Source organism: Mycolicibacterium aubagnense (assembly GCF_010730955.1).
Lineage (GTDB): Bacteria > Actinomycetota > Actinomycetes > Mycobacteriales > Mycobacteriaceae > Mycobacterium > Mycobacterium aubagnense.
Window position 1 is genome coordinate 4,619,882 of the sequence record NZ_AP022577.1, and the last position, 55,969, is coordinate 4,675,850.

Genomic DNA, 55,969 nt, shown 5'->3' on the forward strand with positions numbered 1-55,969 from the left:
TTCGTGCCCAAGCTGCTGGGCCCACTGCTGCTCGCCGACGGCGTGCACCTGGTCAAGGGCTTCTATCGGCGGCCGCTCAAGGTGGGCGGCGCGGAACACGCCAACGGCGGTGGCCGCGTCACCGAGCTCGTGGCACGCCCGCTACTGGCTTCGCTGCGACCCGAGCTCACGTGCCTGCTGCAGCCGCTGGGCGGCGAGTACGCCGGCACCCGGGAGCTGCTGACGTCGGTCGGCTTCGCGCCGGGCTACGGCGTCGAGATCGGCCTGCTGATCGATACCTACGACAAGCTGGGTCTCGATGCCATCGCGCAGGTCAACCTCGGTGTGCGCACGCATCGCAACCGGCCGCTGACAGAGCTGGCCGCGATGAGCCGTCAGGTGATCGCCACGCTGCTGTCGCGCTGCGGCATCAGCGATTCGGGCGTCGGACTGACCCAGTTCTTCGCCGACGGTGACGACTACACGCCGCGGACGTCGACGGTGTCGCTCATCGACCGACCCGCCATGAACACCCTGCGCTGATCCCACTTGTCAGGGTGATCCGGCAGGATCGTCGGTGTGACGCTGATTCTCATCTACCTCGTGGTGCTGATCCTGGTCGCGGTGGTGCTGTTCGCCTTGGGCACCGTGCTGTTCGGCCGCAGTGAGCAACTGCCGCCACTGGCCCGGGGCACCACAGCCACCGTGCTGCCCGCCTCCGGCGTCACGGGTGCTGACGTCGACGCCGTCAAGTTCACGCAGACCCTGCGCGGTTACAAGACCAGCGAGGTCGACTGGGTGCTGGACCGGCTGGCACAGGAGCTGGACTCGCTGCGCGGCGAGTTGACGACGTTGCGGGCGCAAACCGCGGACTCCGAGCAGTGACCGCACCCGATGGCAAGATCCGGTGCGGCTGGGTCATCATCGGCGAGTCCGCCGACGCCACGCAGTACCGCGACTACCACGACACCGAATGGGGCCGCCCGCTGCGCGGCACGCAGGCGCTGTTCGAGCGCGTGTCGCTGGAGGCGTTCCAGAGCGGCCTGTCCTGGCTGACCATCCTGCGCAAACGGGAGAACTTCCGGGCCGCGTTCCATGGGTTCGACGTCGCGAAGGTGGCCGGCTTCGGCGAGAAGGACATCGACCGGCTGCTGGCCGATCCCGGTATCGTCCGCAACCGCGCCAAGATCGAGGCGACCATCGCCAACGCCCGCGTGATCGACGGCGGTCTGGACCTCGACGAGCTGCTGTGGTCGTTCGCACCCCCATCGCGGCCTCGCCCGGCCGACCTGGCACAGGTGCCGGCGACCACGCCGGAATCCGTGGCCATGGCGAAGGAGCTGAAGCGCCTGGGATTTCGGTTCGTCGGCCCGACCACGGCGTATGCGTTGATGCAGGCCACCGGGATGGTCGACGACCACGTGGAGTCGTGTTGGGTACCCCCGCACACGCGATCAGAGCCCTGACGGGCGGGTCTTTCACACCCACGGGTAGCGATAGGGAACAATAGACATAGTTCAGTTGCAGTTCAGTGCCGTGAGCCGACCCGCGCCAGTGGGTTGTTCCGGCCTTGATCCGGGACCGTGGATGCGGTCCGGGCGCGTGCGGAGGGAGCACCCGATGGCGGCGATGAAGCCCCGGACCGGCGACGGTCCACTGGAAGCAACCAAAGAGGGGCGCGGCATCGTCATGCGGGTACCGCTGGAAGGTGGCGGTCGTCTGGTGGTCGAGCTGACCCCGGATGAGGCCGCAGCGCTGGGCGACGAACTGAAGAACGTCACCAGCTAGTTCAGTCGCAGACGCTCCGATAGATGTCGAGCGTCTGCTCGGCGACCTGCATCCAGGAGAATTCCTCGATGCACCGCCGACGGCCGGCCTCCCCGAAGGTGCGGGCCTGATCGGGGTCGCGGACCAACGTGTTGACGGCGACTGCGAGCCCCGTCTCAAACCTCACCGCATCGGCGGCGTCGTAGTGCACCAGTAGTCCGGTGTTGCCGTCGTCGACCACCTCGGGAATGCCGCCGACGTCTGACGCGACCACCGCGGTCCCGCAGGCCATGGCTTCGAGGTTGACGATGCCCAGCGGTTCGTAGACCGATGGACAGACGAAAACTGTTGCCGTCGCCAGTATTTCGCGGATCTTGTCGGTCGGCAACATCTCCTGGATCCAGTGCACCCCGGCGCGCGTCGCGCTGAGCTCCTTCACCGCGGCCGCCACTTCGGCGGCGATCTCCGGGGTGTCGGGTGCGCCGGCACACAGCACCAGCTGTACGTCCGGGTCGAAGCGGTGGGCTGCCGCGATCAGATGGCTGACGCCCTTCTGCCGCGTGATCCGGCCGACGAACGCCACGATCGGCCGGTCCGGATCGATTCCGAGGTCGAGGAGAGTCTGGCCCGCCTCCACCGGATACCAGTCGTCGGTGTCGATCCCGTTGCGGACCACGTGCACTCGGGCCGGGTCCAGCTGCGGATAGGTGGCCAGGACGTCGGCCCGCATGCCCGCGCTGACCGCGATGACGGCGTCGGCCGCTTCGATCGCCGTGCGCTCGACCCACGATGAGATGCGGTAGCCGCCGCCGAGCTGCTCGGCCTTCCACGGCCGTCTCGGTTCCAGCGAGTGCGCGGTCAGCACATGCGGGATGCCGTGCAGCAGTGCGGTGAGGTGCCCGGCCATCCCCGTGTACCAGGTGTGCGAGTGCACTACGGTCGGCACGGCGGCCGGTCCGGCGAAGGCGTTGTTGACCATCGCCAGGTCCGCCGACAGCGTCGTCAGGGCCGCATTGGCCCCGGCGAGTAACGGATCGGGCTGAGCCACGAAAGCATCTCTGCGGTGCACACCCATGCAGTGGACGTCGACATCGCACAGCTTCGTCAGCTGCGCGACGAGTTCGGTCACATGCACGCCCGCGCCGCCGTAGACCTCCGGCGGATACTCCCGAGTCATCATCGCCACCCGCATGTCGATGACGTTAACGCGTGACAGCTTCGCGCGTATGTCTGGCCGCTTCGGTTGGTGCCTACTAGGTTTGGTGCCATGAGGGAACAGCCGCAGGTGCTGGGAATCGTCTTGGCCGGCGGCGAGGGCAAACGGCTGTATCCGCTGACCGCGGATCGCGCCAAGCCGGCAGTCCCGTTCGGCGGTGCCTACCGGCTCATCGACTTCGTGCTCTCCAACCTCGTCAACGCCCGTTACCTGCGGATTTGCGTTCTGACGCAATACAAGTCGCATTCCCTGGACCGGCACATCTCGCAGAACTGGCGGCTCTCGGGTCTGGCCGGTGAGTACATCACCCCGGTTCCGGCGCAGCAGCGGCTGGGACCGCGGTGGTACACCGGCTCGGCCGACGCCATCTACCAGTCGATGAACCTCATCTACGACGAGGACCCGGACTACATCGTGGTTTTCGGCGCCGACCACGTGTACCGCATGGACCCCGAGCAGATGGTGCGGTTCCACATCGAGAGCGGCGCGGGCGCGACGGTCGCAGGCATCCGGGTGCCGCGGGCGGAGGCGTCGGCATTCGGCTGCATCGACGCCGACGATTCGGGCCGCATCCGCAGTTTTGTCGAAAAGCCGTTGGATCCGCCGGGCACTCCCGACGACCCGGAGCAGACGTTCGTCTCCATGGGCAACTACGTGTTCACCACCAAGGCACTCATCGACGCCATCCGCGTGGACGCCGAGAACCACGACTCCGATCACGACATGGGCGGCGACATCATTCCGCAGATGGTTGCCGACGGGATGGCCGCCGTCTACGACTTCAATGACAACGAGGTGCCCGGGGCCACCGAACGCGACCACGGCTACTGGCGCGATGTCGGAACGCTCGACGCGTTCTACGACGCCCACATGGACCTCGTGTCGGTGCACCCGGTGTTCAACCTCTACAACCGGCGCTGGCCCATCCTCGGCGAATCGGAGCACCTGGCTCCGGCCAAGTTCGTCAACGGCGGTTCGGCGCAGGAATCGGTGGTCGGCGCGGGCAGCATCATTTCGGCTGCGTCTGTGCGTAATTCGGTGCTGTCGTCCAACGTCGTGATCGACGACGGCGCCATCGTCGAGGGCAGCGTGATCATGCCGGGCGCGCGCGTGGGTCGGGGAGCGGTGGTCCGGCACGCGATCTTGGACAAGAACGTGGTGGTCGGCCCCGGCGAGATGGTCGGTGTGGACCTGGAGAAGGACCGCGAACGCTTCTCGGTCAGCGCCGGCGGCGTGGTCGCGGTCGGTAAGGGCGTCTGGGTCTAGCCGGGCGCTTCCTCAGCAGGCGTACCGCGAAGCGGGAGCGAGCCGGGGACGCCCGAGCCACGGAGCGTCTGCCGGGCGCTTGCGAGAGGCGGCCGAACGGCGTGGCCGGTCGCGCATGTGATCTCGGCGCGACCCATGATGTCGCCGAGGGTGCGCACGTCCCGATCAGAGCTGGTGTGTTGTTTCGCCCCTGTGGGTGAACGTGTCGACGAGCGCCTGGAGTCGGTTCGAGTCGTAGCCGGTGCGGAGTCGTTCGGTGCGACCGAGCGTGACCAGTCCGTGCAATGCGGCCCAGAACACTTCGGTGAGGGTGTCGGCATCCTGTTCGCCGGTGGCCATGCCGACCGACACTCTCAGTGCGGCGAAGGCCGCTGTCAGCTGGGGCGGGGTGCTGTGGGCAGCGAACTGCAGCGTGGTCGTGCGGGTGAACATCGCGTCATAGACCGCCGGGTTGTCGCGCGCGAACTCCAGGTAGGCGAGAGCGATGCGCATCAGGGGCTCACCGGTCGCGTCGGTGCCGGAGTGGGCGGCCTGGATCGCTTCGGCGAGTTCAGTGAATCCGTCGACCGCGATGGCGTCAGCGATCTGTTCCATGCCGGCGAAGTGCTTGTACAAGACCGGCTGGCTGTACTCGATCTCGGCGGACAACCGGCGGGTCGTGACGGCGTCCCAGCCTTCGGCCTCGGCCAGTTTTCGAGCCGTCGCGACGATCAATTGTCGGCGTGCGGCGCGTTCCCGCTCGCGTCTTTCCCCGATGGACATGGCCCGAGCCTATCAAAGCTAGAAAAAATAGCAACGCTATTGACCCGAGGTCGAGTGAGGGTTAGCGTTGCTAACACCTTCCAACGAAAGGGGTTGCAACATGACTCTCGATGACATCGCCCGCGGTGCCGCGGTGATCGCGGTGCTGGGCACCGCGGTGGTCTATGGCACCGACGTGTTCTGTGCCGTGGTGCTGCGACCGGCACTGGCGTCGGTCGGTGACGATGCCCTCGTCGCGCTGACGGGGCAGGTGCACCGATACGGCGACCGGCGCATGCCGGTGCCTGGGGTGCTCGGCCTGGCATCTGTGGCGGTGAGCACTGTGCTGGCTGTGGCCGCCGCGCACCGGGCGCAGGCCGTTGCCGCGGGTATCGCGCTGGTGCTGCTTCTGATCTGGCTCGTTCTCTACGTCCGGGTGAGCGCTCCCATCAATCGTCAACTGACCGCAGCGGCCGTAGCTGGCCGGTCGCTGCCGAACGGGCGTCCGCTGCAGGCGAAGTGGGACTCCGTCATCGATATCCGTGCGCTGCTGCAGGGTGTGGCGGTAGGTGCCCTCTGTGTGGCGCTGATGCTCTGACGTGCTCCGTCCACCCCTTTGCATCAGTTGAATCCCCTTGTGAGGAAGGTGATTCCAATGTTTCAGCTCAGGATCTATACCCTGCGATCACCGCAAGCGTTGACGCAGTACGCAACGGTGCATTGGGCGCGTCACGTACCCACTTTTGCTTCTTTCGGCGTCACGACGCTCGGTGTATGGACCGAACGCGGCAGGGCGAACCGACTGGTGGCGCTGATCGGCTATCCCGCCGGCGCGGACCCGGAGCGCCTCACGCGACACATCATGGCCAGTGCGGAATTCGCCGCCGACATGGCCGGCTTCGACGTCGACGACATCATCGACGTGCAGACCACATTGCTCGACGCGACAACGTTTTCAGCCATTCGCTAACCAAAAACAAGGAGTACTCCACATGACCATGACAGCCACCATCGGCTACGTACTTGCCGGACTACTTGCCGCAGCCATCATCTTCATCGGTGGTCGCTTTCTCGTCGCCCCGCGCATCGCAGCGGCGGGCTACGGCGTACCGGTGCATTCGGAGCTATCCGTAGTGGGCGCCTACTTGAGCGTCAAAGGTGTGCGCGATATCGCCACGGGGCTCTACGTGATCATCCTGATGATCGCGGGAGCAACCCACCTGATCGGGTGGGTGATGTTGGCCGCCACCATCATTCCGATTGGCGACGCCGCCATTGTGCTGCGGCACGGCGGTGCCAAGTCGGTCGCCTGGGGCGTGCATGGCGGTACTGCTGCCGTCATGCTCGTCACGACCGCGCTTCTGCTCACGTCGGGATAGCGCCGTCGCTGAATTCGCGAGAGTGACGGCCGTCATGATCTGGCCCGGGAATCGCTTCGATGCCGGACTGGGCGCAGCCGGTGTATCTGCTTCGATATCGAAGCAGATAGCCGAGGAGGACATCATGAAGGCAGTGCGGTACCAGGAGGCCCCACGACCGGTGCCGGGCCAGGGGCAGGTGCTGGTGAACGTCGCGGCCACCTCGTGCAACCCGGTGGATGTCGGTAGCTATCGGGGCTGAATCGCGCAGTGCTGCGTGGTCACCACACGTAGGGCAGCAAGCGGTAGCGCACCTTGCGGGTGTAGTCGATGTATCCGGGCAGCTCGGTGCACAGCATCGTCTCCTCGTCGAAGATGCGGATCATGAGCGCCGGGGCACTCGCAATCACGGGCACCAGTCCCCAATAGGAGCCGAGCGCGAGCGGGGTTGCGAACATCATGATGAGCGCGCAGATGTACATGGGGTGCCGCACGATGCCGTACAGCCCGGTCGAGATCACGGGCTGTCCGGCTTCGACGGAGATGCTCGCGCCCGCGAAGTTGTTCTGGATCACCACCCACTGCGCCGCCACCAGCGATACACCCACGACGACGTCGCCCAGCACCACCACCGCCGTCGGCACACTGGACCAGCCGAACCGCCAGTCCAGGGCGCTGACCACCCCGGTCGCGATGACCGACGTCAGGACCGCCCACATGACGAGCTTCTGTACGGGTCGGGTCTCGGCCTTCGGGCCGCCGTGCATCCGCCGCGCCAGCGCCTCAGGATGCTTGGCCGCCAGGTACATGCTCGGACCCATGGTGGCGATCATGAACACCGCGATGAACACCCAGGCCTGCCAGTAGTGGATGGTGCCGGCCGGTACGCACAGCAACAGGGCGAAGAAAATGATGCCCAGGACGGCCGACGCGAGCGCCTGCATGGCGAGTTTCATGGTTTCTCCTACCGCAGATCGCGGCGCCGGAACGCCAAGGCGCCCAGGATGATCAGAGCTGTGTCCACCACCAGCAACCACGCCAGGGGAGTAGCGGTGAAGTTTCCGGTACCGACACGCGGCACCTGGCTGAACGGATCGAGGTCCAACAGCCAGTGCGGTGAATTCGCCAGAGAACCAAGCAGATACACCGCGATGAACCCGACCAGCACGCCCCACGCGGCCGGGGTGAACCGCGGCACCGCGCCGAACAACACCGTCGTCACCGCTACCAGGAGCCACACCGCGGGCAGTTGCACGGCGGCAGAGCCCAGTACCAGCGGCAGCTTGCCGCCGATGTCGCCCGCGGCGGCGCCGTAGGTGAATCCGGCCAGTAGTCCTGACGTCAGCATCGCGGCTGTTGTGCCGGCCAGTGCGATGACCAGATAGCCGGTCAGCCAACGGGTTCGGCTCACCGCCCCGGCGAGCAGCGTCTCGGCGCGCTGGCCGCTCTCCTCCTGATGCGGCCGCAGCGCCAGCGAGACCGCAAATGCGGCGGCCACCATTCCCAGCATATTGAAAGCGATCGAGATGAACGCCTGCTCCAGTGCGCCGGTGCCCCCGAGCCGGGTGATGATGTCGCGGGCCGAGCCGCTACCGCCCAGCTCGTCGCCGATACCGTGCACCACGCTGCCGACCAGCAGCCCGTACAGCCCGAGTCCGATGGTCCACACCAGTACCGAACCGCGGCAGAGGCGCCACGCCAATCCCGTTGGTCCGCTGAGCATTCCGGTGGCCCGTGGCCGGCCGCGCCGTTCGGCGAACATCCCGGCGCCGACGTCGCGAGCACCCTGGAGCTGGTACGCCAATACCGCCAGAGCGACGGTCAGCGTCAGATGCAGCGCCAGCACCCCGAACCGGTCTCCGGCGTACGGGCGCACCAACAGTGACCAGCCCAACGGCGATGCCCAGGACAGCTCGCTGCCGCTGGCGTCGCCCACAGCACGGAGGGTGAATGCGGCGCCGAGTAGTCCGAAGGCGATACCGCGGGCGACTCGGGCGCTGGCGGAGAGTTGTGCGGCCACGGCGGCCACGGTGGTGAACACCAGCCCGGAAGCGGCCAGCGCGCAACTGAATGCCAGTGAACCCATAACGGGCACATCGGTTTTCAGCAAGCCGAGAAATCCGATGAACCCGGTCAGCAGTGAGGCGCCGCCGGTCAGCAGCAGCGCGGCGGTCAGGCTGGCGTTGCGGCCCACCGCCGTCGAGTCGATCAACTCGGTGCGTCCGGCCTCCTCGTCGGCGCGGGTGTGCCGGATCATCGTCAGGATGACGGCGACAGCGATCAGCACGTGGAACATGCCGGCTTTCCAGATGCCGGCGGCGCCCAGACTGTCGTTGTAGATGTTGCCGTAGATCGCGCGTTGGGCCGGGCTGGCCATGATGCTCGCGACGAAACCGGCGCGGCCCGCTGCGGTGGGGTAGACGGCCGCGATGCTGCCGATGTACACGGTCGACAGCGGCAGCGACAGCAGCAATACCCACAGCGGCAGCACGATGCGGTCGGTACGCAGGTAAAGGCGAAGCAGCCCAAGGGTTCCGGTGAACGTTGAACTGCGCGAGGCCGCCCCTTTCGGCTGCGCCGGCCGCTCCAGGACGGCGGTCATGCCCGTACCTCCTCGGGTTCGCGGCGCGCACGACCACTGTCGTAGTGCCGCAGGAACAGGTCTTCCAGGGTGGGCGGCTGGCTCACCAGTGAGCGCACGCCGGCATCACCGAGCGCCTTGATGACGGCGCCGAGGCTCTCGGATTCGACCCGGGCGGTGAGCATCCGACCGTCGAACGCGATGTCGGAAACCCCTGGCAGATGGTCGATCCGGCCCGGGTTGTTGATCATGTCGGCCTTGATCGTGGTGCTCGACAAGTGCCGCATCGATTCCAGCGTTCCGGTCTCGACGGTCCGGCCGGCACGGATGATCGTCACCCGCTGGCACAGCCGTTCGGTCTCGGCCAGGATGTGGCTCGACAGGAGGACGGTGGTCCCGCGGCGGGCGGCCTCGGCAACGCACTGCTGGAAGATGTTCTCCATCAACGGATCCAGGCCGCTGCTGGGTTCGTCGAGCAGCAGCAGGTCCGCGTTCGAGGCGAACGCGGAGACCAACGAGACCTTCTGCCGGTTGCCTTTCGAGTACGTGCGGGTCTTCTTGGTGGGGTCCAGGTCGAACCGCTCGGTGAGTTCGGTACGACGTTTCTCGTCGATGCCGCCGCGCATGCGGGCCAGTAGGTCGATGGTCTCGCCGCCGGTCAGGGTGGGCCACAGGGTGACATCGCCTGGCACGTAGGCGATTTGGCGATGCAGCGCCACGGAATCGGTCCATGGATCGCCACCGAGCAGACGGACCATGCCGGAGTCCGCGCGAACCAGCCCGAGCAAGATGCGGATGGTCGTGGACTTTCCGGCGCCGTTGGGGCCGAGAAAGCCGTGGACCTCACCCCGTTGGACTCTCAGATTCAGCCCGTCGAGCGCCCGGACCGCGCCGAAGTTCTTGGTCAGGGTGTCGATTTCGATGGCTTCTGTTGCGGCGTTCACATTCACTCCTCGGTGGTGGTGACGATGGGGTTGCCTGATTCCTGTTGGGCCAGAAACGCCTGGTACATCGTCGAATCGGACATGAGGCCTTCGGTGTACAGCTCGAGTGCGGGCAGCAGCATGTCCTGCGCGTAGTCGTGCAGCACCTTGCGGTAATCCGACGGGTTGTCGTGCAGCTGGATGTACGTCAGGAAGGCGCCGCCGCCGGTGAGCGCCAAGAATCGGGCGCGCGCCTTGGGGTCGTGACTCGGCTTGATGGTGCCTGCGCGGACACCCTCTTCCAGATAGCCTTCGGTGTTTTCGATCATGTTCTGCCACAATGACTTTGATAGCTCTCCACCACTCTGCAGGGCCTGCATCAGGTAGGCCGTCATGGGGGCGAAGGATTCGATCTCGGCGATCTGGGCGAACCACGAGCTCGGGCTGGCGTTCTGCATCGACTCGGTCTTGGCGACCCGGACCGTTTCGATGACGTAGGCGTCGCAGGCTTCGCGCAGCTTCTCCTTGGACCCGAAGTGGTGGATCACCAGTGCCGCGCTGACCCCGGCGGCCGCGGCGATGCTGCGGATGCTGGCCGAGAACCCGTGCTCGCCGAACTGTTCGATCGCGGCGTCGCGGATGCGGGCGACGGTTGTGAGGTCTTCGACTGAACGCATGTTTAATACGCTAAACATGCGTTCAGTCGGGCGTCAAGGATCTGTTGCGTCAAAGGGGCGTAAAGATTGGGCGGCACACGATGGCGTCAGATGCGCACGCCGTTGATCCTGCGGTGAGGGTCTCGGTTACTCGGGCTTTTGCGCCCTGAGTTCAGGGTCGATGCGCCTGGCCACTGATTCCCGCGGCGGGCGTACCGACCAGGGTCTAGTCGCGTACCGCGGCCAGCAGCCCGTCGCCGAGCGGCACCAGGACCGGGGTCAGTCGCTCGTCCTCGGCGATGGCGCGGGTGGCCTCGCGTACCGCGGTCACGTCGCGGTCGTTGGCGGCGGCGTCACCGGCGCGACCGCCGAGCGCCGCCCGGTGGATGACGATGACGCCACCCGGCCGAAGCAGGCGGACGCCCTCGGCGACGAATTGCGGCTGGTCGACGGGTTCGCCGTCGATGAACACCAGGTCGTACGACTCGTCGGCCAGCCGGGTCAGGACTTCCTGGGCGCGGCCCACGATCAGCCGGGTCCGCGACGGTCCGACGCCCGCCGCGATGAACGCCTGCTTGGCCAGCCGCTGGTGCTCGGGCTCGATGTCGATGGTGGTCAGCACGCCGTCGTCGCGCATGCCGGACAGCAGCCACAGCCCACTCACGCCGGCGCCGGTCCCGACCTCGACCACGGCCTTGGCCGATGCGATCTTGGCGAGCACACTCAGCAGCGCGCCGACGGCCGGAGTGATCGGATTGGCCCCGCTCTCCTCTGCCCGTTCCCGGGCCGCCGCGGTGATCGGTTCCTCGGTGATGGACCGCTCGGCGTGCTTGACGATGGCCTCGGCCGGGCTGGGCTTGGCAGCGGCCGCCGGTGCAGCGCCGGCAGGCTGGGTCGGCGCCGGAGTCGGGGCGGCCGGAGCCTGTTGGGCCGGCGCGGGCTGGCCGCTACCGGCCGAAACCGTCGGGTCATCGGTGCTGGACATGTCCGCAGCGTAACGAACAGCCAGCTGGCCGCCACTCAGCACACGCTCAACACCGGGAGCCGACTCCTGGTCGATCTGGAGGCTCCTCTGAAGGTCTACCGGGAGGCTGAGGGCCGACCCCGGGCGACGACGCGCCACGCCCGGGACGCAAGGTTAAGTTTTGGCGAACATTGATCGGGTATTCGCAGGTCATGGCCCGGGAATCCGGTTTCTCAGGAAAAGTTCAGTTTGCTCATACATCAACCTCACCAGGGTGGGGAACCGTAATCGCCATGCACGCGAGTGTGAATGATCTGCGAACCGATTCGGGCCTCCGGCAGTCGCCGGATATTCGCGGCATCGGGAATATCGGACTCCAGGTACCCGTTGCTGTCGATACGTTGTGTACCTACGACGAGGAACCCACCGAACTGGAGATTGCCACGACCGCCACTACGGCAAGTGGGCCGGCCCCCACGATGCTTGCCCCGACCCACATGTCCCACGTCCCGGCCGCCGAGGCCGAGTTGGACTGGGCGGAAGTCAGCGACGAGCTGACGGGCACCGCGGTCTTCGACGCCACCGGCGATGTGGCGACCATGCCGTCATGGGACGAGCTGGTGCGCCAGCACGCCGACCGGGTGTACCGCCTGGCCTACCGCTTGTCGGGTAACCCGCAGGACGCCGAAGACCTCACCCAGGAGACCTTCATCCGGGTGTTCCGTTCGGTGCGGAACTACCAGCCCGGCACGTTCGAAGGCTGGCTGCACCGCATCACCACCAACCTGTTCCTGGACATGGTCCGTCGCCGCACCCGTATCCGCATGGAGGCGCTGCCCGAGGACTACGACCGGGTGCCCGCCGACGATCCGAACCCCGAGCAGGTGTACCACGACTCGCGGCTCGGACCGGATCTGCAGGCTGCGCTCGATTCGCTGCCCCCGGAGTTCCGCGCCGCCGTGGTGCTGTGCGACATCGAAGGCCTGTCGTACGAGGAGATCGGCGCGACGCTCGACGTCAAGCTGGGCACCGTGCGCAGTCGGATTCACCGCGGCCGGCAGGCGCTGCGGGAGTACCTGGCCAGCCACCCCGGTGACTACTCCGAGGCGGCCGCGGCGATCTCCGCCAGGTCCGCCTGAGCGTGTGACGTATCCGTCCCAGGTTGTCGCGCTACATTCAGTAGTAACGGCAGCGCGGACGGAGGCGTGGCGCGGAGAGGAGCTCGGCAATGGTGGACCGGGGACAGTTGTTCCGGCGTGCGTTCTCCTGGCTGCCCGCCCAGTTCGCCTCCCAGAGCGACGGGCCCGTCGGCCCGCGCCGCTTCGGGTCCACGGAGCACCTGGCCATCGAGGCCATCGCCGCTTTCGTCGACGGTGAGTTGCAGATGGGAGCGCACCTGCGCGCCGCCCATCACCTGTCGCAGTGCCCGGATTGTGCCGCCGAGGTCGACGCCCAAGGGCAGGCCCGCAGCGCGTTGCGCGATTCGTGCCCGATCATCGCGCCGACTTCGTTGCTGGGCGCATTGGCGAACATTCCGCATGACACATCGGTGCAGTTCGCGGACGTTCAGGCGTCCGGAACCGAAGACCAGGAATTTGCCGACCGGCCGCCGCGGGAACGTCGTCGCCGCCGGTAGGCTTGAGTTTCAACTTTTGAGTAACCGTCACGCCCGTCCACACGGGCAGCACGGATAGAGCCAGCAGATGGGGAGTGGAACACCGGTGACCAATCAGGACATGTCCGGCGATCGCCCCCGTCTGGCACCGCGTCCGGTGACGCGCACCCCGGTGGACCCGGCGTCGCAGCGCGCGTTCGGCAGGCCCGACGGCTTCACCGGTTCGTTCCTCGCCGAGGACCAGATCCGGAACCAGGGTGAGTACACCCCGACCAATCAGGCGCCCGATCCCGTGCTCGCCGAAGCCTTCGGGCGGCCGGGTGGTGTCGCCGACTCCCTGCAGCGGCACCCGGCCGACGCCGGTGCGCTGGAGGCCGAAGGCGCGAATGACGACGACGCCGTCGCGGACCCGTGGCGGGATCCGTCGGCCGCGCCGTCGCTCGGAACTCCGGCACTGCCCCCGCCGCCGCCGGTGACGGTCGCCGCTCCCGTCCGCAAGCTCGGCGTGCGCGACGTGCTGTTCGGCCGCAGGGTCTCCATGACCGCACTTGCGGTGCTGGCCCTGCTGGCATTGGTGATCGGCCTCGTCGGTGGCGTCGTCGGCCGCAAGACCGCCGAGGTGGTGGAGGCCTTCACCACCTCCAAAGTCACCTTGAAGACCAGCGACAACGGTGACCTGCCTGCCGGCCGGTTTGCGAAAGTGGCTGCCGCCGTGGCGGATTCGGTGGTCACCATCGAAGCTATGGGGGACACCGACGGATCGCAGGGCTCCGGTGTGGTGGTCGACGGCCGCGGCTACGTCGTCACCAATAACCACGTCATCTCCGACGCGGCGAAGGACCCCGGTAAGTACCACATCTCGGTGGTGTTCAACGACGGCAAGCAGGTGCCGGCGAACCTCGTCGGTCGTGACCCCAAGACCGACCTGGCGGTGCTGAAGGTCGACAACGTCGACAACCTCACCGTCGCAAAGTTCGGTGACTCCGAGAAACTGAAGGTCGGTGACGAGGTCATCGCGGCCGGCGCCCCGCTGGGCCTGCGCAGCACCGTCACGCACGGCATCATCAGCGCGCTGCACCGTCCGGTGCCGCTGTCTGGTGAAGGTTCCGACACGGACACCGTCATCGACGGTGTGCAGACCGACGCCTCGATCAACCACGGCAACTCCGGTGGTCCGCTCATCAACATGAATTCCGAGGTCATCGGGATCAACACGGCTGGAAAGTCGTTGTCCGACAGCGCCAGTGGTCTCGGCTTCGCCATCCCGGTGAACGAGGTCAAGGCCACCGTCGAGGTGCTGATCAAGGACGGCAAGATCTTCCACCCGACGCTGGGCCTGAACGCCAAGTCGGCCAGCGACAAGGTTGCCTCGGGCGCCCAGGTCGTCAACGTCGTCGGCGGTAGTCCCGCCGACAAGGGCGGCATCCTGGAGAACGACGTCGTCGTCAAGGTCGGTAACCGCAAGGTCGCCGACGCCGACGAGTTCGTGGTCGCGGTACGGCAGTTGCAGATCGGTCAGCCGGCACCCATCGAGGTGATCCGTGACGGCCGGCACATGACGCTCACCGTCGTTCCCAACGCAGACACCCCGGCCAGCTGATGTTCGGCAACATCGGATGGGGCGAGATGCTCGTGCTGGTCATCGCGGGCCTGGTGATCCTCGGCCCGGAGCGGCTGCCCGGCGCCATCCGGTGGACGGCCGGCAGCCTCAAGCAGGTGCGCGAATACCTCAGCAACGCGACCGGCCAGCTGCGCCAGGACCTCGGGCCGGAGTTCGAGGATCTGCGTCAACCCCTCAGTGAACTGCAGAAGCTGCGCGGTATGACGCCGCGGGCGGCGCTCACCAAGCATCTGCTGGACGGCGACGATTCGTTCATCACCGGAGCTTTCGACGCTGCGACCCCGGATCAGACGAAGCCTCTGACCACGCCCGAGGTCAACGGCGTTCCGTTCACACCGGGGGCTACGGCGCCGCCGCCGCAGCCGGGGCCGACACAGTTCGATCCTGACGCGACCTGAGCGTCTAGAGATTCAGCGCCTGTAGCCGCGCCGGATCCCGGTAGCGATCGGCGTTCTCGGCGATCTCCGCAGCCGGCGGCAGGATCTCGTCCGCCGCGACGTAGATGCCACCGGCGCGCAGTGAGTCGTCGAGCATCAACCAGATCCAGCGGGTCAGGTCGGCGACCAGCGCGTCCTGGGTATCGCGCAGTGGCTGTTCGAGCCAGTGCCCGGCGGCGGTTTCGACCAGGCCGACGATGCTGTAGGACAACCGCTCGGCGTCGGCCACCACATCGAATGCCGCCACGTACAGCTTCAGGACCGTGGTGAGCAGGTTGGCGATGGTGATCTTGATGTCGGCGAAGGCGTTGAAGCCCTCATCGATCGAGCATCGCTGCAGGTAGCGGTACAGATTCGGGTGTTGGGTCAGAAAGTGGACGTGCGCGCTCACGCCTGCATTGACGATCTGCGCCATGCTGCCTTCGGGCCGCCACACCGGTGCGAGTTCGGCGGTGATCATCTGGCTGGTCCGGTGTGCGACCGCGCGTTGCAGGTCTGCGGCGTCGACGAAGTGCCGGTACAGCTTGGTGCGGCTGACGCCGACGTGCGCGGCGATCTGTTCGGTCGAGGTCTGGGGCCCGTGTTGCTCGATCACCACGAGGGCAGCGTCGATGAATTCAGCGCGCCTGCGCTCGCGTTGGCCGGCCCAGCGACCGGTGGTGGCACTCGCCATGGCTCCTTGTTTACCTCATGTACCTGGCCGGGAGTGACCTGATGCAGCCAATCGGTCGGAGTCTAGCTATCTAGTGGTACGTGACGTACCATCTAACGATCGCGCCAGAGGGTGATGCCTTCCTGTTCAAAGGGGAACGACAATGGACGCCGTATCCACATTTCGCCGCGTCGCCGGACTGCCCGTCGCTGACGCGTTGCTGACGCCCGCGGTCGACTATGGGTTCTTCGGACCCGACTCCGTCACCTGGCGGGTGTGGAGCTACCCGACGTCGCTGCTGCTGGGCTTCGCCCGCGCCGTGACCATCGAGCACCTCGACCCCTTCCTCGCGGCCGCCGTGGACGCCAGTGGCCAGGTGTACGCCCGTACCCGGCTGCGCTATGACCGCACCATGCAGTACTTCGCGCTGGTCGCCTTCGGCGATGCAGAGTCTGTGCTGGACGCCTCCGAGATCCTGGTCAAGATTCACGGCAAGGCCATCGGCACCGAGCCGATCACCGGCAAGCAGTTCGACGCGAACGACCCGTATTCGCAGCTGTGGATCCACCTGACGGCGTGGCACTCGATCCTCTACACCTACGAGATGTTCGGTCCGGGCAAGCTGACCGAGGCCGAGGAACTGCAGTACTGGGAGGAATGCGCGCGCGCCGCCGAATTCCAGACCATCAACCCGGACGACGTGCCGCGCACGCGTGAGGGCATCCAGCAGTACTTCGAGCAGTACCGGCCGCAGATGGCCGGCTCCGAGGTGGCGCAGAACATGATGAACTACCTCGTCGACCTGGGGTATCACATCCTGCCCGAGCGGGTCCCGAGTTGGATGCGGCGCGTGTTCAACTGGCCGATGCGCCGCGCCATCATCGCCACCATGCCGAAGTGGATGCGCACCCTCGGCGGTATCCCGCAGAACTACTCCGACGACGTCGTCGCCAAGCTGATCGCGCGGCCGTTCTTGCGGGTGGTCTCGAGCATCCCGCGCCTCGAGCTCGCGATCCTGGACTTCACCACCCCGCACACCACGCCGATCGTCGGTCCGACGCTGATGAAGATCCCGGCGCAGAACCCGGTCACCTACACCCCGGCCGAGGCCCGCGCGAAGTTCGGCCGGACCACGCCGTTCGAGCAGTACCAGGCGCTCGTCGCGAAGCGGGCGGTAGGGCAGGGGCCCGAGCCGTACGAGCACAACCACAGCGACGCTCTGCTCGAATTCGAAGCACACGCCGGCTGATTCCCACCCAAACCGACGTCACCACCGGGAGAATTTTCTATATGACGGACACTGCGTACGTGGCACTGGTGGACCAGGCGCTCGGCGAGCTCGCCGAAGGTGAGAAAGCCTGGGCCGCAACCCCTCTGGCGCGCCGACGGCAGATTCTCGACGACGTGCAACAGTTGGCGGTACAGTACGGCGCCGAGTGGGTGGAAGCCGCGGTCCGGATCAAGCAACTCAATCCCGAATCGCCGCTGGTCGGTGAGGAGTGGATTTCCGGCCCCTATCCGCTGGCCGCCGGGGTCGCCGCGCTGTCGGCGAGCCTGGCCAAGTTGGAGGCTGGCAAGAGCCCGCTGGACGGCGCCACCTTCGGCACCGCGGCGGGCCGCACCACAGTAAACGTGTTGCCGCTCAACATCTTCGACAGGCTGTTGCTGTCCGGGTTCAGTGCCGAGGTCTGGTTGCAGCCGGGTGTCAGCCGCGACGAGGCGCTGCGAACCGCTGGTCTGGCGCAGCGGGATCCGGGCAAGACCAACGGGATCGGCGTCGTGCTCGGCGCCGGCAACATCACGTCGATCGCCCCGTTGGACACCGTGTACGAGCTGATCGCCAACAACAGGGTGGTGGCGCTCAAGCTCAATCCGGTCACCGATCCGCTCCTGCCGGTGCTGACCAAGGTGCTGGCGCCGTTCATCGCGCTCGGCGCGGTGCGGATCCTCACCGGTGGCGCGGACGTCGGCACCTATCTGGTGCAGCACGACGCGGTGGACCATGTGCACATGACCGGCAGCGCGCTGACCCATGACGCGATCGTGTGGGGCGTCGGTGAAGAGGGTGCCAAGCGCAAGGCCGCGAACGACCCGATCCTGCACAAGGACATCACCAGCGAGCTCGGTGGGGTGTCACCGACCATCGTCGTGCCCGGCAAGTGGAGCCGCGCCGACATCGAGTTCCAGGCCAACCACATCGCGACCCAGCGGCTGCACAACAACGGCTACAACTGCGTGGCGTCGCAGGTCGTCGTGCTGTCGTCGAAATGGGCGCAGCGCGACGAGTTCGTCGCAGCCCTGACCAAGGCGATTGCCGCGGCGCCCAACCGTGCGGCCTACTACCCGGGCTCCGATTCCCGGGTGGCCAGTGCCGAGGCGACCTACCCGCAGGCCCAACGGCTCGGCGACCGCGTGCTGGTGGTGGATCCCGAAGATCGCACCGCATTGCTCAACACCGAGTACTTCTCGCCGGTGTACGGCGTCATCGACCTGGACAGCGACGGTGTCGAGTTCGTCCGCGAGGCCACTCGCCTGGCCAACGAGGACTTCGTCGGCACCCTGGGTGTCAACATCGTCGCGGCGCCCGCCACCATCAGGGCTCTCGGCAAGGCCTTCGACGCCATGATCGAGTCGCTGCACTACGGCACGGTGGCGGTGAACGCCTGGACCGGCGTCGGCTACCTCACCCCGCACGCCACCTGGGGTGCGTTCCCCGGGCACACATTGGCCGACGTGCAGAGCGGAATTGGCGTGGTGCACAACGGTTTCCTGCTCGAGAAGCCCGAGCGCACGGTGGTGCGCGGGCCGTTTCGCCCGTCGCCGCGCTCGCTGATCGGCGGCGAACTGTCCATCTCGCCGAAGCCGCCGTGGTTCGTCAACAACCGGACGGCCGCCACCACCGGCCGGCTCCTCACCGCGTTCACCGGCAAACCGAGCTGGGCCAAACTGCCGGCGATCTTCGTCTCCGCGCTGCGGGGCTGACGAGTTTCCCCGAGCGCCTTTCGGACCTCTGCACTCAGAGGCTGACGTATCGCCCGAAGAGCGCGGTGAGCTCGTCGAGAAATTCGTCGTGGTCGATGGGTGGTTGGTCGAGCACGTACCGGATGGCAAGGTGCTCGACCGCACGGACGGCGATCCACACGACCGTGTTCGGGTGTTCGGGGCGTTGGTCCCTTAGTTGCAGGTGCGCGAGCGCGAGTTCGCCGACACGTTGCTCGAAGTCGACGATCTTGTTGCCCAGGCCGAGGCGGGGCGTGTGCTCGATCATCGCGCGCAGCAGTTCGGGCTGCTCGCTCATCGCGTCGAGCAGCACGGCGAGCGTCTGGCGCATGGTGCCCAGTTCGGCGGGCTTGCCGACGTGCTCGACCAGGTGTGTGGTGACCGTGCGGGCGATCTGGTCGGTGTAGTCGTCGACGATGGCCGCGATGATGACGTCTTTGTTCGGAAAGTACTGGTAGAGCGAGCCAGGGCTGATGTCAGCCGATTTGGCGATGAGGTTGGTGGTGGTGCCGTCGTACCCGTGCTTGATGAGCACTGTGCGTCCGGCATCGAGGATGCGAGCCACCATCAAACGCGAGCGTTCTTGCCGCGGGCTGCGGCGTGGATGCGCGATCGGGCTGCTCATGAGGCACTCACAACGCGAATTGTATGCGAGTAAAAGCTCGTGTCACGCTCTGAACATGGCTTCTCCCAAGGAAAGTGCGACGACAACCCAGGTCTCGGCCGGAACTCATCCCTACGACTACTACTGGCGGCCTGGCGTGGCGCTGCGGCCCGCGCCGCCGCGCCTGCGGTTCGAACCGATGTGGACCCACACCCGCCGGCAGCTGTTCACGCCATGGATCGAATTCCATGAAGTACCGCGACCCACCGCGTGGACCGACCTGTTCGTCGACCATTTGTGGCAGGGCGATGAGCTGATGGACGCCGTTGTCGCCGGGTTCCGAGCGATGGGCATGGCCGAGGGCCGCGCCATGCTGGACCTGGCGCTCGACCACGGCATCGATTCGGTGCCGAACGCACCCGCTGAGTTGGTCGCGTTGTTCGACCAGCTGGACAACCCGCCGGTCTGGTACGACCCGCAGCTGTGGGAAGCCGGTCGGCAGTTGTGGATCGACGCGTCCCTGGCGGGCAAGGTCGGCATGTTCGCCGGTGATACTTTCGGCACCTTCGTCGGCGACGAGGTCGCCTACGCCACCGGGCAGACCGGACGTTTCGTCAGCGATTTCTACCGGCGGAACCTGGAGACCCTGGCGTGGTTCCGCAACATGACGTACCCGGGCGCGCTCGACCGGTGGGCCGAACCGTTCAAAGACACTGTGCGCGTGCGGCTGATGCATTCGCAGGTGCGTGCCGGGCTGCGCCGAACCTGGGGCGACGAGCAGTTCGCCCGCCACGGCAATCCGATCTCCAACGCCATGATGATGAACGCGGCGATCAGCTTCGGGCTGCAACCCCTGCTGATCGACCATGGGCACGGACGTACGCGCAGCCGTGCGGATCTCGATGCGGCGCTGATGTACTGGGGGTACATCGCCCATGTCTTCGGGGTCGCGGAGGAACTGATTCCCAGGGATACCGCCGAAGCTCTCGAAGCCATGGATTTCATCGTGGCGTATGCCGGTGGTCCGTCGGAGTGGACCGACACCATGGTGTCGGCGGCGATCGACGGCCAGGCCGTGGCAGGAAAAGTCAAGCGCGCCTTGGCTACTCCGGTTCTCGGGCTGCTGGCCTACTACGGCGGTGAAGATCTCGCCCACGCGATGGTGCGCGGCACGAGTTTGGCCGGGGCTGAACTCACGCCGTGGGTGGGAGTCTCGAAGGTGCTCGTCAACGTGAATGTGGGATTCCGGCGCCTACTCGACCGCGTCCCCGGGGCGACCGCACGTGCGGCAGCTCGCGAAAGCGACCTCGCGCTGTGGGGCTCGTTGTTGGCAGTCTTCCGATTTCTGGCCGCCCGCAAGGGAATTCGCGGCACCCCCTATGACCATCATGACGGGACCGTCACTGCCGGCTGCCCGGTGCCGCACCAGGCCGTCGGCTAGTGGCGGCGTTCGACGTCGTGCTGCGTCGTACGGGCCGAACGATCCGGGTGCCGTGCGATCAGTCTGTCCTGGAGGCGCTCCTCGATGCGGGGGTCCGGGTGGATTCCATGTGCCACAGCGGTTTGTGCGGGACCTGTCAGACGCGGGTGCTGTCCGGTGACGTCGACCACCGTGACAGCTTTCTCACCGACGAGGAGCGGGCTGAGAACAATTTCATGATGCTGTGCGTCTCCCGGGCGGTGAACGCCGACATCGTGCTCGATCTCTAGCTCGCAGCCAGGCGTGGGCGGGCTGACGATGTTGGCCCAGCGATCCACGCGGCGCCGTAATCGGCGCCGCGGTGGTGCGCCTTGTCGCGGAGCGCGGTTGGGCGCCGTATCAGTTTGTGGGACTGTCATTTTCGTCATCAGCGCTACCCCCTTCCTCTTCCGCTGGGTAGAGGGTGGGGTGGTGGTAGTGGTTGGTGCGGGGTTGGCCGGTGTCGAGTAGTGGTGGTGGGGTCCAGTGGGGGCGGCCGTTGTTCATGGTGGTGGTCCAGCCGCCGGTGTGGGCGGCGCGGTTGTCGCAGCCGCAGGCGAGGGCGAGGTTGGTGATGTCGGTGGGGCCACCGTCGGACCAGTCGGTGTCGACGTGGTGGGCTTGGCAGCGGGAGGCGGGGGCGGTGCAGCCCGGGCGGGTGCAGCCCCGATCACGCGCGAACAGCATGATGCGTTGCCCCGCGGAGGCGGTGCGCCGGGCCCGGCCCAAATAGAGCGGGATGTTGGTGTGCTGGTCGAAGACCGCGAGGTAGTGGTGGGCGCCGTGGCTGGCCATCCGGATCAGGTCCGGGATGGGGAGTTTGGTGCCGGTGTGGGTGAGGGCGGTCCCCGTTCCCTGTTGGAGTTCGGTCAGGGTGGTGGTGACCACGATGGTGACGGGCAGGCCGTTGTGGTCGCCGAGGTCGGTGCGGAGGGTGATGCGGCCCGTGGCGGCGAGGGCGTCGTGGTTGCGTTGTTCGGTGCTGCGGGTGTCGTTGTCGATCTGGGCTTGGCTGGGTGTGCCGGACTGGCACGGGTGGGTCGGCGGGTTGCACATGCCGGGGCGCCGAGTTTGGCGTGGACGGCTTCGAGGGTGGCGCGGGCTTGGGGGTCGAGCCAGCCGTCGACTTTGGACATGCCGTCGGGTTGCTGTTTGCCGATGCGGACGCTGCGTTTGCGGGCGCGTTCGGCGTCATCGGGTAGTGGCCCGTCTTGGTCGAGCAGGTACCGCAGCTGGTGGGCTGCGGCCCGGAGTTCTTCGGGGGTTTGGTGTCGGGCTCCGGCGGTCAGTGTCTGTTCGCACTGGGTTTGGGTGGTGAGGTCGACCCGGGTGGGCAGATTCGCGATGAAGTTGCCGATCACCGCGATGTGCTCGGTGTTGATCGCTCCGGCGGCCTGCGCGGCTGCGGCGGACTCCCATCGTGGTGGCAACGCTTCCCCGGTGAGCCCTGACCGTGGGCCCAGGTTCTCCATGTCGCGGACCCGGCGCCGGGCTTCCGTGGCGGAGATGCGCAAGCGAATCCGCAGCACGTCGGCCCAGTTTTTCGCCCCGATCTCTTTCGGGGTGGTTTGGGTGGTCAGGGCGGCGAGGATGCGGTGATCCACGGCCTCGGCGGCACACCGCAATCGTTCGCGGTGGGACTGTAATTCCAGCAGTTCCGGCACCCCGAGTTCGGTGTAATCGAGGGCAGCGACCCGGGCCACCGCGGCGTCGAGGTCGGTGTAGACCTCTTCGACGAGGTCCGGATCGGTCAATCCCATACTTCGAACATTAGTTCGAACCACCGACAAGTCGCCGTGACGAATGTGCCGCTAGTCACCTACTGTGACCAGCGCAAACAAAGTGACCAAGGTTTTTCAGAGATTGGTGGTCGAGTCTCGCAACGCCGCCGGGTGGGCCCTGGAGCGCCATGAAGGCTGTCACTATTCGGCCACTCAACGCTAACCTACGGTTCCGTAGGTTACGGTACCGTAGGTTGTGAACGTGTGACCGACCGTTGGAGGGATTGACCCATGGATACCCAGGCCGCTGTGCTGCACGAACTGGAGCCCGTCGTCGCGCAGAACCTCGACCGGCATTTGTCGATGTCGCGGGAATGGTTCCCGCACGACTACGTCCCGTGGAGTCGCGGGCGTGATTTCGCGTTCCTCGGCGGCGAGGACTGGCAGCCGGAGGACTCGCCGCTGGACCCGGTTGCGAAGACGGCTCTGACCGTCAACCTCCTGACCGAGGACAACCTGCCGTCGTATCACCGTGAGATCGCCACCCGCTTCTCGCGTGACGGCGCGTGGGGCACCTGGATCGGGCAGTGGACAGCTGAGGAGGGGCGCCACAGCATCGCGCTGCGCGACTACCTCGTCGTCACCCGCGGCGTTGATCCTGTTGCGCTGGAACGGCTCCGAATGGAGCACACCGTCGCCGGCTACGACGCGGGAGACCGCAGCGCGCTGTCGGTGCTCGCCTATGTGTCATTCCAGGAACTGGCCACCCGTGTCTCGCACCGCAACACCGGCAAGGCGTCGGGCTGCCCGCTGGCGGACCAGCTCCTGGCGCGCATCGCGGCCGACGAGAACCTGCACATGGTCTTCTACCGCAACCTGATGGCCGCGGCGCTGGACATCGCCCCGGACGACGCGATGGTCGCCATCCGTGACGAGGTCATCAACTTCGCGATGCCGGGCCAGGGCATGACCGACTTCGCGAAGAATGCGCTCACCATCGCCAAGGCCGGCATCTACGACCTGCGCATCCATCATGACGACGTGCTGGTTCCGGTGCTGCGCTTCTGGAACATCTTCGACCGCAGCGATTTCGGGCCGGTCGGTGAGCGGGCGCGCGAACAACTGATCGGGTTCCTCGGGATGCTCGACGAGCGGGCGCGGTTCTACGAGGAGAAGCGCAAGCTGGCTGACGTGGCCGGCTGAGCCGCTATCCCGGCAGCCGGATCACCTGGGCGGCGTAGGCCAGGCCCGCGCCGTAGCCCAGGAGCAGCGCCAGACTGCCGGGTTTGGCCTCGCCGGTGTCCAGCAGGGTGTACATCGCCAGCGGAATCGAGGCGGCCGACGTGTTGCCGGCATCCTGAATATCTTGGGCGACAACAGTTTCCGGCTTGAGACCCAGCCCCTTGGTGAGCAACTCGTTGATCCGGCCGTTGGCCTGATGGGGGATGAACACCTCGATGTCGTCGACCGTCAGGCCGGCGGCCGCAATGGCGCGCTTGCCGACGTCAACCATCTGGAACGCCGCCCAGCGGAAGACGGTCTGGCCTTCCATGCGTAGGAAAGGCCTTGGGCCAGAAGGGTTCTCAGTGTAGTCGATCCAGCTGAGGTCCTGCACGATGGCGCTGGACTGCTCGCCGTCGCTGCCGGCGACGCTTGGCCCGATGCCTTGCTCTTCGGTCGGCCCGACCACCACCGCGGCGGCACCGTCGGCGAAGATGAAGGCGTTGCTGCGGTCGGTCATGTCGACGGCATCGGACAGCTTCTCTGAGCCCACCACGAGGATGCGGCCCGCACTGCCTGCCCGGATCATATCGGCGGCCACGCCCAGTGAGTAGCCGAATCCGGCGCAGCCCGCGGCGATGTCGAAGGCTGGAATGCCCTGTGCGCCAATCTCTGTGGCCACCTGCGGTCCGCACGGTGGGGTGTTGCGGAAGTTGGTGCTGGTGGCGACGATGACCGTGTCGATGTCGGAGCCGGTCAGCTCCGCCGCCGCGCAGGCACGACGACCGGCCTCGCACGCCATCGTGACCGCGGACTCGTCAGGGCCGGCGAACCGGCGATTCTTGATTCCGGTCCTGGAGTAGATCCATTCGTCCGACGAATCGATGGTTTCACAGATTTCGTCGTTGGTGACGACGCGACCCGGGCGATAGGCCGCCACGCTCAGCAGGCCGACGTTCTGTGCGCCGCTACGCGTATGGATATGTGTCACTTGTTGATTCCTGTCGGACGGAGGGGGTCAGCGCCCAGCCGGGTCGAGCCCGAGCGACATGCCGGCCAGTCCGCGCTTGCGACTGGACAGTTTGTCGGCAATGCCGCGCAGCGCGGCGCCGGCGGCGGTGTCCGGACTGGACAGCACCAGGGGCACGCCGGTGTCGCCGGCGCTCACCAGCTGCGGGTCCAGCGGGACCTGGCCCAGCAGCGGAACCTCGGCACCGACTGTGCGCGTGAGGCTTTCGGCAACTTGTGCGCCACCGCCCTCGCCGAACAGCTGCATCGTGGTGCCGTCGGGCAGGGTGAGTCCGGACATGTTCTCGACCACGCCGACGATGCGCTGACGGGTCTGCACCGCAATCGCTCCGGCGCGCTCGGCGACCTCGGCGGCGGCCATCTGCGGAGTGGTGACCACGAGAATCTCGGCGCCGGGGATCAACTGCGCCACCGAGATGGCGATGTCGCCGGTGCCGGGCGGCAGGTCGAGCAGCAGCACGTCGAGGTCGCCCCAGTACACGTCGGCCAAGAACTGCTGCAACGCCCGGTGCAGCATGGGCCCGCGCCACACCACGGGGGTGTTGCCCTGGGTGAACATCGCGATGGAGATGACCTTCACATCGTGCGAAACCGGCGGCAGGATCATCGAATCCACCTGGGTGGGGCGATCCTGCACGCCCATCATCCGGGGCACCGAGTGTCCATAGATGTCGGCGTCGAGCAGGCCGACCGACAGGCCCTTGGCAGCCAGTGCGGCCGCCAGGTTTACCGTCACGCTGGACTTGCCGACGCCGCCCTTGCCGGACGCCACCGCGTACACCCGGGTCAGCGAACCCGGCTGGGCGAAGGGGATGACCGGTTCCTTGGAGTCACCGCGCAGCTGCTTGCGCAGTTCGGCGCGCTGCTCGTCGTTCATCACGTCGAGGGTGACCTTGACCGCGCCGGTGCCCGGCACGTCGGTGACGGCCGCGGTGACCCGATCGGTGATCTCGGTCTTCTTGGGGCAGGCCGACGTGGTCAGGTAGATCTCGACGTGCACGGCGCCATCGGACTCGACCGTGACATCCTTGACCATCCCGACCTCGGTGATCGGACGGCGCAATTCAGGGTCGACAACTTTGCCCAGTGCGGCACGCACGGCGGCATTCAGCTCAGCAGACATTAGCCGCGAGTCTATGCCTGCCGGTCAGCACACCGGCAGTTGGTCACTGTAGGCCCGGGAAGGCTGGTCCCGGCGGCGGTCCGGGATCCGCGGGTGCGGCGGCGGGGCCGGGTGCCGCAGGGACCGCAGCGGGTGCAACGGCGGGGCCGGGAGCCGCTCCGACCGGGCCGGCGGCCGGGGTGCCCACACCCACGGCGGTCACCGGAATGGGTCCCCCGAAGGCGGGAGCCGGGGCCGGCGCCACGGGTGCCGGCGGCGGCGCGAGGGGAGCCTGCGGCAGCAGGAACGGTGGCAGATTGAACGGGTTCGGCGGCTGCTGCGCGTCCAGCGCCGGGGCGTCCGCAGCGGGAATGGGCGCCGCGCTCGGGGCAGGTCCGCCTTGCAGGCAGAACACCGCGCAGTTCTGTTTCGGCTCCGCCGGGCCAGGCAACGGACCCATGCGTCCCATCTGCAGCGCGGGCGTCAACGCCAAGGGATCGTCGGACGGCAGTCCCATCGCGTTGATGGGCAGGCCCGGCCCGAGCCCCTCGGGGTTGTCGAGGTGCTGGTCGCCGATGGCGGGCGGCGGGCCGACGATCGGCGGCAGATCGACCGGTGCGATACCGGTGACGTAAGCCTTCGCCCAACCGAGCACGTTCTGGGCGTAGGGCATCGAGTTGTTGTAGCGCAGGATGGCGGTCAGCACCTGGGACGGATCACGCAGGTTCAGTCCGCCACTGCACAGGTAGCGCGCCGCGGCGAGGGCAGCGTCGTAGACGTTCTGGACGTCGGGCTTGCCGTCGCCGATGGCGTCCGCGGCATACCGGGCCCAGGTGCCGGGCAGGAACTGCATGGGGCCCAGTGCGCGGGCGTAGGTCACCCGTCCGGCCGCGATGGTCTGCACAATGACCTCGTTCCCGGCCAGCGTGCCGTCCAGAACAGGTCCGAGGATCGGGGTGAGCGCGGTGCCACGCGCATCCGTGGCGCCACTGTTGGCGTGTCCGGATTCGATGCGTCCGATACCGGCGAGCAGGTTCCAGCTGATGCCGCAGCCCGGGGCGTTGGTTGCCATGATCTTCTCGGCGGTGCGGTAGGCGTTGAGCACGATCGGCGGAATCCGCAGCCCGCCGGGCGCCATCACCAGCGAGGCCGGCGGCGGCGACAGGGTCGTGGTCGGGTCCATATGCAGGGCGCGCGGAACTTGATCGGACGCCACCACCGTCATACCGGCCCGGTTGCGGGGGCCGGGGGTGGTGGGTGTGACGGCCGCCAGTGGCGTGACACCCGCGGTGGCGCTGTTGTGCGCTGTTGTTTGCCGAGTCGGCGCGGAACCGCCGACGGCGAGCATCAGAACGAGCGGCGCGACGACCGCGACGCCGGCCAGTGGGCGGCGCATTGCCCGGGCGATCCGGCGGCGGCGGCCGGGGACGGCTTCGTCAGCCGGAGCAGCTTCGTGGCCGACCGCGGCGTCGTAGTCCTCGACAGGGTCGGCTACCAGCGCGGAGTCACCGAAAAGTGCGTGCGAGTCAGTGGTAGGCGCAGCGTCGTCCGCGGAATCAGCGGTGTCGCCCCCGATAAGCACTAAGCCATCCTATGGAAGTGGAATACCGGAGTGACCCCGGTGACATGTGTTGTGATCCAAGTCACCATACCTACTCTGCGGGCGGTTGGCGTAGCAATGTTTCCGCAGAATGGAAACTCTCATCGACGGCTGTGGCGGGGCCGGCCGCGGAGTCGCCGAAAGTCTCGTTTTCCTCGGCCGGCGGACGTGACTTTCCGGTCTTGCGTTTGCCGGATCCGCCCTTGCCGCCGTTCTGCTGAGCGATCAGCGTCCGCAACTCGTCGAGTTCACGGCGGAGGTAGTCACGGGTGGCCACCTCGCCGACGGCCAACCGCAACGCAGCCAGCTCGCGGGCCAGGAATTCGGTGTCGGCTTTGGTCTGCGCCGCGCGCCGGCGGTCCTCTTCGAGCGCCACCCGGTCCCGGTTTTCCTGGCGGTTCTGGGCCAGCAAAATCAGGGGCGCCGCGTATGCGGCCTGTGTCGAGAACGCCAGGTTCAGCAGGATGAACGGGTACGGGTCGAACTGCAGGCTGATGGCGATCAGGTTGAAGGCGATCCAGATGATCACGATGACCGTCTGGATGAGCAGATATTTGCCCGTGCCCAGGAATCGGGCGATCCCCTCACTGAACTGACCGACCGCCTCGACGTCCACGCGCGGGGTCAGCCGGAAGCGGGACGTGCGCGGGATGTCCAGGCGCTGTCGTGCCGAAGGCTCGCTCACCGGCCTGCTCCCGAGATGTTGTCGGTGATGGCCTGGATCGAGCCGGGCCCTGGTTCGTCGGCGCTGCGCCAGCCGGCGGGCAGCAGGTGGTCGAGCAGGTCGTCGACGGTGACGGCGCCCAGCAGATGATTCTCGTCGTCGATCACGGGCGCGGACACCAGGTTGTAGGCGGCGAAGTATCGCGTCACCTCGGCCAGCGAGCTGGTTGGGGACAGCACCGGCAGATCGGTGTCGAGGATGCCGCCGACTTGGGTGGCCGGCGGTTCGCGCAGCAGCCGCTGGGTATGCACGACGCCCAGATAGCGTCCGGTCGGCGTCGCGGTCGGCGGCCGGGCCACGAACGTCATGGACGCCAGCGCCGAGGTCAACTCGGGGTCGCGGACGCGGGCGAGCGCCTCGGCGACGGTGGTGTCTGGGGTCAGGACGACGGGCTCGGGCGTCATCAGACCACCGGCGGTGTCAGGGGAGTGCTGCAGCAGGCGGCGCACCGGCTCGGCGTCGTCGGGGTCCATCCGGTCCAGCAGCACGGCGGCGCGGGTGGCGTCGAGCTCGCCGAGCAGGTCGGCGGCGTCGTCGGGGTCCATCTCTTCCAGCACGTCCGCGGCGCGCTCGGTGCCCAGCTGGTTGAGCAGTTCGGCCTGCTCGGGTTCGGAGAGCTCCTGCAGGATGTCGGCCAGCCGCTCGTCGTCGAGAGCCCTGACCACTTCGTGACGGCGTTTGGCCGGCAGGTCGCGTAGCGCGTCGGCGACCTCCACGGGACGCTGGCCGTCGAACTGCTCCAGCAACTGGGCCACGCCCTGACCGGGCAGCGCGAGCGCCGACGGCGTCAGTCCGATGACGTTCTGCCAGTCCACCACGTGCACCGTGGTGCGCCGGCCCAGTCGGCGGTGACGCACCGCGACGCGGGTGACCAACCAGTCGCGCGACCGGGTCTGCTCGATGGCGAGGTCGACCACGACGACGTCGAGGCCGGCGAGCTGTTCGAGCTCCGGATCCTTGACGCGGACGCGAGTATCCAAGATCTGCCCGAGGACCAGAGCCTCGCCGGGGCGCTGCTCGAACCGGCGCAGCGAGATGGTCGCTCCCGTGAGGGTGATGGAGTTGTGCTCGATGGAGGTCACCCGCAGGATCGGGACGAATATTCTGCGGCGCGTGGTCAGTTCCACGACGAGGCCGAGCACCCGCGGTTGCTGGCGGACGACGCCCATGCTCACGACCACGTCGCGCACCCGGCCGACTGATTCCCCGTCGGGACCCAGCACGACCAATCCAGCGAGTCGAGCCACGTAGACCCTGTTGACCGCCACCATGCACCACAGGGTAGAGAGTGGGGTTGTGGAGAACGTGTATCGGCCCCGCCGTACCTGCCTTTCTGTTCCGGGCAGCAGCGACAAGATGATCGCCAAGGCCAAGACCTTGCCGGCCGATCAGGTGTTCCTCGACCTCGAGGACGCGGTCGCAGCCGACGCGAAGGCCGCGGCGCGCACCCGGGTGGCGCAGGCGTTGTGCGAGCCGGGGTGGGCGGGCCAGCTGCGCGGACTCCGGGTCAACGACTGGACCACCCCGTGGACGTACGCCGACGTGATCGAGGTGGTCACCGCGGTCGCGCGCGGGGGCGGCGAGCTTGATGTCATCGTGCTGCCGAAGGTCAGCGATGTCTCGCACGTGCAGGCGCTCGATCTGCTGCTGACCCAGCTCGAGCGCACGCATGGGCTGCCCGTCGGCGGCATCGGCATCGAGGCCCAGATCGAAGACGCCAAGGGGCTGACCAACGCCAACTCCATCGCCGGTGGCCCACGGGTGCAGGCGCTGATCTTCGGGCCCGGCGATCTGATGGCCAGCCTGAACATGCGCACCCTGGTCGTCGGGGAGCAGCCCGTCGGCTACGGCGTCGGCGACGCTTATCACCACGTGCTGATGACGATTCTGGTGGCGGCGCGGGCGCACGGCATCAATGCGATCGACGGCCCGTATTTCAAGGTGAAGGACACCGAGGCGTTCACCCGGGTCGCCGGGCAGACCGCGGCGCTGGGATACGACGGGAAGTGGGTGCTGCACCCCGACCAGATCGCCGCCGGAAACGAGATCTTCAGTCCGCGCCAGGCCGACTACGACCATGCCGAGCTGATCCTCGAGGCCTACGAATGGCACACCTCGCAGGCCGGTGGTGCCCGCGGTGCGGTGCTGCTCGGCGACGAGATGATCGACGAGGCCAGCCGCAAGATGGCGCTCGTGATCGCGGGCAAGGGACGTGCCGCCGGGATGACGCGCACCGGCGCGCGGTTCAGCCCGCCGGCGTGAGCGGGTCGGCTACGCGCCGAGAACCAGCACCACCAGGAACAGGTTGAGCAGGAACGCCAGGGCGCCGCACACGATGCCGCTCAGCGCCAGAGCGCGGCCTCGCGTGCCACTGCCGGGGATCCGTTCGTAGGCGACCACGCCGAGTCCCACGCCGATGAGCGCCACGGGACCCAACACCACACCGGCCAGTGCGCACACGACCGAGCCGACCGCCAGTCGATTGACCCGTGCGCCGATCACAAGTTCGGATCTTGGTGAATCGCCCAGTCGTAGAACAGCGCGAAGCCCAGCAGGCCGAGGACAATGGACACGCCACCGATGGCGATACCCGCGATGGCCATGGTGCGGCCGTTGGTGCGCTGCCGGCCCTTGCCCTGCATCACGGCCACGATGCCGAGGCCGATGCCCAGCAGCGAGATGACCGGACCGATGAAACACATGAAATAGAGCGGCAACGCGACGAGCGAACACACCAGTGATCCGATGGCCATGCCGTCGTTCGACGACGGCGGCGGGTACGACGAATACATCGGGGGCGGCAGGAAGCCGGACGGCGGCGCGAACCCCGGTGGTGGGCCGTACGGCGCGCCGGGCGGGGGACCGTAGAAGCCCGGCGGCGGGCAGGGAGGCGCGGCAAACGGGCCTGGCGGTGGCTGGGGTTGGAACTGGGGCTGGGGCGCAGGCGCGGGCGGACCCTGCTGCCAGGGCGCCGCGGTGGGCCCGGGCTCTTCGAGCGCCGGGTACTCATACACCGGGTAGTCGCTGGTCGCTTCGGCGTCGGTGCCGGACGGCGGGGCCGACGGACCGGCCGGCCGCGACGGATCCCAGGAGGGCTGCCCTGACTCCGCGCCCGGACTTGTCATGCCGACCAACCTAGCCTAAGAGATGATGGCATCGTGGTAGCAGAAATGCGTTCCGCGGCGAGTGACAGGAGACCAGGGGCATGACGAATCCGCTGCAGCCCGACCGGACCCCGGGCCCGGGCGGACAGCCCGGATTGCCGACCCCGCCAAAGGGCTGGCCCATCGGGTCGTACCCGACCTATGCGGAAGCACAGCGGGCCGTCGATTACCTGTCAGACCAAGAGTTTCCGGTCCAGCACGTGACCATCGTGGGTGTGGATCTGATGCAGGTCGAGCGGGTCACCGGGCGGCTCACCTGGCCGCGGGTGCTCGGCGGCGGCATTCTGACCGGGGCGTGGCTGGGCCTGTTCATCGGGCTGGTTCTGGGGCTTTTCGGCACCAACGCGTGGGGATCGTTGCTCACCGGCCTGATCGCAGGTGTGTTCTTCGGCTTGATCACCTCCGGCGTGCAGTACGCGATGTCGCGTGGCACAAGAGATTTCAGCTCCACGATGCAGCTGGTCGCCGGACGGTACGACGTGTTGTGCGATCCCGTGTGCGCCGAGCAGGGCCGCGACCTGCTGGGGCGTCTGTCGCTCTGAGGCCGTCGGCACCCGCCGCCTGATCCGCTCTTCACGCCGCCACTGAGGCACATGATCGGCTCCTGACGTCGTCGATATGTTGCATGGCGCACCTTCTGCGCTCTACGGTTTGCGCGCGGGAGGTTCCCGTGAGACAGGAGGCGTCCGTGGTGCGCGCGGGAAAGCTGCGGGCTGCGCTGGCAGCAGGTGCGGCGGCGTGCACGGCCGCCACCTTGGTGTCCGCCTGTGGGTCCGGTGCGGGCGGCACTGTTGTCAATGTCTACACGTCGGCCAATGAGATGGCGACGTTCTCGGCGCTCGCCAAACGGTGCACCGCCGAGATGAATGGCCGCTTCAGCATCAAGCAGATCAGCCTGCCCAAGGGCGCCGATGACCAGCGGCTGCAGCTGGCCCGTCGGCTGACCGGCAACGACAAGAGCCTCGACATCATGGGTCTGGACGTGGTGTGGACGGCCGAGTTCGCCGAGGCCGGCTGGGTTGTGCCCCTGGCCGACGACCCGGCCGGGAAAGCGGAAGCCGACGCCGCCGACGACACGTTGCCCGGACCGTTGAAGACCGCGCTGTGGAAGGGCCGGCTGTTCGCCGCGCCCATCACGACCAACACCCAGATGCTGTGGTACCGCGCCGATCTGATGCCCGAGCCGCCGGCCACCTGGGACGAGATGGTGGCGCAGGCGACCCGGCTGCATGCCGCCGGTGGACCCAGCTGGATTGCCGTACAGGCCAAGCAGTACGAGGGCCTGGTGGTGTGGTTCAACACCTTGCTGACCAGCGCCGGCGGCAGCGTGCTGTCCGACGACGGCAAGACCGTCACCTTGACCGACACCCCCGAGCATCGGGCCGCGACCGTCAGGGCGCTGCAGGTCATCAAGTCCGTGGCCACCGCGCCCGGCGCCGACCCGTCGATCACCCAGACCGACGAGGGGACAGCGCGGCTGGCGCTCGAGCAGGGTAAGGCCGCGCTCGAGGTGAACTGGCCGTTCGTGCTGCCGTCCATGCTGGAGAACGCGGTCAAGGGCGGCGTGCCGTTCCTGCCGCTGAACGAGCGCGCGGACCTCAAGAGCGCCATCAACGACGTCGGCACGTTTGCGCCCGACGACGCGCAGTTCAACACTGCCTACGACGAGAGCAAGAAGGTGTTCGGCTTCGCGGACTACCCGTCGGTGCAACCCGGGGTGCCGGCCAAGGTCACCATCGGTGGGCTGAATCTCGCTGTGGGCAAGGACAGTACGCACAAGGCGGAGGCCTTCGAAGCCATTCGGTGCATGCGCAGCGCGACCAACCAGGAGTACACCTCGGTGGAGGGTGGGCTGCCCGCGGTGCGCGCATCGCTGTACGACGAGCCCAAGTTCCAGGCCAAGTACCCGCAGTACGCGGTGATCCGTCGTCAACTCGCCGATGCCGCGGTGCGGCCCGCCACGCCGCAGTATCAGGCTGTCTCGACGCGGATTTCGGCGACGCTGGCACCGATCACCAAGATCGACCCAGAGGCCACCGCTGACAAGCTGACCTCCGAGGTGCAACAGGCGATCGACGGCAAGGGGCTGATCCCGTGAGCGAGGCTCGCCGAGCGAACAGACCGGCCCCGGGCCGCATCGACAACCCAGAGCGGCGACTCGCATACGCGTTGATCGCGCCCGCTGTGCTCGTGATGCTCGCGGTCGCCGCGTACCCCGTCGGCTACGCGGTGTGGCTGAGCCTGCACCGGGACAACCTCGCGGCGCCGGGGGAGACCCGGTTCGTGGGGCTCGACAACTACGCGACGATCCTCACCGACCATTACTGGTGGACGGCATTCGTGGTCACCCTCGGCATCACGGTGGTGTCGGTGGCCATCGAGTTCGTGCTCGGCATGGCGCTGGCGGTGGTGATGCACCGGACCATGTTCGGCAGCTCTGTGGTACGCACCGCCATCCTCATTCCTTACGGCATCGTGACCGTAGCCGCTTCTTACAGTTGGTATTACGCGTGGACGCCGGGCACCGGATATCTCGCGAACCTGCTGCCCACGGGCAGCGCTCCGCTCACCGAGCAGTTGCCGTCACTGGCCATCGTGGTGCTGGCCGAGGTGTGGAAGACGACGCCGTTCATGTCGCTGTTGCTGTTGGCCGGGCTGGTGCTGGTGCCCCAAGATCTGCTCGATGCCGCCCAGGTGGACGGCGCGGGCCGCTGGCAACGATTCGCCAAAGTGACTCTGCCGCTGATGAAACCGGCCATCCTGGTCGCCCTGCTGTTCCGCACCTTGGATGCGTTCCGCATCTTCGACAACATCTACGTGCTGACCGGCGGCACCAACAACACCGGCTCGGTGTCGATCTTGGGTTACGACAACCTGTTCAAGGCGTTCAACATCGGGCTGGGATCGGCGATCAGCGTGCTGATCTTCGCCACCGTCGCGATCATCGCGTTCATTTACATCACGATCTTCGGTGCCTCGGCGCCCGGTGCGGAAGCCGAGGTGCGGTGATGAGCGATCAGACTCGTGGCGGCCGGTTGGCCGGTTGGGGTGTGGTCAACGTCCTGGTGGTGGTCTACGCGCTGCTGCCGGTGCTGTGGATTTTCTCGCTGTCACTCAAGCCGACGTCAACGGTCAAGGACGGCAATTTGATTCCGCGTCAGGTCACGTTCGACAACTACAAGGGCATCTTCACTGGCGGCGGCTTCGGCTCGGCGCTGGTCAACTCGATCGGCATCGGGCTGATCACCACCGCCATCGCGGTGACGATCGGCGGCATGGCCGCGTATGCCGTGGCGCGCCTGGCCTTTCCGGGCAAGCGGCTGCTGGTCGGTCTGGCGTTGTTGATCTCGATGTTCCCCCAGATCTCGCTCGTGACACCGCTGTTCAACATCGAGCGCACCGTCGGGCTGTTCGACACCTGGCCGGGCCTGATCCTGCCGTACATCACCTTCGCGCTGCCGCTGGCGATCTACACGCTGTCGGCGTTCTTCCGGGAAATCCCTTGGGATCTGGAGAAGGCCGCCAAGATGGACGGCGCCACGCCGGGGCAGGCGTTCCGCAAGGTGATCGCGCCGCTGGCCGCCCCCGGCATCGTCACCGCGGCGATCCTGGTGTTCATCTTCGCCTGGAACGACCTGTTGCTCGCGTTGTCGCTGACGGCCACGCAGCGGGCCATCACGGCGCCGGTGGCGATCGCGAACTTCACGGGCAGTTCGCAATTCGAGGAGCCGACCGGATCCATCGCCGCCGGGGCGATGGTCATCACGGTGCCCATCATCATCTTTGTTCTGATCTTCCAACGACGGATCGTCGCGGGCCTGACGTCCGGTGCGGTGAAGGGGTAAGTCATGGCCGAAATCGTTTTGGACCACGTCACCAAGAGTTACACCGGTGGGGCGACGGCCGTGCAGGACCTGTCGCTGACCATCGCCGACGGTGAGTTCCTCATCCTGGTCGGGCCGTCGGGGTGCGGAAAGTCGACGACGCTCAACATGATCGCCGGGTTGGAGGACATCAGCTCCGGCGAACTGCGCATCGGTGGCGAACGGGTCAACGAGAAGGAGCCGCGGGACCGGGACATCGCCATGGTGTTCCAGTCCTACGCGCTGTACCCGCACATGACAGTGCGGCAGAACATCGCGTTCCCGCTCACCCTCGCGAAGATGCCGAAGGCCGAGATCGCGGCCAAGGTCGAGGAAACCGCGAAAATCCTTGACCTGACCCCGCTTCTGGACCGCAAGCCCGCCCAGCTGTCCGGCGGCCAGCGTCAGCGCGTGGCGATGGGCCGCGCCATCGTGCGCAGCCCCAAGGCCTTCCTGATGGACGAGCCGTTGTCCAACCTGGACGCCAAGCTGCGGGTGCAGATGCGCACAGAGATTGCCCGCCTGCAGGCCCGGCTGGGCACCACCACCGTGTACGTCACCCACGACCAGACCGAGGCGATGACGCTGGGAGACCGGGTGGTGGTGATGAGCGGCGGTGTCGCGCAACAGGTCGGCACGCCCGACGAGCTGTACAACCAGCCGGCGAACCTGTTCGTCGCGGGCTTCATCGGTTCCCCATCGATGAACTTCTTCTCGGCCAGCCGGACCGATGTCGGGATTCAGCTCCCGTTCGGCGAAGTCACCTTGAGCGACGAGGCGCGGGCGGCGCTGGACCAGCACCGGCCGTCGGCCGACCTGATCGCCGGCGTGCGCCCCGAGCAGTTCGACGATGCCTCGGTGATCGACGCCTATGCGCGCATCCAGTCACTGACCTTCGAGGTCGATGCCGAGCTGGTGGAGTCGCTCGGCGCCGACAAGTATGTGCACTTCCGGATCGAAGGTGCCGGCGTGCAGGCTGCCCAGCTGGAGCAGCTGGCGCACGACACCGCGGACGCCGGCTCGAGTGAGAACACCTATGTGGCACGGGTTTCGGCCAAGTCGTCGGCGACCGCGGGCAGCAAGGTCGAGCTCGCGCTCGACACGTCCAAACTGACTCTGTTCGACCCCGCCACGGGCCGCAACCTGTCATTACCGCAGTGACCGACGTTCTCGGAGCGGTAAAGGCCCATGTGGCGGGGTATTTCGCCGGGCGCGGCAGCACCGCCGAGCCGGTGGGCGCCAGCGTCACCTTTCTCGGTGCCGACCCCATCGAGGTGCTGCGCTTCGGCCCGACCGACGATGACGTGTATCACTATGTTTCCCAAGGGTGTTCGCGGTATCCCATGGCGGACCCGACGGACATGATGGCCGACGGGATCAGTGGTCCACGTGCGGAATCAGTGCTTTCCCTGCGTGGCCCGACGCCCCCGGGTCTGGCCCGCTCGATCGCGATACTGGCGTCCGCGCCGACCGTCGAAGGCCTGATCCTCGAGCCGGATGCCCTCATCGACCTTCAGGGACCTGTATGGCAGGGTGCGGCGTTCACCGCATTTCTGTTGGGCACCAGCGACATTGGTGAGGTTGCGCTACCCGAGCCGTACCAGCCGGTGCGGATCCTCACCGCGACGCCGATCACCGCCACCGAGGCCGCCTGGGTGCGGCTCAAGGGCGCCGACGCGATGCGCGAAGCCTGGCAGCAGGACGGCGTCGACGTCCTCGATCAACGCCGCCGCGCTGCCGAGCCGAGTTGACCGGGCTTAAGACGCGTTGTTCGGACAGGTGACATCAGCCCACACGACGTCGCCCTCGGCCGGTTCGTCCGAGGACGGGTTGTTGACCCTGACCACCGAGCAGCGCGGCAGCAGCGTCGGCTTGTTGCCGTTGAGCCAGTTGATTCTGACGATGTAGCCCTCGGCCTCGAGGTCTCTGATGACGGCGTCCGCGCCGTTGGCGTGGGCGGCCGGCGCGGCGACGCCGGCAAGCGCAGCACTCGCGAAGGCGACTGCCACCGCGAGGGACGTGGTTCCGATTTTCATCTCGAAATCATGCCTGACCTGCGTCATTCGGTGTTGCGTTTTGCGAAAGATGCCGTTCGGCTCCGCGTTGCCGTCGGTTCACGAGCTAGAGCCAATGGTTGCGCCGGAAGGTCCGGTACAACCCTGTGCACACCGTCGCCATGACCGCCAGGACTACGAAATACCCGTAATGCCAATGCAATTCGGGCATGTTTTCGAAGTTCATGCCGTAGATGCCGGCGATCATGGTCGGCACCGCGGCGATGGCTACCCACGCTGAGATCTTGCGCATATCGACGTTCTGTTCCATCCCGACTTTGCCGAGAGCGGCCTGCACCAGGGAACTGAGCAGGTCGTCGAAGCCGGTGATCCGGTCGGCGGCCTGGCTGTTGTGGTCATTGACGTCGCGGATGTAGCGCCGGACCTCTTTCGAGATCAGGTCGTTGTGATCGGACAGCAAGCGCTGTAAGGCCATGGTCAGCGGGTTCACGGAATGCCGCAACTCGACCACCTCGCGCTTGAGCAGGTAGATGCTCTCGATGTCGGTCTGGGCGTGCGACGAGAACACGCTCTGCTCGACGGTGTCGATGTCGTTTTCGACCAGCTGGGTCACATCGAGATAGCTGTCCACCACATGGTCGGCGATGGCGTGCATCACCGCGTACGGTCCGAGCCTCAGAATGCCGGGCGTCTGCTCCAACCGATGCCGCACCCCGGCCAGACCGGTGTGTTCTCCGTGCCGGACGGTGACCACGAATTCGGGGCCGACGAACACCATGATCTCACCGGTCTCGACGATCTCGCGGGCGTTGACCACCGATTCGTGTGCCACGTAGCTGACCGTCTTGAGTACCAGGAACAGGGTCTGGTCGTACCGCTCCAGCTTGGGTCGCTGATGTGCGCAGACCGCGTCCTCGACGGCCAGTTCATGCAGCTCGAAGACGTCCGCGACGGCCTGCATCTGATGGTGGTCGGGCTCGTGCAGCCCGATCCAGACGAACGCGTCTTGTCCATCGGCGCGCAGTTCCCGCACCTTGGCGACCGCGGCGCCGTGGGTGTACTTGCCCGGGAGGCGCGCCCCGTCGACGTAGACACCGCAGTCCACCATGGCGCGCGCGACCGGCACGTGGATGGAGCTGGCATCAGGGCCGGTAGCGGCCTTCTTCGGGGTGGGCCGGAAGTTCGAAGGTTGTAGTGCGCGAAACGAGGGCATGCGGCAAGACCTCCCGTGGGGCGGACTGTGTAGGCCCATACGGCCGTCGCAAATGCTACGCGTAACCCGCGGGTAGCTTTTGTGTGAAGTAGCCTAACGCGGTGTCAGAGAAGTCAGGTGCCGTGCGCACACCCCAGGTGGTCATCGATGATGCGGAGATTTTCGCCGCCCACGAAGGGGGCAAGCTCTCCGTAGCCCTCAATGAGCCGCTGGATACCCAGCGCGCGTTGTCGATCGCCTACACGCCGGGCGTCGCCCAGGTCAGCCGCGCCATCGCGGCCGATGCGACCCTGGCCAAGAAGTACACCTGGGCCAACCGCCTGGTCGCCGTCGTCAGCGATGGCAGCGCCGTCCTCGGCCTCGGCGACATCGGACCGGCGGCCTCGCTGCCGGTCATGGAGGGCAAGAGCGCCCTGTTCAAGACCTTCGGCGGCCTCGACTCCATCCCGATCGTGCTGGACACCAAGGACCCCGACGAAATCGTCGAAACCCTCATCCGGCTGCGTCCGACGTTCGGCGCCGTCAACCTGGAGGACATCTCCGCTCCGCGGTGTTTCGAGATCGAGCGCCGCGTCATCGAGGCGCTGGACTGCCCCGTAATGCACGACGATCAGCACGGCACCGCCATCGTGGTGCTCGCCGCCCTGATGGGCGCCACCAAGGTGCTCGAGCGCGACATGCACAACCTCAAGGTCGTGGTGTCCGGCGCCGGTGCGGCCGGCGTCGCGTGCACCAAGATCATGCTCGAAAGCGGTATCCGCGACATCATCGTCCTCGACAGCAAGGGCATCGTGCACTCGGGCCGCGGCGACCTCAACTCCTTCAAGGCGACGCTGGCCGAGCGCACCAACCCGCGTGGCATCACCGGCGGCGTGGCCGAGGCCCTCGACGGAGCTGACGTCTTCCTCGGGGTGTCCGCCGGTGTGGTGCCTGAAGAATCCATCGCCACCATGGCACCGGGCGGCATCGTGTTCGCGCTGTCGAACCCGGACCCGGAGATCCACCCGGACACCGCGCGCAAGTACGCGGCCGTGGTGGCCACCGGCCGCAGCGACTTCCCGAACCAGATCAACAACGTGCTGGCCTTCCCGGGTGTGTTCCGCGGGGCCCTGGACGCCGGTGCCCGCCGCATCACCGAAGCCATGAAAGTGGCTGCCGCAGAAGCCATTTTCTCCGTCGTGGGTGATGACCTGTCCGTCGATTACATCGTGCCCAGCGCGCTCGACCCGCGCGTGGGTCCGGCGGTGGCAGCCGCGGTGGCTGCCGCATCGCAAGCCTGAACATCGTGAACCGCTGGGTCGCGGCGGGCGGTGTGGCGTTGGCCGCACTGCTCACCGCGACGACGGCGGGCTGCGGCAGCGACCAACCCGCGCCGTCTGCCCCCGCACTGACGGTCGGTGCAGCGCCGACCAACGAGTCGAAGCTGCTGGCCCATCTGTACTCTGCGGCACTGGGATATTTCGGTATCCCGACCCGGGTGCACCAGGTCCCGGATCCTGTTGCGGCCCTTGATTCCGCCGATGTCACGGTGGCACCGGGTCTGACTGGTGAACTCCTCGCGAGGTTCGCCCCGCACGCCACGGCGCGGGCTGACGAGCAGGTGTACCGGTCGATGATCTCGGCGCTGCCCGAAGGTGTGGCCGCGGCCGACTACACCGCGTCAGCGCAGGACAAACCGGCCGTCGCGGTTACCGACGCGACGGCGGCGACGTGGGGTTCCCGCGACGCCGCGGTGCTGCCGAACCATTGCCGTGACGTGTCCGTCGGCGTCGTCGTGGGGGCCGCCCATCCCAAGCGGGTGGGGGACTGCGTCTTGCCGGCGGCGCGTGAATTTCCGGATATCGCAAATCTTTTCGCAGCGCTGAAGGCGGGTGCCGTGAAGCTGGCGTGGACCTCCACGGCGGCGCCGGCTGCGCCGGCAGGGGTCACGGTACTGACCGACCGGACCGCGCTGATCCGCGCCGAGAACGTGGTGCCGTTGTACCGCCGCAATGTCCTCGGCGAGCAACAGGTGTTGGCGCTCAACGGAATTGCCGGTGAACTGGACACCGCCACGCTGACCGACATGATCGGTCAGGTGGACAAGGGTGCCGACCCGGCGGCGGTGGCGGGTGCGTGGTTGGCCCAGCACCCGCTGGACCACTAGCCGAGTTTCGGCAGCACTCGTCCCGCGATGGCCGCGAACAATCCCTGGTAGGCGCCGGATCCCGTGATCCGGACGATCACGTCGACGATCTTGGCGTCCGGTCCGACCAGTACCCGGGCATGGCCCTTGCGGACCGCCTCGAGGATGATCTTGGCGGCCTGTTCCGGGGTGGTGAGGGCGCACCTGTCGAACAACTTGTTCAGGCCCGCGGAGTCGATATCGGCTGCGGCGGTGGAGTTGCGCACGATGTTGGTCTTGATGCCGCCCGGATGCACGGTGGTGACCTTGACGGGATGACCGGCCAGCTTCATCTCCTGGCGTAGGGCCTCGGTGAAGCCGCGCACCGCGAATTTGGCTGCGTTGTAAGCGGATTGGCTGGGCACCGCGAACAGGCCGAAGATGCTCGAGACGTTGACGACGTGTCCGTCGCCGGAGGCGATCAGGTGCGGCAGGAACACCTTGGTGCCGTTCACGACGCCCCAGAAGTCGACGTCCATGACCCGTTCGATGTCCTTGAACTGGCTGACCTCGACGTCGCCGGTGAAGGCGATCCCGGCGTTGTTGTAGATCTGGTTGACCTTGCCGAAGTGCTTGACCACCTCGCCGGCGTAGACCGCGAAGGCCTCACGCTCGGCGACGTTGAGGCGGTCGGCTTTCACCGGGGCGCCGATGGCCTTGACCTGCTCCTCTGTCTTGGCCAGGCCGTCGGTGTCGATGTCGCTGATCGCCAGGCTCGCGCCCGAGCGGGCCAGCTCGATGGCCAATGCCTGGCCGATACCCGATCCGGCCCCGGTGATCACACAGACCTTGCCGGCGAATCCGTCCATGAGTGCTCCTTGAGTTGTCAGCGCGAACGCGACGGCATGACGCGGGACGTGACCCGCGAGAACAGGTCCTGGTAGGCACCCGAGCCGGTGGCTCGGATGATCAGGTCCAGCAGCTTGGCGTCCGGTCCGACGAGCACGCGGGCGTGGCCCTTGCGGACCGCCTCCAGGATGATCGTGGCAGCGCGTTCAGGGGTGGTTTTGGCCAGCTTCGCGTCGAAGGCCTTGGCCAGTTCTTTCGGGTCGATGCCCTCGGCTGCCGTGGCGTTGCGGGCGATGCCGGTCTTGATGCCACCGGGGTGCACGGTGGTGACCTTGACCGGGTGGCCGGCCAGTTTCATCTCCTGGCGCAGGGCCTCGGTGAAACCGCGGACGGCGAACTTGGAGGCGTTGTAGGCGGCCTGGCCAGGGACGGCGAACAGGCCGAAGACACTGGAGACGTTGATGACGTGGCCGTCGCCGGAGGCGATCAGGTGCGGCAGGAACTCCTTGGTGCCGTTGACGACGCCCCAGAAGTTGACGTCCATGACGCGTTCGATGTCTTTGAACTGGCTGATCTCGATGTCGCCGGTGAAGGCGATGCCGGCGTTGTTGTAGATCTGGTTGACCTTGCCGAAGTGCTCGGCCACGGCGTCGGCGTACAGCGCGAAGGCTTCGCGCTCGGTGACGTTGAGGCGGTCGGTCTTGACGGGGGCGCCGATGGCCTTGATCTGGGCCTCGGTCTCGGCGAGGCCCTCGGTGTTGACGTCACTGATCGCCAGCTTGGCGCCCGAGCGGGCGAGTTCGATGGCAAGGGCTTGACCGATACCCGATCCGGCTCCGGTGACGACACAGACTTTCCCGGCGAAGCCCTCCATGAACACTCCCTTGTGTTGACGCGTCTTGACTTGGCGTCAGGCTAGCCGATACCCGCGGTTCTATCCCCGGCAGGTTTGGTTGCGCTGACCGGATAGGTGGACATGCCGGGGCCCCACCACATCCGCCAACCCAGATTGCGTCGGCGGGCGTGCTCATCGGACCGATCCTGCTGCCGGTTATGAGGCCGCGGCCCGGGCCGGTCGCCATACATCTGCCAAGACCTCCAAGGGCATGCCGAGCGCGTCGCTGAGTCCGATGACGGTGCCGAACGCGGGAGAGGGTAGGCGGCCGGTTTCGATCTTGCGCAATGTCTCGGGGGAGATGCCCGCCGAACGGGCCACGTCTTCGAGGGTGCGGGCGCCCCGCGCGGTGCGCAGCGCCGCGCCGAGCCGGCGGCCTGCCGCGACCTGCTCGGGACTCAGCGGGGTGCGGACCATGGGACCACCGTAGCGTCGGTATTCAAATACCGCTAGGCTTGCCCTGGTATTTAAATACCAATCCGGAGGGTGCTGCATGATCGAACTGAAGACCGCCGCCGAGATCGACAAGATGCGGGTCACAGGCGGCTTCGTGGCCGAAGTGCTGACCGAGCTGAGCGGTCTGGCCGCCATCGGGGTCAATCTCCTCGATCTGGAGCACCACGCGCGCGACCTGGTCAAACGCCGCGGCGCCCAGTCCTGCTACTGGGACTACGACCCGTCCTTCGGTACGGGGCCGTTCCGTAACGTCATCTGCCTGTCGGTGAATGATGCTGTGCTGCATGGTCTTCCGCACGATTACCGGCTATGTGATGGCGATGTGCTCACCATGGATTTCGCGGTATCCATCGACGGCTGGGTGGCCGATGCGGCCCGCACCGTGATCGTCGGCACGCCCACTGACGCCGACGTGCGGCTGGTTCGGGCCACCGAGGAGGCGCTGGCTGCCGGCACCACCGCGGCCCGGCCGGGTAACCGGCTCGGCGATATCTCGGCTGCCATCGGTGCCGTCGCCGCTGACCACGGCTATTCGGTGAACGCCGAGTTCGGCGGGCACGGGCTCGGCCGGACCATGCACGAGGACCCACACGTGTCGAACGTCGGCAGACCCGGCCGGGGCCTGAAGCTGCGGGCGGGGATGACGCTGGCATTGGAGCCGTGGTGGGCCGCAGGCACCAACCGCATCCGCTACGACCGCGACGGTTGGACCATCCGATCGGCTGACGGCTCTCGGACGGCCCACACCGAGGACACCGTGGCGATCACCGAAGCGGGTCCGCTGGTGCTGACGCGTTGACCTGGCGGCCCGGCCCGGGCCCGCACCCTCAGAACGGCGAAATGGTCGCTGTCATCAGATGACAGCGACCACTTCATTGCCGTTCTCGAGGACTAGGCAAAGGCCTCGTCGATGATGGCCTGCTGCTCGATGGCGTGCACCTTCGAGCTACCCGACGACGGTGCGCTCATGGCCCGGCGCGAGATGCGCTTGATGCCGGCCAGGCGGTCCGGCAGCAGTTCCGGCAGGCTCAGGCCGAACGTCGGCCAGGCACCCTGGTTCGCCGGTTCTTCCTGCACCCAGAAGTACTGCTGCACGTTCGGGTATTGCGCCAGCGTCGCCTCGAGCCGGCGCTTGGGCAGTGGGTACAGCTGCTCGATGCGGACGATCGCGATGTCCTCGCGGTTGCCCTTGGCCTTGCGGGCCACCAGGTCGTAGTACAGCTTGCCGCTGCACAGCAACACCCGGGTGACCTTCGACCGGTCGCCGATGCCGTCCTCATAGGTGGGCTCTTCGAGCACCGAGCGGAACTTGATCTCGGTGAAGTCCTTGACGTCGCTGACCGCCGCCTTGTTGCGCAGCATGGACTTCGGGGTGAAGACGATCAGCGGGCGGTGGATGCCGTCGAGGCCGTGCCTGCGCAGCAGGTGGAAGTAGTTGGCCGGGGTGGACGGCTGCGCCACGGTCATCGAGCCCTCGGCGCACACCTGCAGGAACCGCTCGATGCGGCCCGAGGTGTGGTCCGGACCCTGGCCCTCGTGACCGTGCGGCAGCAGCAGCACGACGTCGGAGAGCTGGCCCCACTTGGCCTCGCCGGAGCTGATGAACTCGTCGATGATCGACTGCGCGCCGTTGACGAAGTCACCGAACTGGGCTTCCCACAGCACCATGGCGTCGGGGTTGCCCACCGAGTAGCCGTACTCGAAACCGACGGCCGCATACTCGGACAGTGCCGAGTTGTAGACCAGCAGTTTGCCGCCGGTCGGGGTGCCGTCGGTGTTGGTCGCCAGCAGCTGCAGCGGAGTGAACTCCTCGCCGGTCTTGCGATCGATGAGGACCGCGTGCCGTTGCGTGAAGGTGCCGCGCTGGGTGTCCTGGCCGGACAGCCGGATCAGCCGGCCCTCGGCGATCATCGAGCCCAGTGCGAGCAACTCGCCGAACGCCCAGTCGATCTTGCCTTCGTAGGCCATCTCGCGGCGCTTCTCCAGCACCGGCTTGACGCGCGGGTGCACGGTGAAGCCCTCGGGTACCGCCAGGTGGGCGTCGCCGATGCGGGCCAGCAGCGACTTGTCCACCGCGGTCAGCAGCCGCTGCGGGATGGTCTGGTCGGACTCGACCGATTCGCTCGGCTCGATCTCGTGCTTCTCCAGGTCACGGACCTCGTTGAAGACGCGCTCCAGCTGACCCTGGTAGTCGCGCAGTGCGTCCTCGGCCTCTTTCATGGAGATGTCACCACGGCCGATGAGGGCTTCGGTGTAGGTCTTGCGGACGCCGCGCTTGGTGTCGATGACGTCGTACATGTACGGCTGCGTCATCGACGGGTCGTCGCCTTCGTTGTGACCGCGGCGGCGGTAGCACAGCATGTCGATGACGACGTCCTTCTTGAACGCCTCACGGAAGTCGACGGCCAGGCGGGCCACCCAGTTGCAGGCCTCGGGGTCGTCGCCGTTGACGTGGAAGATCGGGGCGCCGATCATCTTGGCCACGTCGGTGCAGTACTCGCTGGAGCGCGAATCCGTTGGGGCCGTGGTGAATCCGATCTGGTTGTTCACCACGATGTGGATGGTGCCGCCGGTGCGGTAGCCCTTCAGCAGCGCCAGGTTCAGCGTCTCGGCCACCACGCCCTGGCCGGCGAACGCGGCGTCGCCGTGCAGCATCATCGGCATGATCGAGAAGCGGCCGTGTTCGTCGCTGTCGCTGTGCTCGACCGCCAGCAGGTCCTGTTTGGCGCGGACCAGACCCTCCAGTACCGGGTCGACGGCCTCGAGGTGGCTGGGGTTGGCCACCAGCGACACGTCGATCTCGTTGTCGCCGAACATCTGCAGGTAGTGGCCGGTGGCACCGAGGTGGTACTTCACGTCGCCGGAGCCGTGCGCCAGGGACGGGTTCAGGTTGCCCTCGAACTCGCTGAAGATCTTCGCGTACGGCTTGCCGACGATGTTGGCCAGGACGTTGAGGCGGCCGCGGTGCGGCATGCCGATGACCACTTCGTCGAGTCCATGCTCGGCGGCCTGGTCGATGGCAGCGTCCATCATCGGGATGACGGTCTCCGCGCCTTCCAGTGAGAAGCGCTTCTGCCCAACGTATTTGGTGTGCAGGAAGGTTTCGAAGGCCTCGGCGGCGTTGAGCTTGGACAGGATGTACTTCTGCTCGCCGACCGTCGGCTTGTCGTGTTTGACCTCGACGCGCTCCTGCAGCCACTTCTGCTGCTCGGGTTCGAGGATGTGGGTGTACTCGACACCGACGTGGCGGCAGTAGGCATCACGGAGTACCGACAGCACGTCACGCAGCTTCATGAACTGCTTACCGGCGAAGCCGTCGACCTTGAACTCGCGGTCCAGGTCCCACAGCGTCAGGCCGTGAGTGTTGACGTCGAGGTCGGGGTGGCTGCGGAAGCGGGTCTTGTCCAGGCGCAGCGGGTCGATGTCGGCCATCAGGTGGCCGCGGTTGCGGTAGGCCGCGATCAGCTCGATGATGCGCGCGTTCTTGTGGGAGATCGAGTCCGGGTTGTCGATCCGCCAGCGCACCGGCTCGTAGGGGATGCCGAGTTCGCGGAAGATCTCGTCGAAGAAGGCGTCGTCCAGCAGCAGGTGGTGAACGGTGCGCAGGAAGTCGCCGGACTCGGCGCCCTGGATGATGCGGTGGTCATAGGTCGAGGTCAGCGTGATGAGCTTGCCGATGCCGAGATCGGCGATGCGCTCTTCGCTGGCGCCCTGGAACTCGGCCGGGTACTCCATGGCGCCCGCACCGATGATCGCGCCCTGGCCGCGCATCAGGCGCGGTACCGAGTGCACCGTGCCGATGGTGCCCGGGTTGGTGAGCGAGATGGTGACGCCGCTGAAGTCCTCGGCCGTCAGCTTGCCGTCACGCGCACGCCGGACGATGTCCTCATAGGCGGCGATGAACTGGCCGAATTGCATTGTCTCGCAACGCTTGATGGCCGCGACGACGAGCTGGCGCGAGCCGTCTTTGTTCTGCAGGTCGATGGCCAGGCCGAGGTTGGTATGAGCCGGGGTGACCGCTGTCGGCTTGCCGTCCACCTCGGCGAAGTACCGGTTCATGTTCGGGAACTGCTTGACCGCCTGGACGATCGCGTAGCCGAGCAGGTGGGTGAAGCTGATCTTGCCGCCGCGGGTGCGCTTGAGGTGGTTGTTGATGACGATGCGGTTGTCGATCATCAGCTTCGCGGGGATGGCGCGCACGCTTGTGGCGGTCGGCACATCGAGCGACGCGTTCATGTTCTTGACGACGGCGGCCGCGGCACCGCGCAGTACCTGCGTCTCGGAGTCTTCGGCGGGCGCCGTTCCCACCGCGGAGGGCTTGGCCGGCGCGGCCTTAGCGGGCGCGGCGGGGGCCGGAGCAGCAGGGGCTGCGGCGGGAGTCGGAGCGGGCGCGGCGGGGGCCGGAGCAGCAGGGGCTGCGGCGGGAGCCGGGGCCGCCACGGCGACGGAATCCGTTGTGTCCGTGCTGGATTCTGGGTTGTAGTCAACCAGGAAGTCGTGCCAGCTATGGTCCACCGAGGACGGGTCCTCACGGAATTTGCGATACATCTCTTCGACCAGCCACTCGTTCTGACCGAATGGTGAAGGTGATGTGCTCACGGCCGCTATTCGCCTCGTTTCCTTCTGCCCGACGGGCGCCGGGCCCAAGCCCGGCGTACCCGCCATGTGTTGTGTTGGCGGTCGCCCGCCCCCGTGCCGCCTAAGGCTAACCCGTCGGCCGAATCCGTGGACGGCGGAAGCCCCACCAATTGGTGCATCAATCTGCGGACAGTTTGCTAACCCCGCGCCTCGGGCAGCACATGCAGCGTCTGGCGCCACCGTGCCGGGGGCGGCCCGAAGGCCGTGCGGGCGTTCTCGATGATCTTCTTGCTCATCAACCGGTTGCCGACACCGCCGATCACCGCGCCGATGCCGACGGGCAGCAGCTTGCCGACGGCGATGGCGCCGCGCTTGAGCGTGTACTTCTTCACGAAGAACTTCAGCAGCCGCGAATTCAGTTGCGAGACAGCCGGCAACGGTACCGTCGCGGCGCCGTCGGCCAGCCACGCGCCACTGGTGCGGCCGGTGCCGAGCAGATCTCCGATGGCGTGCTTGCCCTCGTCGCCGACGAGCACCGCCAGGACCAGGGCGCGCCGACGCTCCCGCTGACCGACCGGGATGCCGTGCACCTCGGCCACCGCGAGGGCGAACACCGCGGTCGCTTCGAGGAACACCACGGTCTCGCCGGCCACCGCCGACATCGCGACGATGGTGCCGATGCCGGGGAAGGCCGCGGCCGATCCGACTGCGGCGCCGCTGGCCATGGTCGCGGCGAGGTAGTACTTCTCGAGCTTGGTGATGATCTCGGCGGGGGTGGCACCGGGGTTGTGCTCACGCAACCGGTTGACGTAGGCGGCCACCGCCGGCGCCTGCACCCGGGCACCGCCCTCGAGGATGTGCGAGAGTGCCTTGGCGGCAGCGCCAGGGTTCTCGGCGTGGGCGTCATGCTTCACGGGCAACTGCCCCTTCATGCTGGAGCGAGCACTCATCGGCCGGCCTCTCCATCTCCGTACTCTCAGGAATTCAGGCTAACGCGTGGTCAACGATCGGCGTGGCATCTAAGTGCCCACACCGGCTGAGCTGGTAATGCGGATCACTCCCGCCGAACCGTCCGGGCCAGTTGCCTGCGCCCCGTTTGCCGGGAAGAAAAAACCGGTATGCATTGCTAACCATATTCATGGCAGCATCGCCCCTTGTGGATCTGACAGCGGTAGGCGACGCCGCCGATAGCGGCGCGCCCGCCGAGGCGCCGGAGGTACCCCGGACGCTGAGCCGGACCCGAATGATCGTGGTGCTCGGACTGCTGGTCGCGCTCGGCCCGCTGACCATCGACATGTACCTTCCCGCGTTGCCCCGGATCGCTTCTGAGCTGGGGTTGTCGTCATCGGTCGCGCAGCTGACGCTGACCGGAACACTTGGCGGACTGGCCCTCGGTCAGCTGATCGTCGGCCCGCTGTCGGACGCGCTGGGCCGCCGGCGGCCCTTGATCGCGGGCATCCTGCTGCACATGGCGGCCTCGGTGCTGTGCCTGTTCGCGCCGAACATCGAAGTGCTCGGCATCGCCCGTACATTGCAGGGCGTCGGGGCTGCTGCCGCCTCGGTCGTGGCCATTGCGGTGGTGAGTGACCTGTTCGAAGAGTCCGTCGCGGCCGTCGTGATGTCCCGCTTGATCCTGGTCCTGGGCGTGGCGCCGGTGTTGGCGCCCTCGCTGGGCGCCGCGGTGTTGTTGCGCGGGTCGTGGCACTGGGTGTTCGCCGCGCTCGCGGTATTGGGTGGCGCGATCCTGGCGGTGGCAGTGCTGGCGCTGCCCGAGACCCTCGCGGTCGCAGACCGGCGTCCGCTACAACTACGGGCCATCCTGCGCACGTTCGTCGAGGTGCTCAGCGACATCCGGTTCGTGGTGCTGGTGCTCGTCGGTGCCCTCGGCATGTCCGGCCTGTTCGCGTACATCGCGGGCGCCGCCTTCGTGCTGCAGGGCCGCTATGGCCTGGATCAACAGACATTTGCCCTGGTCTTCGCGGCCGGTGCGATCGCGCTCATCGGCGCCACCCAGTTCAACGTCGTGCTGCTGCGCCGGTTCGCCCCGCAGAAGATCGCGGTCGTGGCGCTGGTCGCTGCCTCGGTGTTCGGCCTGGGGTTCGTCGCGCTGACGGCCCTGCATGTCGGCGGACTGGCGGGCTTCCTGATTCCGGTCTGGGCAATGCTCGCCGCGATGGGCCTGGTGATTCCGAACACACCCGCCGTCGCACTGGCCCGGCACCCCGATGCCGCCGGCACCGCGGCCGCCGCTCTGGGTGCCGCCCAGTTCGGGCTCGGCGCGGCGGTGGCACCACTCGTCGGCGTTCTCGGCAATGGTGAGTTGGCACTCGCGGGCGTGATGACGACGGGTGTGGTGGTCGCGCTGCTGGCGTTGGTGGCCGTCGGTGACATGGGTTCGTCGGGACACGAGCGTCACCGGGCATAGCCCCTTGGGTCACTTGGCGGCACGGCCGAGCTGGTGACTTGTTCGGATTCGCGACTGTCCGTAGCGTCGAAGCCGAGACCGGCACACCCGCCGGCCCCCAGACTTGATACCCACTGCATGCACACGTTGATTTCCGCCGGAGCCCGCCGGTGAGTACTGCGCAAGTCAGTCGACCCTGGCGCGCCCTCTGGGCCATGATGTTCGGCTTCTTCATGATCCTGGTCGACTCCACGATCGTCGCCGTCGCCAACGTCGTCATCATGCAGAAGCTCGGTACCGACTACGACGGCGTGATCTGGGTGACCAGCGCATACCTGCTGGCCTACGCGGTACCGCTGCTGGTCGCGGGCCGGCTCGGCGACCGCTTCGGCCCACGGAACCTGTACGTGGCCGGCCTTGCCGTATTCACGCTGGCATCTCTGTGGTGCGGCTTGTCCGGCAGTGTCGGGATGCTCATCGCCGCCCGCGTGGTGCAGGGCCTCGGCGCCGCACTGCTGACTCCCCAGACCTTGTCCACGATCACCCGCATCTTCCCGCCCGATCGCCGGGGCGCGGCCATGAGCGTGTGGGGTGCCACTGCGGGAGTGGCGACGCTGGTCGGTCCGCTGGCCGGCGGCGTGCTGGTGGACCACCTCGGCTGGCAGTGGATCTTCTTCGTCAACGTCCCTATCGGCATCGTCGGCCTGGCCCTGGCCTGGGTGCTGGTCCCGGAGCTGCCCACCGAACAGCATCGGTTCGACTGGCTCGGCGTGGTGCTGTCGGGCGTCGGCATGTTCGGCATCGTGTTCGGCCTGCAGGAGGGCCAGACTCACGACTGGGCGTGGTGGATCTGGCTGGTGATCCTCGCCGGAGTGGGCTTCATGGCCGCCTTCGTGTACTGGCAGTCGGTCAACCCCGATGAGCCGCTGATCCCGTTGACGGTGTTCCACGACAACGACTTCTGCCTGTCCAACGTGGCCGTGGCCACCATCGGCTTCTGTGTCACCGCAATGATCCTTCCGGTGATGTTCCACGCCCAGGCGGTTCTCGGTCTGAGTGCGACCGAGTCAGCTCTGCTCACTGCGCCGATGGCGGTGGTGTCCGGGATGCTGGCGCCGCTCGTGGGCCGGCTGATCGATCAGTACCCGCCGCAACCCATCGTCGGGTCGGGCTTCTCTGCGCTGGCGATCGGGCTGACCTGGCTGTCGTTCGGGCTGACCCCGACCACGCCGCTCTGGCAGCTGGTGCTGCCGTTCATTGTCATGGGCATCGGCATGGCGTTCATCTGGTCGCCGTTGGCGGCGACCGCCACCCGCAACCTGCCGCCGCGGCTGGCCGGCGCCGGGTCCGGCGTCTACAACGCGACGCGGCAGGTCGGTTCGGTGCTGGGCAGCGCGGGCATGGCCGCCTACATGACGTCGCGGATCAGCGCCGAGATGCCGACCGGCGGCCGGCCGCCCACCGGTGCGGACGCGTCCGTGACCCTGCCGCCGTTCCTGCGCGAGCCGTTCGCGACCGCGATGTCGCAGTCGCTGCTACTGCCGGCGTTCGTCGCGTTGTTCGGTGTCGTCGCCGCCCTGTTCCTGCGGGGCCAGGCGACGGCCGCGCCGCTGGTTCGGCCGCGCGGTTCGGTTCCGGAGTCGCCCGAGCCCAACTACTTTCCCGATGACGACGACTACGTCGAGTACACCGTCGACCGCGCCGCATTCGATGCCGTGGATGAGGCCGAGTCCGAATCCTGGGACTGGTACGACGAGCGCGACGAATCCGACGAGCCGTTCACCTCACCGATTCCGGTGCACATCGAGCCGGCGCCGCCGCAACCCGGCCGGCACTACCGGGAAGACGACGAGGCCACCGATCCGGGTGTCTACGGCCTGCGCTCGATGTGAGTCAGTAGACGCGGCTGCCCTGCGCGGACAGCACGAAACCGTGCGGCTTCCGGTCCTGGCCCCACGCTTCGCCGGGATGGGATCAGCGGAACAACACCGCCGAATTCAGGTAGCCAGTCGGGTCGAAGGCGGCCTTCACGGTGCGCATGGCGGTGATGTCGGCATCGGTGCGCGACATGGTCAGGTAGTCCCGCTTGCGGGTACCGACGCCGTGTTCGGAGCTGACGTTTCCTCCGCAGTCGGCGATCAGTGTCATCATCGCGGTGTAGAGGGCTCGTTCGGTTTCGTCAGATACGTTGCAGCGCAACAGGTTCAGGTGCAAGTTGCCCTCGCCGATGTGGCCGAACAGTACCGGGATGGCATCGGGTGCATGCGCGGCGGTGATGGCGACGGCCCGCGCGATGAACTCGGCAACGCTCGAAAGCGGCAGCGACACATCGAATTTCAGTGGCGGCCCGTACCAGCCCAAGACCTCTCCGATGGCTTCCCGGACCTGCCATAGCCGCTGCTGTGCGCTGACGTCGACGCCCACCGCGGGTTCGCCGGTCAGTGCGGCGTCGCCCAACACCGAGGCCAGCATGTCGGATTGGTCCGTGTCGCCGGCCATTTCGACCAGCAGCTGCCAGGAGCCGTCGACGACGGCACGGACGCCGAGGTGCTCCGCGGTCAGGGCGCTGGCGCGCGCGTCGATCAGTTCCAGCGCCGCGATACCGTCGGTATCCCGGAGTCGGCGTCCGGTCGCGATCAGGGCGTCGAGGTCGTCGAAGCCCGCCAGGGCCGTCACCCGGTGCGGCGGCAGCGGGTGCAGCCGCAGGTCCACGCCGGTGATCACCCCGAGCGTGCCCTCCGCGCCGACGAACAGTGAGGTCAGGTCGTAACCGGTGTTGTCGCTGCGGACCTGACTGTGCCGGCGCACCAGCGAGCCGTCGGGCAACGCCACGTCGAGCCCCAGAATCTGCTCACGCATATTGCCGTAGCGCACGGTGCGCAGCCCGCCGGCATTCGTCGACGCCATACCGCCGACAGTCGCCGAATCACGGGAGGCGAGGTCGACGCCGAACACCAGACCCGCGGCGGCAGCGGCGTGCTGAACCGCGGCGCAGGTCGCGCCGGCCCCGGCCCGGACCCGGCGTTCCTCGGTGTCGACAACTTCGACCGTCGACAACCGTTCCGTGGACAGCAGGATGTCGTCATGCTCGGGGACGGTCCCGGCGACGAGCGACGTCCGCCCGCCCTGGACCGTGACGTAGGCGCCCGCGGCCCGGCACGCGCGCAGTACCGCCGCGACTTCGGCGTCGCTGCCAGGACGGACCAAAGCCTGAGCGCGGCCGCGGTAGCGTCCGGTGTGGTCGACGACGCGGCCGGCGACTACGTCGGCGTCGGTGGTGACGTATGCCGCGCCGACGACCGCGGTGAGCCGTTCGATCAGGGGATCGGTCATCGCTGCTGCCGAGCGATCTGAGTCCGCGCGTAGTCGACCGCGGGCGGTGGTACGAGAGCGCTCGGAATACCGACGCGGCCGGTCTTGGTGTGGAATGCCACCAACTCGGCGCCTGGCCGGACCGCGGTGACCGAGGGCCAGCCGAGCGTGACGGTGCCGCCCGGGGTCGCCAGCATGAACCCGTAATCGTTGAATCCGGAGGCCCATTGAGCGCCGGGAAACATGGTGTGCCCCAACGCCCGATAGACGCGGTACCAGGTTATGGCCGCGATGACGGCGAAGAACATCGGCAGCACGACGATCGCGACGCCGATGGCAGTCGGCACGGATCCGGCACCGGCCGCCGCGAACCCGATGGCGACCACGAGTATCAGCCACAGCTGCCACCGGGTCAGGGCTTGCCGAGTGGAGAGCCACGTGAAGTGCCGGCGGTCGGACGGGCCGGCCGTCCAGACGTGATGAACGGGCGGCGTCTGCGGGCCCGGCGGCGGCATGGTCATGCGGTCACCGACAGGAACGCGCCGAGCTCGATCATCCCGTCCGGGGTCGACGGGAGGTAGTCGGTCAACAACGCCGAACGCACCACGTAGGCGGCGTACTTGGCGCGGCTGATCGCCACGTTGAGCCGGTTGCGGTTCAGCAGGAAACCCATGCCGCGGGGGACCTCGGCGATGGATGACGCCGTCATCGACACGAACACCACGGGCGCCTGTCGCCCCTGGAACTTGTCGACGGTGCCCACCTGGACCTCGCCGTACCCGGCCGCGTCCATCCGCTCGCGTAGCAGCACCACCTGCGCGTTGTACGGGGCCACGATCAGAACATCTTCGGGGCCAAGGGTTTTCGTGCCGTCCTCGTCGGACCACTGCCGGCCGACCAGATCGCCGATGGCCGCGATGATCGCCTCGGCTTCCTCGGGGCTGTCGGTCGCGTTGCCGTCGTGGTCGACCGTCATCAGGTGCACGCCGGGTTCGATACCGGCCAATCTCCGCGCGCCGCTGACACTTTCGGCGGCCAGCAGGCGGTTGTCGTACGACAGTGCCGATACCGGGGCGCACACGGCCGGGTGCATCCGGTACGAGACCTCCAGGAAGTAGCCGCGTTCGGCGGGCAGCGTGTGGCGCCCCTCGACCAGCCAGCTCAGGGCCGACTCGTCCACCGGCTCCGGGTGGGTGCCCTGGCTGACCTGCGGCAGCTGCTGCGGATCACCGAGCAACAGCAGATTGTGCGCTGCCGACGCGACGGCGATGGTGTTGGCCAGGCTGAACTGGCCGGCCTCCTCGATGACGAGCAGATCGAGGCAGCCCGCCGGGACGCGCCCGTCGTTGGCGAAATCCCACGCGGTGCCGCCGATCACGCAGCCAGTGCTGTCCTCGACGAAGCGTGCGTACTGGTTGTCCGGGACGTCGGTGAACGGGGCATCGTCGGGCGCGCGCTTCTTGCCGACCACTCGGCCGTCGACCCCGGCCTTGACCACGCTGCTGAGCACGTTCTCCACGACAGCGTGTGACTGCGCCACCACACCGATGCGCCAGTGGTCGTGGTTGACCAGCTCGGCGATGACCTTCGAGGCGGTGAAGGTCTTTCCGGTTCCCGGCGGGCCGTGCACAGCGAGGTACGAGGAATCCAGATCCCGAAGGGCGGCAACGATATCCCGCGCAGTGTCACCGGTACGGGGGAGCGGCCCCTTGGATCCGGTGCGTGGGGCGCAGCGCAACAGGATGTCCAACGCCGCATTGGGCGGAAGTGACGGCAACGCTGCGGCCACCGCGCCTGCGGTCGTCTCGATCGCGGTCCGCAGTGGTTTGGTGTTCGGCGGCGGGCCGGGCGTCAGGGCGAACGGCAGCTGTTCGAACTCGTCGCCGTCCTTGCCGGTGCGGTGCATGATCAGCACCTCGGTGCCGTCCTCGTTGCAGTCCAACACCTTGGCGGCGCCGGCGGCCCGGACGTCCGGATCGTCGGAGAGCCCGGTCGGAGAAGGTGGTTCATAGAGGGCGAAGACCTCGGCGCCGGGCGAGATCGAGCCGGCGGCGATCTCGCCGCGCAACAGCACCTGGCGCTGTGGCTTTCGGGCCTTGGGCGGTGTGTTCCAATCGACGGCGATGTGCGGGGTGGTCGTGGCCACGAAAACGTCTGCGCTGTCGGCCCATTCGTCGACCGGATTGTTGATGCGGTCGAAATGCTCCCACCAGAACGGCTTTTCCTCGCGTTGGTGGTACCCGCGGGCTGCGGCGATCATGGCCACGGCCTGCTGCTCGGTGGCGCGCGCCGTGGTGCCGTCGCCTGCGTACTTGGTCAGGGCACGCTGCGTCGCGTCGTCGGCCGGCGCCGCGGTCTCGGGTTGTGCGGGCCCGCCGCTGACCGGTCCGCGGGGCGCGATGCCCTCGGCCCACGCCACCCCGAGCAGCCACTCGCGCAGCCGCAGCGTGGAGCGGCAGTCGTAGTGGTTGTAGTCCTCGATCTCCTTGAGGACCGTCGCCGCTTCCTCGTGCTCCCCGGCGGCCTGCAGCTCGGTGTAGCGCGCGTACTGCGTGATCGAGTCGGTGGCTTTGGTGACCTCGCCGACGCGCAGCTCGCCGCCCATGTACAGGGGCTCCAGGTACTTGATGCTGTAGCTCTCGGTACCGACGCGAATGCTCTTGCGTACCAACGGCAGAAGGTCCACCAGCACGCCGTTGCGGAGCAGCTCGTCCACCTCGGCCTCGCCGACGCCGTAGCGCCCGGACAACCGCAGCAGCGTGCTCTTCTCGTAGGCCGCGTAGTGGTAGATGTGCATGTTCGGGTACCGCTTGCGCTGCTTGCGCACCAACGCCAGGAAGTCGATGAGCGCCTGCCGTTCACTGGCCCGGTCGTGCGCCC

General features: G+C 67.2%; 56 protein-coding genes and 1 pseudogene (2 of these 57 cut by a window edge). 29 read left to right on the plus strand and 28 right to left on the minus strand.

Annotated features, from left to right (window positions below; all coding sequences use genetic code 11):
* The 4 genes from G6N59_RS22150 to G6N59_RS22165 form a co-directional block, all read left to right on the plus strand.
* Positions 1–522: the 3' portion of a glucosyl-3-phosphoglycerate synthase gene (locus G6N59_RS22150; RefSeq protein ID WP_138228991.1), read on the plus strand. 420 nt of this gene lie to the left of the window's left edge; the window shows 522 of its 942 coding nt (coding positions 421–942); its start codon lies off the left edge, out of view; it ends in the stop codon at positions 520–522.
* A 36-nt stretch (positions 523–558) separates the two neighbouring features.
* Positions 559–864 carry a DivIVA domain-containing protein gene (locus G6N59_RS22155; RefSeq protein WP_138228992.1) on the plus strand — a complete coding sequence of 102 codons (306 nt, stop codon included), beginning with the start codon at positions 559–561 and terminating at the stop codon, positions 862–864.
* Positions 861–1,445: a DNA-3-methyladenine glycosylase I gene (locus tag G6N59_RS22160; RefSeq protein WP_138228993.1), complete on the plus strand. Its 585-nt coding sequence runs from the start codon at positions 861–863 to the stop codon at positions 1,443–1,445. The genes G6N59_RS22155 and G6N59_RS22160 overlap by 4 nt, the downstream gene beginning before the upstream one ends.
* A 154-nt stretch (positions 1,446–1,599) precedes the next feature.
* Entirely contained in the window at positions 1,600–1,767 is a 168-nt protein-coding gene (locus G6N59_RS22165) for a DUF3117 domain-containing protein (protein ID WP_005059648.1), read from the plus strand.
* A gap of 1 nt (position 1,768) precedes the next feature.
* Here the strand turns inward: G6N59_RS22165 and glgA are convergent, their stop codons facing one another.
* Positions 1,769–2,938, minus strand: coding sequence for a glycogen synthase (gene glgA, locus G6N59_RS22170; protein WP_138228994.1), 1,170 nt, complete (start codon positions 2,936–2,938; stop codon positions 1,769–1,771).
* A gap of 75 nt (positions 2,939–3,013) precedes the next feature.
* Between glgA and glgC the strand changes: the two genes are divergently transcribed.
* Complete coding sequence (gene glgC / locus G6N59_RS22175) at positions 3,014–4,228, plus strand: glucose-1-phosphate adenylyltransferase (protein WP_138228995.1); 1,215 nt, start codon at positions 3,014–3,016, stop codon at positions 4,226–4,228.
* A 165-nt stretch (positions 4,229–4,393) separates the two neighbouring features.
* Here glgC and G6N59_RS22180 read toward each other — a convergent pair whose 3' ends face one another.
* On the minus strand, positions 4,394–4,990 hold the full coding sequence (locus G6N59_RS22180; protein WP_138228996.1) for a TetR/AcrR family transcriptional regulator: 597 nt from the start codon (positions 4,988–4,990) through the stop codon (positions 4,394–4,396).
* 100 nt (positions 4,991–5,090) lie between these two features.
* Between G6N59_RS22180 and G6N59_RS22185 the strand changes: the two genes are divergently transcribed.
* Genes G6N59_RS22185 through G6N59_RS22195 form a run of 3 tightly spaced genes read left to right on the plus strand, consistent with a single transcriptional unit; the run spans position 5,091 to position 6,348 of the window.
* Complete coding sequence (locus G6N59_RS22185) at positions 5,091–5,567, plus strand: DUF1772 domain-containing protein (RefSeq protein WP_138228997.1); 477 nt, start codon at positions 5,091–5,093, stop codon at positions 5,565–5,567.
* A 57-nt stretch (positions 5,568–5,624) separates the two neighbouring features.
* A complete protein-coding gene (locus G6N59_RS22190; protein WP_138229018.1) occupies positions 5,625–5,939 on the plus strand; it encodes an NIPSNAP family protein in 315 nt (104 codons plus the stop codon).
* Between the two features lie 22 nt (positions 5,940–5,961).
* A complete protein-coding gene (locus tag G6N59_RS22195; protein ID WP_138228998.1) occupies positions 5,962–6,348 on the plus strand; it encodes a DUF4267 domain-containing protein in 387 nt (128 codons plus the stop codon).
* Between the two features lie 260 nt (positions 6,349–6,608).
* Here the strand turns inward: G6N59_RS22195 and G6N59_RS22205 are convergent, their stop codons facing one another.
* The 5 genes from G6N59_RS22205 to G6N59_RS22225 all read right to left on the minus strand — a co-directional run bounded on the left by G6N59_RS22205 (position 6,609) and on the right by G6N59_RS22225 (position 11,472).
* A complete protein-coding gene (locus tag G6N59_RS22205; protein WP_138228999.1) occupies positions 6,609–7,283 on the minus strand; it encodes a methyltransferase family protein in 675 nt (224 codons plus the stop codon).
* A gap of 8 nt (positions 7,284–7,291) precedes the next feature.
* Positions 7,292–8,929: an ABC transporter permease gene (locus G6N59_RS22210; RefSeq protein ID WP_138229000.1), complete on the minus strand. Its 1,638-nt coding sequence runs from the start codon at positions 8,927–8,929 to the stop codon at positions 7,292–7,294.
* A complete protein-coding gene (locus G6N59_RS22215; protein ID WP_138229001.1) occupies positions 8,926–9,858 on the minus strand; it encodes an ABC transporter ATP-binding protein in 933 nt (310 codons plus the stop codon). Before G6N59_RS22215 ends, G6N59_RS22210 begins: the two co-directional genes overlap by 4 nt.
* Positions 9,855–10,508 (minus strand): TetR/AcrR family transcriptional regulator, encoded by a 654-nt coding sequence (locus tag G6N59_RS22220; protein WP_138229002.1) that lies wholly within the window; start codon positions 10,506–10,508, stop codon positions 9,855–9,857. The genes G6N59_RS22215 and G6N59_RS22220 overlap by 4 nt, the downstream gene beginning before the upstream one ends.
* Before the next feature lie 205 nt (positions 10,509–10,713).
* Positions 10,714–11,472, minus strand: coding sequence for an O-methyltransferase (locus G6N59_RS22225; RefSeq protein WP_138229003.1), 759 nt, complete (start codon positions 11,470–11,472; stop codon positions 10,714–10,716).
* Between the two features lie 272 nt (positions 11,473–11,744).
* Between G6N59_RS22225 and sigE the strand changes: the two genes are divergently transcribed.
* From sigE to tatB, 4 genes are all read left to right on the plus strand, one after another.
* Positions 11,745–12,590 (plus strand): RNA polymerase sigma factor SigE, encoded by an 846-nt coding sequence (sigE, locus tag G6N59_RS22230; protein ID WP_407665778.1) that lies wholly within the window; start codon positions 11,745–11,747, stop codon positions 12,588–12,590.
* An 89-nt stretch (positions 12,591–12,679) separates the two neighbouring features.
* Entirely contained in the window at positions 12,680–13,087 is a 408-nt protein-coding gene (rseA, locus tag G6N59_RS22235; RefSeq protein WP_138229004.1) for an anti-sigma E factor RseA, read from the plus strand.
* An 85-nt stretch (positions 13,088–13,172) separates the two neighbouring features.
* On the plus strand, positions 13,173–14,666 hold the full coding sequence (gene htrA / locus G6N59_RS22240) for a serine protease HtrA (RefSeq protein WP_138229005.1): 1,494 nt from the start codon (positions 13,173–13,175) through the stop codon (positions 14,664–14,666).
* The gene (gene tatB / locus G6N59_RS22245; protein WP_138229006.1) at positions 14,666–15,085 is read left to right on the plus strand and encodes a Sec-independent protein translocase protein TatB; all 420 of its coding nucleotides are present in this window, start codon (positions 14,666–14,668) and stop codon (positions 15,083–15,085) included. The genes htrA and tatB overlap by 1 nt, the downstream gene beginning before the upstream one ends.
* Positions 15,086–15,089: 4 nt before the next feature.
* Here tatB and G6N59_RS22250 read toward each other — a convergent pair whose 3' ends face one another.
* Positions 15,090–15,797, minus strand: coding sequence for a TetR/AcrR family transcriptional regulator (locus tag G6N59_RS22250; RefSeq protein WP_138229007.1), 708 nt, complete (start codon positions 15,795–15,797; stop codon positions 15,090–15,092).
* A gap of 142 nt (positions 15,798–15,939) precedes the next feature.
* On the opposite strand from G6N59_RS22250, the gene G6N59_RS22255 reads away from it, so the two are divergent.
* Together G6N59_RS22255 and G6N59_RS22260 are read left to right on the plus strand one after the other, a co-directional pair.
* Positions 15,940–17,025: an oxygenase MpaB family protein gene (locus G6N59_RS22255; RefSeq protein ID WP_138229008.1), complete on the plus strand. Its 1,086-nt coding sequence runs from the start codon at positions 15,940–15,942 to the stop codon at positions 17,023–17,025.
* 41 nt (positions 17,026–17,066) lie between these two features.
* Entirely contained in the window at positions 17,067–18,758 is a 1,692-nt protein-coding gene (locus G6N59_RS22260) for an aldehyde dehydrogenase family protein (RefSeq protein ID WP_138229009.1), read from the plus strand.
* 34 nt (positions 18,759–18,792) lie between these two features.
* Here G6N59_RS22260 and G6N59_RS22265 read toward each other — a convergent pair whose 3' ends face one another.
* Entirely contained in the window at positions 18,793–19,401 is a 609-nt protein-coding gene (locus tag G6N59_RS22265) for a TetR/AcrR family transcriptional regulator (RefSeq protein WP_234884095.1), read from the minus strand.
* A gap of 55 nt (positions 19,402–19,456) precedes the next feature.
* Here G6N59_RS22265 and G6N59_RS22270 point away from each other — a divergent pair, with 55 nt between their 5' ends.
* Together G6N59_RS22270 and G6N59_RS22275 are read left to right on the plus strand one after the other, a co-directional pair.
* The gene (locus tag G6N59_RS22270) at positions 19,457–20,821 is read left to right on the plus strand and encodes an oxygenase MpaB family protein (RefSeq protein WP_138229010.1); all 1,365 of its coding nucleotides are present in this window, start codon (positions 19,457–19,459) and stop codon (positions 20,819–20,821) included.
* Complete coding sequence (locus G6N59_RS22275) at positions 20,821–21,090, plus strand: 2Fe-2S iron-sulfur cluster-binding protein (RefSeq protein WP_163911589.1); 270 nt, start codon at positions 20,821–20,823, stop codon at positions 21,088–21,090. The genes G6N59_RS22270 and G6N59_RS22275 overlap by 1 nt, the downstream gene beginning before the upstream one ends.
* Positions 21,091–21,199: 109 nt before the next feature.
* On the opposite strand, the gene G6N59_RS31920 is transcribed toward G6N59_RS22275, so the two are convergent.
* Together G6N59_RS31920 and G6N59_RS31925 are read right to left on the minus strand one after the other, a co-directional pair.
* The gene (locus G6N59_RS31920) at positions 21,200–21,526 is read right to left on the minus strand and encodes an HNH endonuclease signature motif containing protein (RefSeq protein ID WP_407665907.1); all 327 of its coding nucleotides are present in this window, start codon (positions 21,524–21,526) and stop codon (positions 21,200–21,202) included.
* Between the two features lie 42 nt (positions 21,527–21,568).
* Positions 21,569–22,599: pseudogene (locus tag G6N59_RS31925) on the minus strand (DUF222 domain-containing protein); the annotation flags it as partial.
* 252 nt (positions 22,600–22,851) lie between these two features.
* Here G6N59_RS31925 and G6N59_RS22285 point away from each other — a divergent pair.
* Complete coding sequence (locus tag G6N59_RS22285; protein WP_138229021.1) at positions 22,852–23,763, plus strand: acyl-ACP desaturase; 912 nt, start codon at positions 22,852–22,854, stop codon at positions 23,761–23,763.
* A 4-nt stretch (positions 23,764–23,767) separates the two neighbouring features.
* Here the strand turns inward: G6N59_RS22285 and G6N59_RS22290 are convergent, their stop codons facing one another.
* From G6N59_RS22290 to G6N59_RS22310, 5 genes are all read right to left on the minus strand, one after another.
* Entirely contained in the window at positions 23,768–24,772 is a 1,005-nt protein-coding gene (locus G6N59_RS22290) for a beta-ketoacyl-ACP synthase III (RefSeq protein ID WP_138229022.1), read from the minus strand.
* 27 nt (positions 24,773–24,799) lie between these two features.
* A complete protein-coding gene (locus G6N59_RS22295; RefSeq protein ID WP_138229023.1) occupies positions 24,800–25,933 on the minus strand; it encodes an Mrp/NBP35 family ATP-binding protein in 1,134 nt (377 codons plus the stop codon).
* 43 nt (positions 25,934–25,976) lie between these two features.
* On the minus strand, positions 25,977–27,308 hold the full coding sequence (locus G6N59_RS22300; protein WP_163912106.1) for a lytic transglycosylase domain-containing protein: 1,332 nt from the start codon (positions 27,306–27,308) through the stop codon (positions 25,977–25,979).
* A 256-nt stretch (positions 27,309–27,564) separates the two neighbouring features.
* Entirely contained in the window at positions 27,565–28,197 is a 633-nt protein-coding gene (locus G6N59_RS22305) for a DUF1003 domain-containing protein (protein ID WP_234884097.1), read from the minus strand.
* Positions 28,194–29,507, minus strand: coding sequence for a magnesium transporter MgtE N-terminal domain-containing protein (locus G6N59_RS22310; protein ID WP_138229025.1), 1,314 nt, complete (start codon positions 29,505–29,507; stop codon positions 28,194–28,196). Before G6N59_RS22310 ends, G6N59_RS22305 begins: the two co-directional genes overlap by 4 nt.
* Positions 29,508–29,532: 25 nt before the next feature.
* On the opposite strand from G6N59_RS22310, the gene G6N59_RS22315 reads away from it, so the two are divergent.
* The gene (locus G6N59_RS22315) at positions 29,533–30,498 is read left to right on the plus strand and encodes an HpcH/HpaI aldolase/citrate lyase family protein (protein ID WP_138229026.1); all 966 of its coding nucleotides are present in this window, start codon (positions 29,533–29,535) and stop codon (positions 30,496–30,498) included.
* A 9-nt stretch (positions 30,499–30,507) separates the two neighbouring features.
* Here G6N59_RS22315 and G6N59_RS22320 read toward each other — a convergent pair whose 3' ends face one another.
* Both G6N59_RS22320 and G6N59_RS22325 read right to left on the minus strand, forming a co-directional pair.
* On the minus strand, positions 30,508–30,738 hold the full coding sequence (locus tag G6N59_RS22320) for a DUF4190 domain-containing protein (protein WP_163911593.1): 231 nt from the start codon (positions 30,736–30,738) through the stop codon (positions 30,508–30,510).
* The gene (locus G6N59_RS22325) at positions 30,735–31,361 is read right to left on the minus strand and encodes a DUF4190 domain-containing protein (protein ID WP_138229028.1); all 627 of its coding nucleotides are present in this window, start codon (positions 31,359–31,361) and stop codon (positions 30,735–30,737) included. Before G6N59_RS22325 ends, G6N59_RS22320 begins: the two co-directional genes overlap by 4 nt.
* Before the next feature lie 80 nt (positions 31,362–31,441).
* Between G6N59_RS22325 and G6N59_RS22330 the strand changes: the two genes are divergently transcribed.
* The 6 genes from G6N59_RS22330 (at position 31,442) to G6N59_RS22355 (ending at position 37,014) form a co-directional block, all read left to right on the plus strand.
* Entirely contained in the window at positions 31,442–31,942 is a 501-nt protein-coding gene (locus G6N59_RS22330; RefSeq protein ID WP_138229029.1) for a YflT domain-containing protein, read from the plus strand.
* Between the two features lie 146 nt (positions 31,943–32,088).
* Complete coding sequence (locus G6N59_RS22335; RefSeq protein ID WP_179970377.1) at positions 32,089–33,498, plus strand: extracellular solute-binding protein; 1,410 nt, start codon at positions 32,089–32,091, stop codon at positions 33,496–33,498.
* Positions 33,495–34,409 (plus strand): carbohydrate ABC transporter permease, encoded by a 915-nt coding sequence (locus G6N59_RS22340; RefSeq protein ID WP_138229030.1) that lies wholly within the window; start codon positions 33,495–33,497, stop codon positions 34,407–34,409. The genes G6N59_RS22335 and G6N59_RS22340 overlap by 4 nt, the downstream gene beginning before the upstream one ends.
* Positions 34,409–35,245 (plus strand): carbohydrate ABC transporter permease, encoded by an 837-nt coding sequence (locus G6N59_RS22345; protein ID WP_138229031.1) that lies wholly within the window; start codon positions 34,409–34,411, stop codon positions 35,243–35,245. The genes G6N59_RS22340 and G6N59_RS22345 overlap by 1 nt, the downstream gene beginning before the upstream one ends.
* A 3-nt stretch (positions 35,246–35,248) precedes the next feature.
* A complete protein-coding gene (locus tag G6N59_RS22350) occupies positions 35,249–36,424 on the plus strand; it encodes an ABC transporter ATP-binding protein (protein ID WP_138229032.1) in 1,176 nt (391 codons plus the stop codon).
* On the plus strand, positions 36,421–37,014 hold the full coding sequence (locus G6N59_RS22355) for a suppressor of fused domain protein (protein ID WP_138229033.1): 594 nt from the start codon (positions 36,421–36,423) through the stop codon (positions 37,012–37,014). Before G6N59_RS22350 ends, G6N59_RS22355 begins: the two co-directional genes overlap by 4 nt.
* 6 nt (positions 37,015–37,020) lie before the next feature.
* Here G6N59_RS22355 and G6N59_RS22360 read toward each other — a convergent pair whose 3' ends face one another.
* Positions 37,021–37,299 (minus strand): hypothetical protein, encoded by a 279-nt coding sequence (locus tag G6N59_RS22360; RefSeq protein ID WP_138229034.1) that lies wholly within the window; start codon positions 37,297–37,299, stop codon positions 37,021–37,023.
* Between the two features lie 85 nt (positions 37,300–37,384).
* Entirely contained in the window at positions 37,385–38,491 is a 1,107-nt protein-coding gene (corA, locus tag G6N59_RS22365) for a magnesium/cobalt transporter CorA (RefSeq protein ID WP_163911596.1), read from the minus strand.
* 137 nt (positions 38,492–38,628) lie between these two features.
* Here corA and G6N59_RS22370 point away from each other — a divergent pair, with 137 nt between their 5' ends.
* Both G6N59_RS22370 and G6N59_RS22375 read left to right on the plus strand, forming a co-directional pair.
* Entirely contained in the window at positions 38,629–39,771 is a 1,143-nt protein-coding gene (locus G6N59_RS22370) for an NAD(P)-dependent malic enzyme (RefSeq protein ID WP_138229131.1), read from the plus strand.
* A gap of 5 nt (positions 39,772–39,776) precedes the next feature.
* Positions 39,777–40,637, plus strand: a complete 861-nt coding sequence (locus tag G6N59_RS22375; protein ID WP_138229035.1) for a glycine betaine ABC transporter substrate-binding protein — start codon at positions 39,777–39,779, stop codon at positions 40,635–40,637.
* On the opposite strand, the gene G6N59_RS22380 is transcribed toward G6N59_RS22375, so the two are convergent.
* From G6N59_RS22380 to G6N59_RS22390, 3 genes are all read right to left on the minus strand, one after another.
* Positions 40,634–41,464, minus strand: coding sequence for an SDR family NAD(P)-dependent oxidoreductase (locus tag G6N59_RS22380; RefSeq protein WP_138229036.1), 831 nt, complete (start codon positions 41,462–41,464; stop codon positions 40,634–40,636). The two genes, G6N59_RS22375 and G6N59_RS22380, sit on opposite strands and share 4 nt — an antisense overlap.
* A gap of 17 nt (positions 41,465–41,481) precedes the next feature.
* A complete protein-coding gene (locus tag G6N59_RS22385; RefSeq protein ID WP_138229037.1) occupies positions 41,482–42,318 on the minus strand; it encodes an SDR family NAD(P)-dependent oxidoreductase in 837 nt (278 codons plus the stop codon).
* 177 nt (positions 42,319–42,495) lie between these two features.
* Positions 42,496–42,756, minus strand: coding sequence for a helix-turn-helix domain-containing protein (locus G6N59_RS22390; RefSeq protein ID WP_138229038.1), 261 nt, complete (start codon positions 42,754–42,756; stop codon positions 42,496–42,498).
* Between the two features lie 76 nt (positions 42,757–42,832).
* Between G6N59_RS22390 and map the strand changes: the two genes are divergently transcribed.
* On the plus strand, positions 42,833–43,594 hold the full coding sequence (gene map, locus G6N59_RS22395) for a type I methionyl aminopeptidase (protein ID WP_138229039.1): 762 nt from the start codon (positions 42,833–42,835) through the stop codon (positions 43,592–43,594).
* A gap of 92 nt (positions 43,595–43,686) precedes the next feature.
* Here map and G6N59_RS22400 read toward each other — a convergent pair whose 3' ends face one another.
* Positions 43,687–47,394, minus strand: coding sequence for a multifunctional oxoglutarate decarboxylase/oxoglutarate dehydrogenase thiamine pyrophosphate-binding subunit/dihydrolipoyllysine-residue succinyltransferase subunit (locus G6N59_RS22400; protein ID WP_138229040.1), 3,708 nt, complete (start codon positions 47,392–47,394; stop codon positions 43,687–43,689).
* Between the two features lie 176 nt (positions 47,395–47,570).
* The gene (locus G6N59_RS22405) at positions 47,571–48,323 is read right to left on the minus strand and encodes a hypothetical protein (protein ID WP_138229041.1); all 753 of its coding nucleotides are present in this window, start codon (positions 48,321–48,323) and stop codon (positions 47,571–47,573) included.
* Between the two features lie 188 nt (positions 48,324–48,511).
* Between G6N59_RS22405 and G6N59_RS22410 the strand changes: the two genes are divergently transcribed.
* Positions 48,512–49,798, plus strand: coding sequence for a Bcr/CflA family efflux MFS transporter (locus tag G6N59_RS22410; RefSeq protein WP_407665779.1), 1,287 nt, complete (start codon positions 48,512–48,514; stop codon positions 49,796–49,798).
* Positions 49,799–49,992: 194 nt separating this feature from the next.
* Positions 49,993–51,669 carry an MFS transporter gene (locus G6N59_RS22415; protein WP_138229133.1) on the plus strand — a complete coding sequence of 559 codons (1,677 nt, stop codon included), beginning with the start codon at positions 49,993–49,995 and terminating at the stop codon, positions 51,667–51,669.
* 82 nt (positions 51,670–51,751) lie between these two features.
* On the opposite strand, the gene G6N59_RS22420 is transcribed toward G6N59_RS22415, so the two are convergent.
* The 3 genes in view from G6N59_RS22420 to G6N59_RS22430 are tightly spaced (each overlapping or abutting the next) and all read right to left on the minus strand, a layout consistent with a single transcriptional unit that may run on beyond the window.
* Complete coding sequence (locus tag G6N59_RS22420; RefSeq protein WP_138229042.1) at positions 51,752–53,110, minus strand: FAD-binding oxidoreductase; 1,359 nt, start codon at positions 53,108–53,110, stop codon at positions 51,752–51,754.
* Positions 53,107–53,610, minus strand: coding sequence for a hypothetical protein (locus G6N59_RS22425; RefSeq protein WP_138229043.1), 504 nt, complete (start codon positions 53,608–53,610; stop codon positions 53,107–53,109). Before G6N59_RS22425 ends, G6N59_RS22420 begins: the two co-directional genes overlap by 4 nt.
* Positions 53,607–55,969, minus strand: partial view of a TM0106 family RecB-like putative nuclease gene (locus G6N59_RS22430; RefSeq protein ID WP_138229044.1) — the 3' portion only. It continues 1,057 nt past the right edge of the window; the window shows 2,363 of its 3,420 coding nt (coding positions 1,058–3,420); the start codon falls outside the window, past its right edge — the gene reads right to left on this strand; the stop codon is at positions 53,607–53,609. Before G6N59_RS22430 ends, G6N59_RS22425 begins: the two co-directional genes overlap by 4 nt.

Excerpts from the sequence above, each read along its gene's own strand:
- G6N59_RS22165 (WP_005059648.1), top strand. The coding sequence starts at position 1,600 with ATGGCGGCGATGAAGCCCCGGACCGGCGACGGTCCACTGGAAGCAACC.
- glgA (WP_138228994.1), bottom strand. The coding sequence starts at position 2,938 with ATGCGGGTGGCGATGATGACTCGGGAGTATCCGCCGGAGGTCTACGGC.
- glgC (WP_138228995.1), top strand. The coding sequence starts at position 3,014 with ATGAGGGAACAGCCGCAGGTGCTGGGAATCGTCTTGGCCGGCGGCGAG.
- G6N59_RS22180 (WP_138228996.1), bottom strand. The coding sequence starts at position 4,990 with ATGTCCATCGGGGAAAGACGCGAGCGGGAACGCGCCGCACGCCGACAA.
- G6N59_RS22185 (WP_138228997.1), top strand. The coding sequence starts at position 5,091 with ATGACTCTCGATGACATCGCCCGCGGTGCCGCGGTGATCGCGGTGCTG.
- G6N59_RS22190 (WP_138229018.1), top strand. The coding sequence starts at position 5,625 with ATGTTTCAGCTCAGGATCTATACCCTGCGATCACCGCAAGCGTTGACG.
- G6N59_RS22195 (WP_138228998.1), top strand. The coding sequence starts at position 5,962 with ATGACCATGACAGCCACCATCGGCTACGTACTTGCCGGACTACTTGCC.
- G6N59_RS22205 (WP_138228999.1), bottom strand. The coding sequence starts at position 7,283 with ATGAAACTCGCCATGCAGGCGCTCGCGTCGGCCGTCCTGGGCATCATT.
- G6N59_RS22210 (WP_138229000.1), bottom strand. The coding sequence starts at position 8,929 with ATGACCGCCGTCCTGGAGCGGCCGGCGCAGCCGAAAGGGGCGGCCTCG.
- G6N59_RS22220 (WP_138229002.1), bottom strand. The coding sequence starts at position 10,508 with ATGCGTTCAGTCGAAGACCTCACAACCGTCGCCCGCATCCGCGACGCC.
- G6N59_RS22225 (WP_138229003.1), bottom strand. The coding sequence starts at position 11,472 with ATGTCCAGCACCGATGACCCGACGGTTTCGGCCGGTAGCGGCCAGCCC.
- sigE (WP_407665778.1), top strand. The coding sequence starts at position 11,745 with ATGCACGCGAGTGTGAATGATCTGCGAACCGATTCGGGCCTCCGGCAG.
- rseA (WP_138229004.1), top strand. The coding sequence starts at position 12,680 with ATGGTGGACCGGGGACAGTTGTTCCGGCGTGCGTTCTCCTGGCTGCCC.
- tatB (WP_138229006.1), top strand. The coding sequence starts at position 14,666 with ATGTTCGGCAACATCGGATGGGGCGAGATGCTCGTGCTGGTCATCGCG.
- G6N59_RS22250 (WP_138229007.1), bottom strand. The coding sequence starts at position 15,797 with ATGGCGAGTGCCACCACCGGTCGCTGGGCCGGCCAACGCGAGCGCAGG.
- G6N59_RS22255 (WP_138229008.1), top strand. The coding sequence starts at position 15,940 with ATGGACGCCGTATCCACATTTCGCCGCGTCGCCGGACTGCCCGTCGCT.
- G6N59_RS22260 (WP_138229009.1), top strand. The coding sequence starts at position 17,067 with ATGACGGACACTGCGTACGTGGCACTGGTGGACCAGGCGCTCGGCGAG.
- G6N59_RS22265 (WP_234884095.1), bottom strand. The coding sequence starts at position 19,401 with ATGAGCAGCCCGATCGCGCATCCACGCCGCAGCCCGCGGCAAGAACGC.
- G6N59_RS22270 (WP_138229010.1), top strand. The coding sequence starts at position 19,457 with ATGGCTTCTCCCAAGGAAAGTGCGACGACAACCCAGGTCTCGGCCGGA.
- G6N59_RS31920 (WP_407665907.1), bottom strand. The coding sequence starts at position 21,526 with ATGCTGTTCGCGCGTGATCGGGGCTGCACCCGCCCGGGCTGCACCGCC.
- G6N59_RS22285 (WP_138229021.1), top strand. The coding sequence starts at position 22,852 with ATGGATACCCAGGCCGCTGTGCTGCACGAACTGGAGCCCGTCGTCGCG.
- G6N59_RS22295 (WP_138229023.1), bottom strand. The coding sequence starts at position 25,933 with ATGTCTGCTGAGCTGAATGCCGCCGTGCGTGCCGCACTGGGCAAAGTT.
- G6N59_RS22300 (WP_163912106.1), bottom strand. The coding sequence starts at position 27,308 with ATGCGCCGCCCACTGGCCGGCGTCGCGGTCGTCGCGCCGCTCGTTCTG.
- G6N59_RS22310 (WP_138229025.1), bottom strand. The coding sequence starts at position 29,507 with ATGGTGGCGGTCAACAGGGTCTACGTGGCTCGACTCGCTGGATTGGTC.
- G6N59_RS22325 (WP_138229028.1), bottom strand. The coding sequence starts at position 31,361 with ATGACAAGTCCGGGCGCGGAGTCAGGGCAGCCCTCCTGGGATCCGTCG.
- G6N59_RS22330 (WP_138229029.1), top strand. The coding sequence starts at position 31,442 with ATGACGAATCCGCTGCAGCCCGACCGGACCCCGGGCCCGGGCGGACAG.
- G6N59_RS22345 (WP_138229031.1), top strand. The coding sequence starts at position 34,409 with ATGAGCGATCAGACTCGTGGCGGCCGGTTGGCCGGTTGGGGTGTGGTC.
- G6N59_RS22350 (WP_138229032.1), top strand. The coding sequence starts at position 35,249 with ATGGCCGAAATCGTTTTGGACCACGTCACCAAGAGTTACACCGGTGGG.
- G6N59_RS22360 (WP_138229034.1), bottom strand. The coding sequence starts at position 37,299 with ATGAAAATCGGAACCACGTCCCTCGCGGTGGCAGTCGCCTTCGCGAGT.
- corA (WP_163911596.1), bottom strand. The coding sequence starts at position 38,491 with ATGCCCTCGTTTCGCGCACTACAACCTTCGAACTTCCGGCCCACCCCG.
- G6N59_RS22380 (WP_138229036.1), bottom strand. The coding sequence starts at position 41,464 with ATGGACGGATTCGCCGGCAAGGTCTGTGTGATCACCGGGGCCGGATCG.
- G6N59_RS22385 (WP_138229037.1), bottom strand. The coding sequence starts at position 42,318 with ATGGAGGGCTTCGCCGGGAAAGTCTGTGTCGTCACCGGAGCCGGATCG.
- G6N59_RS22390 (WP_138229038.1), bottom strand. The coding sequence starts at position 42,756 with ATGGTCCGCACCCCGCTGAGTCCCGAGCAGGTCGCGGCAGGCCGCCGG.
- map (WP_138229039.1), top strand. The coding sequence starts at position 42,833 with ATGATCGAACTGAAGACCGCCGCCGAGATCGACAAGATGCGGGTCACA.
- G6N59_RS22405 (WP_138229041.1), bottom strand. The coding sequence starts at position 48,323 with ATGAGTGCTCGCTCCAGCATGAAGGGGCAGTTGCCCGTGAAGCATGAC.
- G6N59_RS22410 (WP_407665779.1), top strand. The coding sequence starts at position 48,512 with ATGGCAGCATCGCCCCTTGTGGATCTGACAGCGGTAGGCGACGCCGCC.
- G6N59_RS22415 (WP_138229133.1), top strand. The coding sequence starts at position 49,993 with ATGATGTTCGGCTTCTTCATGATCCTGGTCGACTCCACGATCGTCGCC.
- G6N59_RS22420 (WP_138229042.1), bottom strand. The coding sequence starts at position 53,110 with ATGACCGATCCCCTGATCGAACGGCTCACCGCGGTCGTCGGCGCGGCA.
- G6N59_RS22425 (WP_138229043.1), bottom strand. The coding sequence starts at position 53,610 with ATGACCATGCCGCCGCCGGGCCCGCAGACGCCGCCCGTTCATCACGTC.